Here is a 57,671-nt window from a genome sequence, read left to right as displayed (position 1 = left end):
ATCTGCTGAGTCGGATGAACCGCTCGCCGCGGATGCTCCCGCCGCGCTGCTGGCCGTGCCCGTCTTCGCCACCTTGCCGACCAAATCGCGGTTGAGGCCGGCTTTCACCACCGCGCCGAGCAGGTTCTCGACGACGGCGTGCGACTGGGCGACGACCCCGACCTTCCAGCCGTGCTGTTGCACGAGCGCGGTGATCACGTGGGCGCCGAGGTAGCTCTTGCCGGTTCCGGGCGGGCCTTGCACCGCCACATAGGAATGGTCGAGGTCGAGCAGACTCGCCACGACGGCGTCGATCCGTTCGTTGCCGGCCGGGTCGTGCGGTGCCGGAGCGAGCATCCCCGAGCGGGTGCGCGGCGGCACCCGGCGCAGGATGTCCACCATCGGTTCGGCCGGCCACTCCGGCTGGGCGTCGACGATGGCCTGGGCCCACTCCTCGATGGCCGGCTTCTGCTGGCCGGCGGGCGGTGGAGCAGCGGGAGCGAGCGCGACGGGTTTCTGGGCGTGCTGGGCGGCATCCTTCGGCAGCGTCTCTTCGATCAGATAGCTGCCGTCGTCGCCGACCTCGAGCACCTTCACGGTGCGCGCCGAGCGGGCGCCGGGCGACGCCCGCGGGTCGAGGTAGGGGCCGGGGTAGTCGTAAAGCAGGTAGGGGCCGGCCTGATCGCCCGGTTTGATGCTGCTGCCGGGAGCCAGGCGGCCCCAGACCCGGATCGTGCGGCGATCGGTGCGCTGACGCCCCTCGCGGTACCAGTCCTGCTCGAGGTGCGCGCGTTCGATGCGCAAAACGTCGCGGGTGTCTTCCCACTCGTCGATCGGCTGGTCGAGCCGGGCGAAGTGGCCCCACCAGAAGCTCTTCTGCTCCCGCTGGTGGTAGTCGAGGGCGGCGGCGGCGAACGCGGCGGCAGTCTGATCATTGCTGCGATCCGGGTCGAGCGGGTCTCCGGCGAGCGCCAGCAATCCGTCGCGAAGCGGCGACGCGGGCAGCTCGCCCGGTTCGTCGTCGGTCGTGTCATGCAGGCCGACCGGGATGCCGCCGGCCGCGGCCTGTTCGAGCAACCAGTCGCGCAGGCGCAACGTGGACACGCAGTCGTACCGGTTGTAGTCGGCAATCGAGTCGAGCATCCGTTGGGCTTCGACGCTGTCGCCGTGCGCCGCGAGCTCCCGGGCGTCGGCGTATTCGGTGATCGAGTCGGCCGCGTTGGTCACCTCGCCGCCGCGCAGCTCGTCGCCCATGTAGAGCGGTTCGAGTTTCTTGATCGAGTAGGAGCGGGAACCGACCCGCAGGGCCTTCCGCACCAACGGATAAAGGTCGACGAGGGCGCTGTCGCGCAGCAGCTGGTCGATCTCGTCTTCGCCGACACCATGCCGGGCGGCGATGCTGAGCAGATGCGTGCGTTCGTAGGCCGCGTAATGGTAGATGTGCATGCCCGGAAACTGGGCCCGGCGGGCACGCAGGTAGTCGAGAAAGTCGCGCAATGCCTGGCGTTCCTCGGCGAAGGTGTGCGCCCAGAAGGTGCGGAACGTGCCGTCGGGTTCGACCAGCCCGAACAGGTAGTCGAGCCCCCATTGCTGGGCGGCACCCTCGGTGTAGAGCGGGTCGCCCTCGAAGTCGAAGAAGATGTCGCCCGGGTCGGGCGTGGGCAACGCGGCGAGCGCCGACGCGTTGTACATCTCGATCGGCGGGGCTTCACCGGGCACCGCATTGATCTGCAGTTGAGCCTGCGTGCGGAGCGCCGCCAGGGTGTTCTCGGCGATCCCCTCGACCTGACCGCCCGTGGCGAGCTGAGCGGATGCGGCGAGCTCGTCGATCGAGCGGATTCCCGCCTGCACCAGCCGGGCGCGCTGGGTGAGCCTGAGGCCGGCCACCAGGAGCAGGTCGCGGTGTTGCTGCACCTCGGCCTCGCACGTCACGCAGCGCCCACAGACCGTGTAGCGCGGGTCGCCCCAGGCCACCGGGTTCTCATCGGCGAGACGTTCACCGATCAGCTGCAGCAGGCGCTGCTTGCGGCGGCGATAGACCGGACGGATGTCGGCGAGCCGGTGCACACTCACTCCCCCGTCGCCGAGCAGCAGCTCCACCGTCTCGGCCGGGCGCACGCCGATCAGCTCGAGCTGGTCGGCGTAGGCCGCCAGCTGCAGCAGCGCCGTGACCTTCGCGCGGCGGGCCAGTTTGGTGTCTTGGATCAGGTAGCTGCCGTCGGGTTGACGCACGATGAAGTCGGCGAAGCCGATGAAGGAGACGGCGCTGGCTTCTGCGGTCGGGTCCTTGGTTGCTCCGGCGCCGGCCGCGCCGAATCCGTCATCGAAGAACGTGGCCTGAAAGACGAGTTCGGCGCCGGAGGCAAAGGCCGTGGCCGTGTCGACGGCCACCGCTTCGATACCGTCGCGGGACATCCGCTCGGGACGCGCGATCTCGATGACACCGGCGCCGAGCTGGGCTCGGTAGCGTTCAAGCACCCGCAGTTCGTGCGCGTCGCCCAGTCGGGCGGTGCGGTCGAGCATGGCATCGACCGGGTCGGGTTCCGCATCTTTGTGGCCGAGCTTGGCGTCGAGTTTGCGCAAAAACGCGAACTCGCAGGCGGATGCCGCGGAGAGATCGCTGGCACTCGTGACCACGCTGCCGTCGAGCAAGAACATCGGGCCCACTTTCGATTGGTGATTCGAGCGTAGCGGCGACCTCCGACAGCAGCTGGGAAAGCACGCAGCACCCCCGGACCGCAAAGGGCCGGGACGACAGCGGTCGTCCCGGCCCAGTGAATGGTTCCGAAGTTAGTTCAGGGTGGGCAGGGCGGACAGCTGGGTCAGCAGGTTGACCGTGCCGCTCACGGCGCCCACGACGTAGAGGGCGACGGTCACAATGAGGGCAACCATCTTGTTCTCGGCATACCCGGCCAGCGGCAGGCCCTGCTTGTCACGGGTCGCGCCGGCAAGAACAATGATGAGGTCGATCAGGGCCCAGATTCCGAAACCGCCGAGCGTGATGAGCTTGAGGATGCCGGTGCCGACCTTGCCCAGGTAGAACCGGTCGATGCCGAGCGTGCCGAGCAGCATCGCGAGAAGCCAGGTCGCGACGAACGACTTCTGCGAAACGGGCTGGGCGGCGTAGCCGGGGGTTGCGGTCTGAGTGCTGTAGTCGGTCATCTCTGCTCCATCTGTTCAGTAGACGAGGAGAAGCTCGATGATCCCCCCGGATGTTTCTTATCAACGCTGACACCGTGCAGGTGCCTACGAACTTTAGCGGTGGGCGAGCTGCTGCGCCAAAAGATGTCGGGCACACGGCGGTCCCAGTCGTTTCGCTGGCGCCATGACTACGCTGAAACCATGGCTCACGAATTCGTTCACGAACCGGATGCCCGCCGCTACGCCCTGCGCATCGACGGCCAGCTGGCCTGCATTCTCGACTACTCGGTGAACGGCAACGCAATTGCGCTCACCCGCACGTTCACGCAACCGCCGATGCGCGGTCACGGCTACGCCGGCGAGCTCGTCGAATTCGGAATCAACGACATCGAGGCCAGCACGCCCTACCGCGTCGTACCCTCCTGCTGGTATGTCAGCGACTGGTTCGAGAAGAACCCCGAGCGCATGGGGCTGCTCAGCCGCTAACGCCACCGTCGTCGCGGGCTGGGCATCCGCTTTCACGAGCCGCCGCGTGCCGCATTCATCGCCGACGTCGGCGCATCGACCGCCCGCCCGCGCCGAACCGGAGAGTAGCCTCGAGTGAGACGGGCGACCTCTCACCCACTACCGAGGACAGCGCGCCGCCCGGGATTGGTCACTATCACCATGAAGGCACTGCAGTACCGCACCATCGGGTCGCGTCCGGAAGTCGTCGAGATTCCCATTCCTGAGGTCGGACCCGGCCAGGTTCTCCTCAAAGTCACCGCGGCCGGTGTCTGCCACTCCGACGAGTTCGTCATGAGCCTTCCCGAAGAGGCCTACACGTTCGGCCTGCCCCTCACCCTCGGCCACGAAGGCGCCGGCATCGTGCACGAACTCGGCGCCGGCGTCACCCAGTTCGAGGTCGGCGATGCGGTGGCCGTCTACGGGCCGTGGGGCTGCGGCCGCTGTCACAATTGTGCGGCGGGCAAGGAGAATTACTGCAGCAATGCCGCCGCCGAGGGAATCGCCCCTCCCGGACTCGGCGCCCCCGGCGCAATGGCCGAGTACATGCTGATCGACGACCCGCGACACCTGGTTCCGTTGGGCGATCTCGACCCGGTCGCCAATGTGTCGCTGACGGATGCCGGGCTCACCCCGTATCACGCCATCAAGAACTCGCTGCCGAAACTCGGCGCCGGCACCACGGCCGTCGTGATCGGAACCGGCGGACTCGGCCATGTCGGCATCCAAATTCTGCGCGCTCTGTCGGGAGCGACGATCATCGCCCTCGACGTGAACGAGGAGAAGCTGGCGCTGGCACGCAAGGTCGGCGCACACCACGCCATCCTGAGCGATGCGGATGCTGTCGCCACGATCAAGGAGCTGACCGACGGGCTCGGCGCGAACGCAGTCTTCGACTTCGTCGGGATCCAGCCGACCGTCACCATTGCGGGCGCCGCGGTCGCGACCGAAGGCGATGTGACGATCGTCGGAATCGGCGGAGGCGCCCTGCCGGTCGGCTTCGGCGGAATCGCCTACGACGCCGCGGTGCGCGCTCCCTACTGGGGCAGCCGCAGCGAGCTGATCGAGGTACTCGACATGGCCCGCCGCGGTCAGCTTCACGTCGAGGTTGAGACGTTCTCGCTGGCGGATGCGCCGACCGCGTATGAGCGTCTGCACGCCGGAACGATCACGGGTCGTGCGGTAATTCTGCCGAACGGGTAGTCCGCGCGAGCTCTGAACTCGCACGCGCTCTGAACTCGAACGGGCTCGGAGCACGTACTCGGAGCACGTACTCGGAGCACGTACTCGGAGCACGCAAAGGAGGAGATTCTGCGCCACGCCGACGAAACCAGCCACCGTCGCCCGGGGTGTCGCCGAATCTCCTCCTTTGCGTAATGTGCAGCCGTCTCGGTCGGCATCGCGAATAGGTGCCCTCCACGAGGCCGCGCCGCGCGAGGCCCCGTGCGCAACTTCGGAGATTCTCGAGAATCGAGGTGAAATCGGGCCAGAACCATTGGTTCTGGCCCGATTCTCCGAAGCTGCGCACGCGACCTCAACCAGAGGCCGGCCGGCTCACCGCACAGGCACGCTCAACACGTCCAGGGTGCGCTCAATACCAGCCTGATCTTCGTCTGAAAGCAACCGCACAACACGGAGCACATCGGCCAGAGCCGGGAGATTCGCGCCCGCCCCGGTTGTGCCGACGGCCGCTGTGCCGCAGCAATTCGCGAGACGACCAATGACGGCGAGATCGGTCTCGCCGGCCAGCTCGGCCGCGATGAGGCCGGCGCAATACGAGTCGCCGGCTCCTGTCGTATCGACGACCAGCACGCGATGGGTGGGAACCTGCACCATGACGCCGTCACGCAGGAGCAAGCTTCCGTCTGCACCCTGTTTGATGGCGACGAGGGAGACTCCCAGCGCGGCCAACGCCTCGGCCGCACGCACGTCATCGTTGAACCCGGTGAGCTTCTGCGCCTCCGGAGACCCCACAATCACGGTGTCGACGAGAGCCATGAACCGGCACAGCGTCTCGGGGACCGCCGTGACCGGGTCGACCGGCACATCCAGCGAAACAGTGCCGCCACCGGCCCGCGTGATTTCTGCGGCACGGAACGCCGCTGTTCGCTGCGGATCGCTGAGCAAGGCATAGCCCGACACGTGAAGATGCCGGGCCGTCGACAACGCGGCGACCGGCAAGGCATCCGCCGAGTACTGCCCGCTCGCGCCCCGATAGGCCAACATCGTGCGCTCACCGTCGGGGGTGACCGCCACCACGTTGAGCGAGGTCGGCTGGCCCGGGTCGCGCACAATGTGAGTCGGATCGATGCCCTCTTCGGTGAGCTGCCCCACCGAAAAATCGCCCCATACGTCGGTGCCCACGCAGCTGAGCAGCGACGTCGGGAGACCCAACCGATGGATCATCAGAGCCGTGTTAGCCGCAGAACCACCGAACCCGAGGCGTTGTCGGTGCGCCACGCCATCCCCGCCCGGCGGCGGGAAGGCGGGGATGTCGAGGCCGAGATCGACGTTGAGGTCGCCGAGCACACACACCGAAGTCGCGCCGTTCACCGTGATCGTTCCTTTCGCGTTTCGTTCAGTTAGCCGAGTGCCGGTTCGAGATCGCCGATGAGGTCGTCGGCAGCGTCGGCTTCCGCACCGTCTGCTGCAGCCGAACCCACCGCCCCGGCGATCGCCTGAGCGAAATCGTTGATGAGGTCCTGAGCGTTCTCAATGCCGACCGACACCCGGATCATGCCCTGCGTGATCCCCATCTCCAGACGTTCTTCCTCGGAAATGTCCAAGAATGCCATCGTGGCCGGGATCTGCGTGACGGTGCGCACCCCGCCGAGGCTGGCCGCGAACGACGCGAGCTTGAGTCCCTTGCAGACGGCTGCCGCTTCCTCGCCCGAGCCGACGCTGAAGGTCAGCATCGCACCCGACGAGTCGAACATTTCAGCCGCGAGTTCGAACTGCGGGTGGGAGGAGTGTCCGGGGTAGAAGATGCGGTTCACCGCCGGGTTCTGTTCCAGCCAGGCGACGAGGGTCTTCGCGTTCTCGGTCATCCGTTCGACGCGCAACGGCAGCGTCTGGATGCCGCGCAGCAGCAACCACGCGTTGAACGGGGAGAGCGCACCGCCGAGTTTGGTCAGCGTGCCCCAGCGCACCTGCTCGAGCCAGTCGGCAGGAAGGATGTCGGAGCGCAGCGTGATCACGCCACCCACCGCATCGTTGTGCCCGCCGATGAACTTGGTCGCGCTCTCGACCACGATGTCGACGCCGAACTCGTGCGGGCGGCAGACCGCCGGGCTCGCGAAGGTGTTGTCGCAGATGAGCACGAGTCCGCGGCTGTGAGCGAGATCGCTCAGCGCACGCAGCGGCGCGACTTTCATCGTCGGGTTCGCGATGGTCTCGACGTAGATGGCCTTCGTGTTGTCGGCGATGGCGGCCGCGACGGCGTCGACATCCGTTGAATCGACGAAGGTGACGGTGATGCCGAAGTCCTGAATGCGGTGGTCGAAGAACTCGTGCGTGGAGCTGTAGGTGGTGAGGTCGACGACAATGTGATCGCCGACTTTCAGCAGACCGAAGATCGTGTGCGAGATGGCGGCCATGCCCGACGCCACCGACAGCGCACTGTCGGCGCCGTGCAGTTCGGCCATCTGGTCGTCGAGCTTGTACTCGTTCGGGTTGCCGCACCGGCTGTAGATGTTCACATCGCGGCGGGCGCCGTCGACGACCTGGTCGTAGAGGTCGTCGGCGTACTGGTAGTTCGCCGACATGAAGATCGGGTAGCTGATCGACTGCGTGCTCTGCTCCGGCTCGTAGTAGACGGCGCGGCTGAAGATGCTCATCTTCTCGGATGCGGATGCGGAAGCGTCTTTGCTCATTGAGAACTCCGTTTTCTGTTGCGTTGGTGCGTTGCGTTCGAAGGAAGAAAAGTGGGTCACTGTTTGACAGCGCCGCTGGTCAGACCGCCGATGACCTGGCGTTGGAAGATGACGTAGACCACGAATGATCCGAGCGCGGCGAGCAGGATCGCAGCCAGCAGCACCGGGTAGTTCGTCATGCGTTCGCCGACGAAGTCGGTCAGGCCGAGCGGCAGGGTCTTCTTGTCGGGACTGTTCAGCATCACCAGCGGGAAGAGGAAGTCATTCCAGACCCAGATGACGTTGACGATGGCGGTGGTGAACATGGCCGGTTTGGCGATCGGCACCATCACCTTGAGAAACGTCGAAAACTCCGATGCCCCGTCGATCCGTGCGGCCTCAACCAGGTCGCGGGGAATCGTGGCGAAGAATCCGCGCATGATCAGCACCGAGACAGGCAGGTTGAATGCAACGGTCGGCAGGATGACACCGAGGTAGGTGTCCATCAGGCCCATGTCGCGAATCGTTGCCACGAGTGGCACCAGCGCGATGTAGGCGGGGATCGCCATCCCGATGAGCATGATCAGCTCGACCGCGGGCATCCAGCGCGTTCTGAAAATGACGAACGCGTAGCCGGCCGCGGTGGCGATGACCACGGTGATCAGCACCGACGACAGCGTGACCAGCAGCGAGTTCGCGGCATAGAGCACGAGTTTGCCGTCGGCGAGCGCCTGCGCGTAGTTGTCCCATTCGAGCGCGGTGGGCAGGGTCCAAACGGATGCCTGGAACGCCGCGTTGGTTTTGAACGAGCTGTAGATCATCCAGACAAATGGGAAGAGCACAACCAGCAGGTGCACGGCCAAGACACCGATGACGACCATCGCGCCCCAGCTCAGCGACACTCTCGGCTTCCGACGGCTGCCGCGCGGGGCAGCGCCCGTCGTCGCGCGGGCAGTGGCACGGGTGGATTCGGTTGTGGATGCCGGTGCGGTTGTCGGTTCGGTTGCAGTGCTCACAGTGCAGCTCCCTTCCCGCGGCGGCGGAAGATCCCGAGCACGAAGACTCCGATGACAACGGTGATCAGCAGTTGGGCGATGCCGATGGCCGAGGCGTAGCCGGCTTCGAAGTTTCCGAACCCGACCTTGAACAGATAGGTGGAGACGACATCCGTCGCGTTGCTCGGACCGCCCCGTGTCATCACGAAGATCAGTGAGAACGTCTTGAACGAGCTGACCACCGCGAGAAGGGTGGTGGCCTGCACGTTCGAGAGGATCATGGGCACGCTGATGCCGAAGAAGGTGCGGAAGTGCCCGGCGCCGTCGAGCGCTGCTGCTTCATACACCGACTCGTCGATGTCTTGGAAGGCGGCGACGAAGAGCAGGATGTAGAGCCCGAGGTAGGTCAGGTTCATCACGACGAGCACAGCCGGCATCGCGGTGTTTTTGTCGCCGAGCCAGCCCTGAGCAAGATCGCCGAGCCCGACCACGTTGAGAAAACCGTTGAGCAGACCGAAGTAGGGGTTGTAGACGAACGACCACAGCAACCCGATGCAAATCTCGCTGATGACGACCGGGATGACGTAGAGAAACATTGCCGCGCGCTTGAACCGGGGTACGACGCGCACCAGCCAGTAGGCGATGACCATGCCGAATCCGACTTGGAACAGCACCGCGGCGACGGCGATGAGTGCGTTGTTCTTCAGCGACGACCAGAAGACGGCGTCGCCGGCGAGGCGGGTGAAGTTGTCGAAGCCGATCCAGACCCGGGGCGAGAAGCCGTCCCAGGAGAAGAAGGAGAGCACACCGGCGGTCAGCAGCGGATAGGCCACGAAGGCGAAAAGGAATCCCAAGACCGGGGTCAAGAAGAGGATGGCGATGAGGGACTCGCGGCGCGCAGCCCGGCGGCGACCTGTTCGACGGCGGTCAGACTGCCGTGTCGGAGGTTGCTTCGAGGGCGCACCGCCATGACTGCGCTGGTCGGGCGCAGTCATGACGGAGGTGGTGGCCATGGTGGATCCTTACTTTCCGGTGCCGGTCACTGCCTGGTTACTGTCCGGCTTTGACCGCGGACTCAATTGCGGATGCCGCATCCTCGGCGCTGACCGAGCCATCGACCAGGCCCTGCAATGTCGTGTAGTAGGTCGTGGTGGCCTTGGGCGGCAGTGCGGTGTCATAGAACGCGTCGAGGTGTCCGGCCTTCTCGATGAGATCGGTGACGACGCCCGAGAGCACGGGGCCGGCGACATCCGGGGTGGTCGCACCCTTCAGCGTCACCATCGTCTTGCGCACCTTCACGTACTCCTTCATGACGTCGGGGCTGGTCATGTACTTGAGGAAGTCGACGGCAGCCTCTTTGTCGGCAGGCTTGCTGGATGCTGCGAACGCGGCGGCGACGCCGGCGAGGACATCCGTTTGGTCGCCGGCTCCGCCCTTCATGCTGGGGAACGGAAAGTAGCCGAGGTCGAAACCGGCCGGGGCGTCGGCGGACATGCCGATCTGCCAGGTTCCGTTCAGCACCATGGCGGCCTGACCGTTGAGAAAGAGGATGTTGGCTTCCTGGTCGCTCATGCCGTTCGCGCCGGTGGGCAGAAACTTCTTGTCGGCGAGGGTCTTGAGCACGTTCGCCGCTTCGGGGGCGTTCGGGCCGAAGGTGGCGTCGGGCTCCTTGTTCACGAAGTCGGTGACCACGCCGCTGCCCTGCTGGCGCATTTCGGCGTACTGGAACCAGAAGGTGGCCGGCCAGCTGTCTTTGTTGCCGAGCGCGACGGGAACGATGCCGTCTTTCGCGATGGTGTCGCTCAGGGTGAGGAACTCGTCCCACGTGGTCGGAACGGTCCAGCCCTTCTTCTCGAAGAGTGCCTTGTCGTACCAAATGGCTGCCGCGTCGATATCGATGGGGGCGGCGTACGCCGAGCCGTCGAACGAGACTGAGCTCATCGCGCTGGGGATGAAGCTGTCGCCCCAGCCGTCGGTGGCGAGGGCGTCATCGAGGTTCATCACCTGTCCGCTGTCGACAAACGCTTTGAGGAAGCCGCCCGGGAGCGTGTAGAAAACGTCGGGGGCGTGGCCGGTCGACATCGCGGTCTGCAGCTTGGTCTTATACGACGACTGCTCGGCGGCGACCTCTTTGACGGTGATGTCGGGGTACTTCTTCTTGAACCCGTCGAGTGCCCAGTTGATGAATTCCACCTTGTCGGGCTGCCCGGCGTAGGCGTGCCAGACCTCGAGGGTCTTCGAATCCCCCGATGCTGCGGGCGCTGCTGCACCGCCCGCGCCGGCGCAGGCGGTCAGCCCGAAGAGCGAGGTGAGGGCCGCAACTGCGACGATGGATTTGAGGTAGCGAGACTTCATTGTGCACTCCCTTTGACAACACTGTCGGTACAAGTAGTATCACCATATACACCTCGTTCATAAAGTGGTAGCACTGCTTTTTGGAACGCGATGATGGTCAATCGAAGGAGATGGGCTTGATGACACAGACCGAGAAAGTCGGAGCTTTGGTGCGCCTACGTGCCGCACTTCCGGGCTTGTCGTCGACAGAGCGCATCGTCGCCGAGTGGATCTTGACCCAGCCGGAACACCTGCTGGCGGCATCCATGCTCGACGTCGCGCAGGCCTGCAAAGTGAGCGATACGACGGTGCTGCGGATGTGCCGCAACAGCAATTTCGCCGGCTTCACCGATCTCAAGCTCGCACTCGCGCGGGATCTCGCGTCGCCGATGCAGCTCATCCACGACGATGTCGCCACCGGGGACAGCCCGATGACCATCCTCAACAAGGTGTTCTCGCGCACGGCCCGCTCACTGGAGTACACGGTCGAGGCGGTGTCGGAGGAGAGTTTCCTGGGCGCCCTCGACCTGCTCGAGCAGGCCAAGCACGTCTTGATCGGCGGCCTCGGCACCTCGGGAGTGGTCGGACAGTCGTTCTATCAGCGCTGTCACCGCCTCGGCATCCGAGCGGATGCCCCGCAGGACTCGCAGCTGCAGATCATGCACGCCGCCTTGCTCGGGCCGGGCGACCTGGTCGTGGCCATCTCCTACTCGGGGGCGACCATGGCCGTGGTCACCATGGCCGAGGAAGCGAAGAAGGCCGGCGCCTCGGTGCTCGTGGTCACGGGCAACCGCGACTCTCCTCTCGCGCACGTGGGAGATGTTGTGCTGCAGAGCGTGTCGCATGAGATCCGCAACGAGCCGCTTGCGGCGCGCATCTGCCAGATGGCATTGCTCGACTCGTTGTGCGTCGCGTTCAGCCATCGTCATCTCAGCGAGGTGTTGCGGCGTGACGAGTTGGCCGGTCAGGCCATCGTCAAGAGTTCGTACTGAGGCGCCGCGCCTTCTCTCGTCTTTTGTTCGTGTTCGTTCTCGTGTTCGTACTCGTGTTCGCTCTCTTCTTCGTTCTCGCCTTCGTTCTCGTCCCACCAGCTCACAAGGAGTCACAGTGATTGTTCAGATCTATACGGCCCAGTCGGCAGCCGAAGCGCTCAACCTCGCCCGGTGCGGTGTCGACTATGTCGGGCTGACCCCCACCGACATCGGCTTGCCGGGGCAGATCTCCGATGCGACGGCGGCCGAAGCGGTGCGCGCGCTGAAGGGCGTTGCCGTCTCGGTCGCACTGTCGGTGTCGGCCGACCTCGACGAGATCGAACGGATGGCCACCACGGTGAAGCCCGACGTGCTGCACCTCTGCGCAGAGACCGGTGCGGTGAGCGTCGAGTCGGTTCGGCAGCTGCGCCGCCGCCTGCCCGACCTGAAGATCATGCAGGCGATCGCGGTCGGCGCTGACGGCGACTACGAGTTGGCGATGGAGTACGCCGGCGTCTCCGACTTTCTCATCCTGGACTCCGTCACCGAAGATGTCAGCGGTGTCGGTGCCGCGGGCGTGACCCACGACTGGTCGCGCAGCGCGCGCATCGTGGCGGATGCCGGCATCCCGGTGATCTTGGCCGGCGGCCTCTCCCCCGACAACGTCGCAGAGGCCATCGAGGTGGTTCGCCCGTGGGGGGTCGATTCGCTGACGCACACCAGCCGGCACTTCGGCGACGGAAAGTTCGAGAAGGACCTCGATCTGGTGGAGCAGTTCGTGCGTGCGGCGAAGACGGCGCGGGTTTTTGCCTAGCTGATGCTCCAATTTCTCTCGTCGTGGTGATTGAGAGAGCGCAAAGGAGGAGATTCTGCGCCACGCCGAGCCAACCTGTCAGGTGTGCGCGGAATGTCGCCGAATCTCCTCCTTTACGTATCGTTTAGGCCGGGGTCCGTAGCGTCGAGGCCGTCGGCCTGTTCGCAACCGCGGAGATTTTCGAGAATTCAGACGAAATCGGGCCAGAACCGGCGGTTTCGGGCCGATTCTCCGCTGTTGTGCACGCAACCTCATCCTGCAGGCTGACCCACTGTTCATCAGGATGACACTTCAGACCGACGCGCCACCCACGGCCCGCTTTCTACGCTTGAAGCATGCCCATCCTTGAGTCACTCAGCGAGTTCGTCATCGCTCTCGCCGCGTCACCGTGGGTCTATCTGGTCGTGCTCCTTGTGGTGATCATCGACGGATTTTTCCCGCCCATCCCGAGCGAATCGATCGTCGTCGCACTCGGCGCCCTCGCCATCTCGACCAACGCCCCCAACCTGATCCTGCTCGTGTTCGTAACCGCCGTCGGCGCCGTCATCGGCGACTCACTCGCCTATCTCATCGGCCGCCGCATCGGACTCGATCGGTTCACCTGGATGCGACGCCCCCGCATCACGGCCGGCATCGCTCGAGCCCGCACCGCCCTGGATCGCCGTGCCGCAACGCTCTTGCTGACTGCCCGCTATGTTCCGGTCGGACGTGTCGTCGTGAACATGACGGCGGGGGGAACCGGTTTTCCGCTGCGTCGCTACCTGCCGTTGGCTGCTCTCTCGGCGCTCGGCTGGTCACTGTGCACCGTGTTCATCGGAGTGCTCGCGGGCACCTGGCTGAAAAGCAATCCCGTGCTCGGGGCCGTCGCCGCGATCGTGATCGCCTTCGTGCTCGGGCTGCTCGTCGACGCTGTTCTGACATGGGTCGCGCGTCGTCGTGATGCGCGCCGGGTGGGCGAGAGCAGTTGCGACGTCACCGTCGATCTCGAAAAGCCGTTGGTCGAGCTCGTCGAGACCTCGTAGGTCGACCAGGTTCAGGGGTTGACTCACGCGATCTCGACAGGCTCGATCACCGGCGTTTCGGTGGTTGAGGAGCGCCCGACGGAGTCGGCCGCGTCTCGAAACCTCGTGAGCCGATCTCCAGACACGACCACGGCTCGGGGGTCGGCCCACGCGATCTCGACAGGCTCGATCACCGGCATTTCGGTGGTTGAGGAGCGCCCGACGGAGTCGGCCGCGTCTCGAAACCTCGTGAGTCGATCTCCAGACGCGACCACGGCTCAAACATCGGCTCGCGGGGTTTCGAGACAGGGGCTCGCAGGCTCGCACCTTCCTCAACCACCGGGAGGATGGCCCGCCCGATACGCTCTGACAATGCCTTCCCCCACGAAGCGACCCTCCGGAAGCCGAACTACTGCCCGCGCCAACGGCCGCCCCGGCACCCGCAACAGAACCGCCAGCTACCTCGCCCTCCTCGCCTTCGTCGTCGCCGCGGTCGTCGTCAATTTCCTCTGGCCGCTCCCGATCTGGGTCGTGCTGCTCTACCTGGGCGCCAGCATCCTGTGCTTCATCGTCTATGCGGTCGACAAGTCCGCAGCCAAGGCGGGGCGCCAGCGCATCTCGGAAAGCACCCTGCTCGCGCTCGGCGTGATCGGCGGTTGGCCGGGCGCGATCCTCGCGCAACAAACGCTGCGGCACAAGACGATCAAGCGCAGCTTTCGTCGCTCCTTCTGGGGCAGTGTGATCGTGAATGTCATCGCCTTCGCACTGTTCACCACTCCCCTGCTCGCATTGCTCCCGGCATAGCCGACGTCGCCGGTCGGGCGCACGGATACCGCACCTAGACTTTTCATCATGAGACTCGTGATCGCCGCGGTAGCGCTGGCTTGCACGCTCGCCCTGACGGCGTGCACCTCCGGCGGCACAAGCGACACGGCGACCGGTTCGCCGGGCGCATCCGGATCGTCGACGGCGAGCCCCACCGCACCGCCGACTCCGGCCGCCACTCACACGCCGACCGCGCTCACCCCGATCGTTCCTGATCCGATCACCGAGGCCTCGGCCGCCACCGAATCGGTGCGCTTGGCCGACGCCATCCAGGCGCTCATCCCCGCCAATGCCATCGTGCACGTTGACGACCACACTCAACTCGTCGACAAGGGGTCGGGCGCCAAGCCCTATTTCGGCATCATCCGCACGATCACGACGACCCCGACAACGGATGCGGCGGCGACCGCCACCTCGATGGCCGCGTCGCTCGTGTCATCGGGCTGGATCAGCCGCGAATCCTCGACGAACGCCGGCACCACGCTCAATGCGCTGAACAGCGGCACCGACCCGGCCACCTCGTGGTTTGTGATCGTCGGCGCCGACACGACAGACGCGAAGGCTCCGGTGATCACGATTCAGTTGGCGAGCCCGGACATCCCGTAGCGCAGTTCTCTCGCGCCGAAACCACCTGATTCGCTAACATCGCACAGACCACACACCTTCGGCGATGGAGCACAGATGTCATTCCAGGCGTACCTCGACAACATTGAAGACAAGACCGGACTGACCCCGCGCCAGTTCATCGCCCTCGCTCACAACAAGGGCTTCGACGACCCGTCCACAAAGGCCGGAGTGATCGTCGACTGGCTGAAGGCCGACTACGACCTGGGCCGCGGTCATGCCATGGCGTTGGTGCACGTGATCAAGAAGGGTGAAAAAATCGACGCCAAGCATGTGGGAACCGGCACAACGCACAGCGATGATTCCGACACGCTCTGGCTCGACGGCAAGCAGAGCCGCCCGGTCTAAGCCCACGGCTGCTTTGGCCACGGTCACCAAGCCACGGCTATCAAAAACCCACGGCTGCTTTAGCCGCGGCCGCTAGGGCACGGCTACCAAAAACCCACAGCCGCCTCCCAGCCAACCGGGAACAGCATCCGTCTCCCATCCGTTCTCTCCAGTGACTCCGAACAGAAGGTGTCACCAGGCGCCGCAGCCAGCGACGCCGAGAAGGAGGAATGACGTGTCAGACGAGTACCGCAAGACTCCCGAGGCGCTCGCCCGCCTCACGCCCGACCAGTACCGGGTCACGCAGGAGGAGGGCACCGAGCCCGCCTTCCGCAACGAGTATTGGAACAACCACGAGCCCGGCATCTATGTGGATGTCGTCTCGGGGCAGCCGCTGTTCGCCTCCACCGACAAGTACGACAGCCGGTCGGGCTGGCCGAGCTTCACTAGGCCGATCGAACCGGATGCTGTCACGTCGAAAACGGACCGCTCGCTGTTCATGAAGCGCACCGAGGTGCGCTCGTCGGGCGCGGGCAGCCACCTCGGGCACGTCTTCGACGACGGCCCGGCGGATGCCGGCGGGCTGCGTTACTGTATGAATTCAGCGGCATTGCGCTTCGTGCCGGTCTCCGAGCTGGAAGCGCAGGGGTACGAACGTTACCGTTCGCTGTTCCCTGCGGCATCCCCCGGGGCTGGCACCCCGGCATCCGCTGCCACACCACCCACCATGCCCAATCTCTCGAAGGAGAACGAATCATGAGCACCGTGACCGAAACTGCTATTCTCGCCGGCGGATGTTTCTGGGGCATGCAGGATCTCATTCGCAAGCGCCCGGGCGTGATCTCGACGCGGGTCGGCTACTCGGGTGGCGATGTGCCGAACGCGACTTATCGTCACCACGGCACGCACGCCGAGGCGATCGAGATCGTCTTCGACCCGACCCAGACGAGCTACCGTTCGCTGCTCGAGTTCTTCTTCCAGGTGCACGACCCGACCACGCGCGACCGGCAGGGCAACGACATCGGTTCGAGCTACCGGTCGGCGATCTTCCCGACGTCGCCCGAGCAGGATGCGATCGCGCGCGACACCATCGCCGACGTCGACGCGTCAGGCCTCTGGCCGGGCAAGGTCGTCACGGAGATCGCGCCCGCCGGCCCGTTCTGGGAGGCCGAGCCTGAGCACCAGGACTACCTCGAGAAGTACCCGAACGGCTACACCTGCCACTTCGCGCGTCCCGGTTGGGTGTTGCCGAAGCGGGATGCGGCGGAGTCTGTCGCGTAGGCAGTCGGCGGTCGCCATCGATCGCTGACGCCGATCATGTAGTTCGCTGCGCGCCGATCATCTAAAGGAGGAGATTCTGCGACTCGCCGCCGCAAACCGACAGGTTTGCTCGGCGTTTTGCAACATATCCTCCTTTGCGTAACGCCCCGGTCGATCGTGAGATCGCCGGGGCGTTCTTGCGTTGGCGCGCGCACGGCACGGTTTCCGCGGGGGCCAACCGGGTCGGCAGGCTACGCCTGGGGCGGGCGCGCGCCACGGGCATCCGCTCTGCGCTCGTAGACCACCTGCAGCGGCCAGCCGAGGAACAAGACGAGCAGCGCCAAGAAGTTGATCGCCGGCACGAATGTGCCGAGAAGCAGCGCCACGAGAAAGAGCGTGGTCGCCGTGACGCTGGCGAACACCTTGCGATTCTCGACCGGATTGCTTTCGAGTTCGAGCTGCGGGTTGCCGCGAATCATGAGGGTCATCGCGGTCAGCAACAGGCTGCTGAGGGCCATCGTGCCGATGTAGAGGGCGACGGAGGTCTTGCTCGTGGGGAATTGGGAGATGATCTCGGTCGGAAGGGGCAGAAACACCACCGTGAACGCCCAGGCCAGGTTGATGATGAGAAGGCCACCGGTGTAGGACTTGACGTGTTCGAAGATCGAATGGTTGGTGATCCACAGGCGGGCGATCACCGCGAAACTCAAGGCGAATGCCGCGAGCCCGTCGAGGTTGTCTCGCAGAAATTGATCGACGCTGATTCCCTGCTGTGCAGCGCCCGTCACGGAATCGACGAGCGGCAGAATGAGCAGGGTGATCGCGATGGCGGCCACGGCATCCGTGAAGAAGACAACTCGGTCGAGGCCTCGCGTCGTTGGCATGCGCTCAGTATCGCGTGATCGCACCGCTGCAGCCAGACGCCACGCGACCAGTAACGCAAGGGCGAAGTACCGCCCGCCTCTCGAAGGAGATCGGCCGGCGTCCTCAGCTCGAATTCGCTTGACGCTCCTCTCGACGAATGCGTCGGAGCGCCGCCTTCTCCCGGTCGATCCCTACCCGGAGGTCGATGAGCTGGCAGCTCATCTGTTCTTGATCGATGAGGCGAGCCGTCAGCACCTGCGCAGTGAGGTATTCCGTCAACCGCAGTTGCGTGGCACGCTGCACAGGATCATCGGGGAGCCAGGGATCTCGCACGAACAACATCAGGATGAAGATCAGGTCGTCGGCGTGCATCGTGCGGGCGACGGCTCCTTCCCAGGCAAACTGGCGTTCAGCAGCGAGGATTTCTTTGTCGTCGCTGACGAGAATCCGCTCTGCCTCTGATTCCAGGCATTCCCGGAGCCGACGCTCGACAAGCTCGATTCGCGACCGGGCTAGGCCGCTTTTGTTGGCGACTGAACCGTCGAAGAATTGCCGGAGAATCGGGTCAATTGTGGGTCGTTGAGTTTTCATGCGGCAATGCTCGCGCGCACGACCGACACAAGTCTTGGGTGCGAACGCATCGGTGGTTGAGGAGCACGCGACGCAGGAGCGCGCGTCTCGAAACCTCGCGAGATGATCCTTGGAGTCGGGTTACGTCTGAGGGGTGGCTCGCGAGGTCTCGACAAGCTCGACCACCGGGATGGTTACGTCTGAGGGTGGCTCGCGCGGTCTCGACAAGCTCGACCACCGGGATGGTTACGTCTGAGGGGTGGCTCGCGAGGTCTCGACAAGCTCGACCACCGGGATGGTTACGTCTGAGGGGTCAGCTCGCGAGGTCTCGAGAAACGGGCTCGCTCCGCTCGCTCGCCCTCGACCAACGAGATGGCCGAGGAAGCTCAGATCGCCCCGCCGATGTCGTCGCGCAACTCGCCGCTCGCGGCATCCACTGCGGCGCCCACGGTCGGCGCAAACCGCTCGGGCGGGAACCGGTCGCCGAGACCGAAGGCCTGCAGCTGGTCTTTCACCGGCCCTTTCATCTCCGCGAGGATGAGCGTCATCCCCCGGGAGGCAAGGTACTCGTCGAGGTCGAGCAGCTCGTCGATCGCAGTCGTGTCGATGTCGGTGATGGGTTCGGCAGCGACGATGACGGTATGGATGGGCGTGCCCGCGTGGCCGGGACCGCCTGCGCGAGAAGACTCGCCGGCGTCGGCGCCCGTGCCCCTGCCTCCGGTCTGCGCCTCCTTCTCCGCCCGCCGCACCACCGACCGCACGTAGTCGTCGAAGATGCCTCCGTTGGCAAAGAAAAGCGGGGCGTCGAAACGCACGATCACGATGCCGGGCACACGCTCGGCATCCGAATGCCGGGAACGGTCGTGGTAACCGCGCACGCCCTCAATGCGCCCGAGCTCGGCCCGGTACGGCCGCCACGCTCGGATCACGAACGCGACGAATGAGAGACCGATCGCGACGAGAATGCCCTGCAAAACGCCGACCAGAAAAACGCCGAGGAACGCGGCGATCGAGAGCAGGGCATCCGTTTTGTCGAATCGCCACAATCGCGCCAAGCCCGAGATGTCGAGCAGGCCCGCCGCGGCGACCATGACCACGGCGCCGAGGGTCGCCGACGGCAGATAGCCGGTGACGCCGGGGGCCAGGAGCATGAAAAGTACAAGAACCAGCGCGCCGACGACATTCGTCAGTTGCGACCGCGCACCGGCCTGCTCAGCGACGGGCGTGCGCGAAGCGGAGGCGGAGACCGGGAAACCACCGAGGAACCCGCCCCCGATGTTGGCGAGGCCGAGGCCAGCCATCTCCTGGCTGCCATTCACGGTATCGCCGCGGCGAGCGGCGAGCGTGCGGGACAGCACGCCGGTGTCAGCGAAGGCGATGAGCGCGATACCGAGCGCCGGCCCGAGGAGGGAGCCCACGTCGGCCCAGACGAGGCCGCCGAGCGCCGGCGCGGGAAGCCCCTGCGGCATGGCACCGACAACCGGCACCACGCTTTGCAGCGAGAAGATCGCCGTGACCACGACGGATGCGACCACCGCGACGAGCACACCGGGGATGCGACCGCCGAGCACGAAACGCAACCCGATGATGACGGCGAGGGAGGCGAGTCCGAACAGCATCGCGGCCGGGTCGATGCTCCCCGCCGTGATGCTCTGCCCAATCGCGCCGATCTCCTGGATCGGGCCGGCCGCGTCGACGGAGAAGCCGAGCAGTTTGGGGATCTGCGAGATGATCACGAGCAGGGCGATGGCGTTGAGGTAGCCGACCCGGATCGGTTTGGAGAGCAGGTCGGTGACGAATCCGAGCCGGAGCAGGCCCGCGATGAGCAGGGCGAGGCCGACCATGATGCCAAGGAGTCCGGCGAGGGCGACCGCCCGTTCGGTGCTGCCGGCGGCGAGCGGCAGGATCGAGGCGGCGATGATCGGGGCGAGCGCGGAGTCGGGTCCGAGCACGAGGATGCGCGACGGGCCGAACACGGCGTAGACGAGCAGCGGCACGATCGTGGCGTACAAGCCGGTGTAGGCGGGCAGCCCGGACGCCTCCGCGTAACCCATCCCGGCGGGGATCAGCAGGAAGCTGAGCACGACGCCGGAGCGCAGGTCGGGCACCAGCCACGCGCGCTGGTAGTGCAGGGCGGTGTCGAGACCTGGGATCAGGCTGAGGGCGACGCTGCGCGTGCGGCCGGTGGGCATGTGCTCAAGATAGTCCCGACGACGATTGCTGGGTGGGCTTCCCCCGCTGACTCGTCTTCCGCCGTCGTCGAGGAGTCCCGTCCCCCCACCTACTTCACCAGCGCCGCCCGATACCGCTCATACTTCGATTTGCCGACGAGGCGCCAGATCATCCGAGCCGGCGCAGGCAGGTGCTTGTGCTGCCACTCAACGCCGCCATCCGGCTGTGCGGCGAGGATCGCGCCCAGTTGAATGAACGTCTTGCCCTTGGGCGTCGCGTGGCGACCGTGTTCGGAGAGGGCGTCGACATCCGCCGGCGCGAGCACCGTCTCCATGACGGGCACGATGTTCGTCTCCTCGTCGGGCAGGTGCACGGCGAGCGCGGCATTGATCCCGTCGAGCGCGGCGACGACGGATGGTGCCTCCGCGGCCCGACCGCTCGCCCGCCAGGCCGGCAGGCTCGCGTCGAGCTCCTTGAGGTGCACGAGCATCTCGGCGTGCTGTTGCTTCATCCGCGCGACATGCGCTGCACACGAGGGGGCCCGGCCTTCGAGGCGGTCCCACAGCATCGTGTCCTCACCTTCGTGATGAGCGTGCAACGCGATCGAGAGCATCGAGAGGTAGTCGCCGACGTTCTCAGCGTGCACGGCATCGCCCTCGGCAACCCCGCGAACGAGCGTCGGGCCTTCGCCGAACCCGGCCCGGAACATCCGGTGGATCTCGGCCATGCCGCTCGCGTCACAGGTCTTGACGCCGCCGGGGGCACTGTGCCGACCGGGTTCGCCGCTGCTGTTGGGGTCGCTGGCATCGTCGGCGGGACTGTCGCCGCTGGAAGGAAGTGCATGTGCTGGCATGGGGGCTCCGATCGTCAGAAAGCTGGCGCTGGAACCCTATTCGTGTGCCGGGCGACTGACAAGGGTTGCTCCCCCACGTCGGTGGTTGAGGAGCGCTCGACGGAGTCGGCCGTGTCTCGAAACCTCGTGAGCCAATCTCCAAACGCAACTCCGTTCAGATGTCTCGCTCACGTCGCGCGCACGCTGATGCAGAAGTGCGAGGCGGCGCTACCCGATCGCCACAACGAGACACAGCCCGGCGAGAACCACGCTCACCGGCGTCATCAGGTTGCGTTCAGGTTTGCTGCGGGAGATCCCGTTCATGAGCACGCCGAGCGCGAAGTAACCGGTGAGCACCCACATCGCGACGGTGACAAATGTCTCGCTCTGGATGAGCGACGTCAGCCCAGCTGCTTCAAGCACGATCAGTGCGAACAGCGCGTAGAGCACGATTGAGACGGCGCTGCCGATGCGCAACCGGGTGGGCAGCACCTCGTTCTGGCCGCCCCACGCGAACCGTCCCAGCGGCAGGCCGGCGATCAGCAGAATCTGGAAGATCGTGAGCAGTCCCAGGATGATGCAGATGAGCACGGCGGCAACGGATGTCATGGGGCTCATCCTAGGGAACGCGTGGCCAGCGACCGCGCCAGGCATCCGTGTGCCGCACCGGATACGCCGCAGGGGCACCCGCCGGATCACCGACGAATGCCCCTGTGAAAGAAACGCTTGAGCTAGCGCGCCGCCCCGGCGAGCTCCGGCGCGACACCGGGCTGCGACAAGTCACGGGTTCGCGACACTGCGCTGTCCGGTCCTTCGAAGCGACGCCCCCAGCCGGTGAGGATCGCGAAGATCATCACCGCCGTGAGTACCAGCGGGTAGAGCGTTCCCGTGAAGATCTGCGTGGTGCTGAGCGCCGGCACCCCGTCGTAACCGCTCGTGAGCAGAGCCGCAATAAAGAGGAACGCGCTGAGGAACGGCACAACACACGCGACACCCATCGCGAAGCAGTCCATGATGTTCGAGCGGCGGTAGGGGTGCAGGTTCATCCGCGAGCCGATCTCGTCGGCAACCGGGCCGAAGGTCATCATCGACGCCGAGTTGACCCCGCCGAACAGCAGCGTCGTCACGCTCGACCCGATGGCGATCGCCGCCTCCGCACCGCGCGGGGTGCGGGCCAGCTTGCCGCGCACCAGTGCGTCGACGACCCGGTCCAGCACGCCGGCGGCGGTGAGCACGCCCATGATTCCGAAGACCGAGATGACGAGCGCAACGGTGCCGAGCATGCTCGCAACACCACCGACGAGGAATCCGGTGGGTGCGCCATCCGTCACACCGAGTATGTCGGCCGGCACAATCAGGCCGGCGAGCAGCCCGGTGATCGTGCCGAGCACGAGACCCACCGTCACCGCCTTGAAGATGTCGCGGGTGAGGAAGGCCACAATCAGCATGATCGCGATCGGAATGAGCATGACGAGCGCCATCGGATTGGAGCTGGCGTCGAGAATGGCGGATGCGCCGCCCTTCGCTTCGCCGCCGCCACCGAAGATCAAGAAGAGAATCGCGCTGATGCCGGCGGCCAGGAGGGCGTAACGAGCGCGGGAGGAGACGACACCGGAGATGTCCGCGACGCCTTCCTTGCGACGGAAGCGCTGAGTCGATGACGAGATGATCGTGGTATCGCTGATCGGGGCCAGGTTGTCACCGAAGATTGCGCCGGAGAGGATGGCGCCGGCGAGCAGTGCCGGGTCGGCACCGAGCAGAACACCGGCCGGGTAGAAGATCGGGAATGCGGTGAACATGGTGCCGATCGACGACCCTGTGGACATCGCGACGACACAGACCGTGACGAACGCGAACAGGGTGAAGCCTGCACCGCCGATGCCCAAGGTCGTGCCGATCCAGACGAATCCGCCCGAGACGTTCGTAGCCTTGACGAGCGCCGAGAACATGCCGATCACGAGGAGGATGACGACGATCGAGACCGACGTCGGGCTGCCGATCCCGCGCATCACCGCGTCCCAGAATGCGCCGTAGTTGCGAGCGAAGACGGCACCGATCAGCAGGGCAACGATGCCGCTCATGGCGAGGGCGGTCATGTCGAACGCCTTGAAGACGACGAAGAACAGAACACAGAGCGAGAGGAAGACGGCGATGGGCACGAATGCCATCAGCCACCCTCCTCGGAAGGTCAGGCGCGGGTGCTGGGTCATACAAGTTCCTCTCGTCACTGCACTGTGAGCTCCGAGCGACAATGGCCAGGAGTGTGCACTCAGTATCCACAAGTCGAATAGAAAATGCAATACAACTGCACATCGTTTATTCTTGACCTCATCGAGCGACTGCGCTCGCGAACCTTTAAGTTCGGCCATTTTTGAGCAGTTTTGCGTCGTCTGACACGTCTTTCCGGCCTTTACGATGCTGCCCGCTGTCCATTTTCGTGCAGTTAGAGTGCACATGAGTGTGCAGCATGTGTGTAGAGTGTCGTCATGATCGGAACCAGATTGAGAGAGCTCAGAACCGCACGCGGCCTGAGTCTGCGCAGTCTCGCTGCGGAGACCGGCCTGTCGGCCACCCTGCTCAGTCAGATCGAGCGTGGGGTGACCGAACCGAGCCTCAAGTCGCTGCGCCTGGTCGCCGATGTCTTCGGCCAGTCGGTCGCGATGCTCTTCGACGAGGACGCCGTGCCGGCCGTGCATATCAGCCACGCCGGCGAACGCTCGAAGATCACCTCACCCAGGGGGCACATCCAGTATGAACGCCTGATGCCGGGCAACGCCCAGCTGGCCGTTCTGCGCGGTGTGCTCGAACCGGGTGAGTCGTCGAGTGACGAGCCGTGGTCGCACGTGGCCATCGAATGCGCCTATGTACTGACCGGCGTGCTCACCGTGATGGTCGGCGACGCCGCCCACGACGTGGTCGCCGGTGACGCGATCACGATCGATTCGCGCCAACCCCACCGCTACTGCAACACAACACACCACACGGTGGAGTTCATCCTCGCGGTGAACCCGCCCACGCCTTAGGAGGATCAGAGTGGATCGCAACTCAGTTCAGTGGACCGGATACATTCCGGCCATCACCACCCCGTTTGATGAAGAGGGTGCGCTCGACTTCGGCGCCTTCGAGACCCAGCTGGGCTGGCTCGTGGAGCAGCGCATGCACGGCGTCATTCTCGGCGGCACGACCGGCGAGTGGTTTGCCCTCAACGATGACGAGCGCGCGCAACTGTTCACCGAAGGCGCGAAGAATGTTGACGGAGCCATGTGGGTGCTCGGCGGATGCAACGCGTTCACTCAGCAGGAAGCCATCCGTCACGCGCACGCGGCCGAGAAGGCCGGCCTCGATGGAATCCTCATCACTCCCCCGCCCTACGTGGTGCCCACGCGCCGCGAGATCGTCAAGTTCTACCAGGACGTGTCGGACGCCAGCGACATCCCGATCTGCATCTACAACTGGCCGCGCGGCTGCATCGTCGACCTCGACACCGAGCTGCTCACCGAGCTGGCCGCGATCGATAACGTCGTGGCCATCAAGAACTCCACCGGTAACACCAAGGCGTTTCTCGACGGTCTCTATGCGCTCAGCGGCAGCGTGCGTTACTTCGGAATTCCGACGAGCCCGCTTGGCGCCGACCTGGTCGAGCTCGGCTACGGCGACGGCCTGATGGGCTCGGGCGCTCCGCTCGGCTCCGACCACCCCGACTTCTGGCGTGCACTCGCCGCCGGAGACAAGGCCCGTGCCCTCGAGCTCGGCGCTCGCGACCGTGTCGTGATGCAGCGCTGGTTCACGCAGGACTACGGCGCCCAGTTTGGCAACGCCCAAGCGATCATGAAGACCGCGCTGCGCCTGCAGGGTGTGCCGGCCGGTTTCGTGCGCGACCCGCTGCTCGAGCTCACCGCCGACGAGGTCAGCATCGTCGAAGAGACGCTGAACAGCCTTGGCATCGAGACCGTTTCCCTGTGATGACTGAGCACCGCTCATGACCGAACACCGCGACGTCGTCGTCGTCGGGGGTGGGCTGTTGGGCGCTGCACTCAGCTGGATGCTCGCCCGTGACGGCGTCGACGTGGCCCTGCTCGAGCGCGACCAGCTCAACCAGCATGCCTCCGGGCAGAATGCCGGCAGTCTGCATTTTCAACTCGAATACCGCATGCTCGAGCACGGCCTCGAAGCCGCCCGGCAGGCCGCCGAGGCGATGCCCCTGCACCTGGATGCGGCCCGGCTCTGGGCCTCCCTCGGCGACGAACTGGGCGAGAGCCTCGGCGTCGTGCAGAAGGGCGGGCTGATGCTCGCCGAAACGGCCGCGCAGGCCGCCGTGCTCGAGCAGAAGTCCGAGCTTGAGCGCTCGTGGGGACTCGACGTCACGCTGCTGAGCGGCGATGAGGTGCGTGAGATTGCGCCGTACCTCTCCGCTTCCGTCGTCGCCGCGGCCTACTGTCCGATCGAGGGAAAGGCCGACACCCGCACCGCGGGGCCCGCCCTCGCGCGCGGTGCCGCCCGACTGGGCGCCGACATCCGCACCCGCACGCGCGTGGTGTCGATGACCCGCGCCGGTGCGTCGTGGCTGGTCGGCATCGAAACGACCGGGCCCGACGGCACGTTGCTCAAATCGGAGATCCGCACCGAGGCCATCATTCTGGCCGGCGGCGTGTGGACCACCGAGCTCGGGGAGATGCTGGGCGCGAGCTTGCCGACAATCGCCCTGGCGCTGACCATGACGGTCACGTTGAAGACCGAGAAGTTCATTCCGCACCTGGTGCAGCACGCCGGGGCCAAGCTGTCGCTCAAGCAGTCGCTCGACGGCAACGTGCTGATCGGCGGTGGCTGGCCGGCCCGGCTGCCGGTGGATCGCCACGGCAATCCCGACCTGAACTCGCGACCGGAGTTGCTGCGCGCCTCTGTGGCCGGCAATGCGCGTGCGGCGATCGGTGTGGTTCCGCGCGTCGCCGCGCTGCCGGCCCTCCGCACCTGGGTGGGCACCACCACGGTCACGCCCGACCAGCTGCCGTTGGTGGGTTCGGTGCCCGGCTGCCCTGGCGTGTTCGTGGCCACGGGCGGCTCGGCGTTCACGCTCGGGCCGAGCTTCGCCCGGGTGCTCAGCGAGATGGTGCAGGGGCGCCCGCCGAGCATGGATCTCTCCCCCTACGACCCACGCCGCTATGGAGGTGTTCATGTCTGAGGATGTTCGTGTGACCGAGGGTGCTGTGGCTGCGAGTGCTGCATCGGCGGGTGCCGCACCGGCGGGTGCTGCTCCTGCGAGTCGCCGGTTGGACGCCCACCGCGGCGTGCCCGTCGAGTTCACCTTCAACGGTGTCGCCGTGTCGTGCTTCGAAGGTGAAACCCTGGCCACCGCGTTGCTCGCCGACGGTGTCACCGAATTCGACACCACGCGCAGCGGCGCTCCCCGCCAGCCGCTCTGCAATATGGGCACCTGTTTTGACTGTGTCGTCGTGGTCGACGGCGCTCCGCTCACCCGCTCCTGCCTGACGTATGCCGTCGACGGCATGAACGTCGAATCGTCCCGAGGTGCCTGACATGTCCGATCACGCCACGTCCTCTCCTGCTGTGTCCGCTCCCTCTGGGATGCCTCAGGCCATGTTCGATCTCGCCATCGTCGGAGCCGGCCCGGCCGGTATTGCCGCCGCCCTCGCCGCTTCGGCTGCGGGCGCCCGTGTCGTCGTGATCGAGGAGCAGCGTCGCCCCGGCGGGCAGATCTTTCGTCAGCCGCCGCGCGAGTTCGTCGGCAGCAAAGCCAAGTTCTCGGCTGGCTACCCCTGGGCTTACGATCTGCTCGACCAGGCGGATGCCGCGCCCGGCATCACTTGGAGGCACGAGAGCACCGCGTTCGGCGTCTTCCGCGACCGCGCCGACGATAGCCTGCAGGGCAACGCCGACCCGAGTCCCGAGGGAATCCAACTCGCGATCAGCGGACCGAATGGCGCCGAACGATTGCCCGTGCGCCGCCTGCTAATCGCGACCGGTGCCTACGATCTACCTGTCGCGATTCCGGGCTGGACGCTCCCCGGCGTGATGATGGCCGGTGCCGTTCAGGGGTTCATCAAGAGCCAACGTCTGCTCGTGTCGGAGCGCTTGGTGCTGGCCGGGTCGCATCCGTTGCTGCTCGTGGTCGCTGACCAGTTGCGGGCGAGTGGGGCCGACATCGCCGAGATCGCGTTCGCGCGTGGCCTGCCTTCGCTGCGCGAGGCGTTCGGTGCGCTGCCGGCGGTGCCCGGCCATACGCGTTTGTTCGCCGAAACCGGCGTCGCTGTGGCCCGACTGCTCGCGGCCGGTGTGCGCATCAGCACAAACACGATCGCAACGCGTGCGCTCGGCACCGACCGTGTCGAGGGTGCCACGCTGGCGCGCATCGACGAGGACTGGAAGATCATCGGCGCCCCGCGCTCGGTTCAGGCGTCAACCCTGGTGCTCGGCTACGGCTTTCAGGCCTCCACCGAGTTGGCGCGGCAGGCCGGCTGCACCATGCTCTACAACTCGGCCAAGGGCGGCTGGATCGTTGCGCACGATCAGAACATGGCCACGTCGAGCCCCGGCATCTATGTGGCGGGCGAGCCGACCGGGGTCGCCGGTGCGGAGCAGTCGCGGGCCGAAGGCCACTTGGCTGGGCTCGCAATTGCGCAGGACCTCGGGTTCGGTCGTGCTCGTACCCGCGCCCGCACTCGTGCCAGTGATCGAGCGGCGCCGCTGACTCAGGACTCTGACGACCTGACGAGCGCCCTGGATGCCGCCCGCAAATTCGTGCACCACGCGCAGAAGTTCTCGACGGTCGTGCAGCGCATGTTCGCGCCGAACCGCAAGGGTCTGGCCGCGCTCGCGACGCCGGAGACGATCGTCTGCCGCTGCGAGCTGGTGACTCAGGAGGACGTGTCGACGGTGCTCGCGCACAACCCGCATCTCTCCTCGGCCAGTGGCGTCAAGCTGGAGTGCCGCAGCGGGATGGGTCCGTGTCAGGGACGCTATTGCGAGACGACGGTGGCCTCGCTGGTGGCTGCAAAGCGCGGGCGTTCGATGGCGGATGTCGGCAGCTTCACGGCGCATGTGCCGGTGAAGCCGGTGCCGGTGAGTGCGCTGATGGTATTGGGTGACGAGTAGCGGCGGAAGATCCCGGAGCAGCATCCGGCGTTCAGACATCCATTGGTCAAACTATCTTCGATCGATAGTCAGTAAATGTTGATCTGGCCTCCAGGGAGCGACAACTACTAACCACCGAAGCCGACCAGAGTCCGACCGGCCGCCTCGGAGGCCGGAAAACCACTGAAGAACCCGCCGCGGATATTGGCCGGGCCAAGGCCGGCCATCTCCTGGCTGCCGTTCACTGCGTCGCTGCGGCGGGCGGCGAGCGTGCGGGAAAGCACCCCGGAGTCGGCCAAGGCGACGAGTGCGATGCCGAGTGCCGGGGTGAGCAGGGAGCCGACGTCGGCCCTGACGAGTCCGCCGAGCACCGGCGCGAGGAGCCCATGCGGTATGGCGCCGACAACCGGCACCACACTTTGTAGCGAGAAGATCGCGGTGACTACGACGGATGCAACCACACGAATCGCAACCCGATGATGACGGCGAGGGAGGCGAGCCCGAACAGAATTGCGGCCGGGTCGATACTCCCCGTCGCGATGCTCTGCGCGATCGCGCTGACCTCCTGAATCGGGCAGGCCGCGTCGACCGAGAAGCGGGCGGTTTGGGGATTCTGCGAGATGATCACGAGCAGGGCGATTGCGTTGAGGCAGCCGACTCGAATCAGTTTGGAGAGCAGGTCGGTGACGAATCCGAGCCGGAGAGGTTGGCGATGAGCAGGGCGAGGGCGACTGCCCGTTCGGTACTGCCGGTGGCGAGCGGAGGATCGAGTCGGCGATGATCGGGGCGAGCGCCGAGTCGGGCCCGAGCACGAGGATGCGCGACGGCCCGAACGCGGCGTAGACGAGCAGCGGCACGATCGTCGCGTAGAGGCCGGTCTAAGTGTATTGCCCAGGGACATTGGTTGACTCGGTGTGACGACTCGCTGTAGTCATTGACGAGAGGGTGAGGGTCTCCGGTTCACAGTGGTGTTGCTTAGACATTCGCTAAAACCAGGAGACCCTCATGTGCCACGCTAATGCTGCGCTGACCCCGCGGCACCGTTTACGCCTCGCGCGTCTGATTGTTGACGACGGGTGGCCGGTCGCGCACGCGGCCGCCTATTTCCATGTGTCCTGGCCGACTGCGAAACGGTGGGCTGATCGATACGAGTCGATGGGCTCGGACGGGATGCAGGACCGGTCCTCTCGCCCGCACCGTTCCCCGGCGAAGACGCCGCCTGCCCTCGTGCGGAAAATCGTGCATTTGCGGTGGAAGCACCGCCTCGGGCCGATTGCGATCGCGGCGAAGCTGGGCCTGTCGGCCTCGACCGTGCACGCCGTGCTGGTGCGCTGCCGACTGAATCGCCTCTCCCACGTCGACAAGCGAACCGGGGAAGTCGTCCGCCGCTACGAGCACGACAAGCCTGGCGCGATGATCCACGTCGACGTGACCAAGTTCGGCAACATTCCCGACGGCGGCGGGCACCGCTTCGTCGGCCGCCAGCAGGGCAACCGGAACCGGGCCGCCACGATCGGCGCACCACGCACCAAGAACCGCGAACCGATCATCGGGAAAGCGTTCGTGCACACCGTCATCGATGACCACTCCGCGTCGCCTACGCCGAAATCCACGAGGACGAGACCGCCGTCACGGCCGTTGGCGTGCTGAACCGGGCCGTGGCCTGGTTCGCCGACCGCGGCGTCACCGTCGAACGTGTCCTTTCCGACAACGGCTCCGCCTACAAATCCCACCTCTGGCGCGACACCTGCCACGCCCTGAACATCAAGGTCAAGAAGACCCGCCCCTATCGGCCACAAACCAACGGCAAGATCGAACGGTTCCACCGCACCATGGGCGAGGGGTGGGCGTTCAAGCGCTTCTACGCCAGCGAATCAGCCCGCCGCAACGCACTGCCGGCCTGGCTCCACGAATACAATCACCACAGGCCCCACACCGCAATCGGAGGCCAACCACCCATCAGCCGGTTAACTAACCTTGCTGGGCAGTACATCTAGGCGGGCAGCACGGAGGCCTCGGCGTAGCCCATCCCAGGCCGGGATCAGCAGGAAGCTGAGTCCGACGCCGTAGCGCAGATCGGGCACCAGCCAGGCGATCTCATAGTGCAGGGCGGCGTTGAGGCCAAGGACCGGGGTGAGGGCGAGGGTGCGGGGATTGCCGTGTGGCAAGTGGTCAAATTAACTTGGCGGCAGTCCCAACTTCAGCCTCGCCGTCGGCTTTCGTTATTGCCTTGGCGCCGAACGGATGCTGGTTCAAGCGGATGATGAGTCGAGCGGTCAACTCGAGGCTCATTGGCGACTTCAACAGCCAGTCCGTCTTCGTAAGCGGCCAGCCATGAATTGGCGTGGCGCGATCGCGAATCGCTGATGATCGCCAAAACACCCGGCAAAATGGCGAGACAGACGGCTGAGATTCCGTACTGGCTGACCACGGCCGCCAGGTCGATGCCATCGACACTCACAATGATCGTGGCGAGAATCGCCAATGCTGCGAGACCACAAGCCGCGATTCCGAATTGAGTGGCAGAGTTCAGGCAAGCGCGTTCCCTCAGCTCGCTGAGCACTTTGAGCCTGAGTGCGGGATTGGTGCGGGTGTCGTCCAGGAACTGCGTGACGTCACTGCCCAGTGGAACTCCGCCATTGCCGCGCCGCGGCATGTAGACAGCCCAAGATCGAGCTTTTTCTGGGGTGCGTCGGTCCATGAGCGGCCTTCCAATAGATTTCCTTGTACCCTCCGCAACTATCGACTCAGGCCATGCCGGTGGTTAGGTGGTGGCCGCAATTTGCGCGGGCGCAGATAATTACACTCGCCGATCCTGAACACGACGTACCGGACACGGTCGTCGATGCTGAGCTTGCGACGCTGGCACCGACTCACTCTGCAGTTGACTTGGCATGTCGTTTATCCACGTGATTCAGGATCGCGAAAGCGCATCTACGATTCGAACTCTCAACCGCTCAATTTCCTTTGGCCGCACTTCAGTGGATTCCCTCGCCTTCGCGAGCAGTGCTGACTTGAATTCGTCAGCATTTCGGTAGACCTCAAGCGACGCATGAATCGCTCTAAGGGCGACCTTTCCGTCTACGAGTTCTGGCCATCGTTCGGACCATTGCGCCCGCAACTCGTTGCGGAACCGCTCGGCAGCTTCATCATACGAAGCAGCTTGTTTAGTGAGGGACTCAGCTTCAAAAGAAAGGGCCTGCCGTGCTCTATTGGACTTGCCCGGCTTCCCCTGCATTTTCGCTGGCGGATGCTGACCGCGGACGTCTTCAAGAGCCAACGCTTCGACGACATCTTCGATCAACGGCAGAATGCTTGTACCTATCGATTGAGCTATCTCTTCTTCGGTAACTGTCTTCACATTTTGAACCGTTGCCATGACAAGTTCAGAGTCAAGAAGCACGTTCTCCAACTCACGAAGGCCCCAAACGAAGAGAGAAGGGTGCGCCTCCTCCATGTCCTGCACGGCCTCTTTCGTCATGAAATCCCGATCGCGGATAGCGATCCACGGAATGTGCTCGGGGGCCTTCTCGAGAGTGGCGCAAGCCGCAACAACTTGACTGCTTCCTCCTGCAATCATGATGTGCGATCTCCCCATCTCGATTGGAAACAATGCTGTGAGCGCATGCGCATCATCATCTCCCTCTACGACGATCAGCAAGTCATTCTGCACAAGGTCTGAAATTTCAATTCCCAATGAGCGCATCAGTTCGAGTCGATCTGCATCCCGGGAGACTAACTCGATCTGATTTGTCTCGGAATCAACCGGTGGTAGGACCTCGAGCAGGTTGTCTGGGCGTGCGGTCGCAATCAAATTGGGAGAGTGGGTTACTACGAAGATTTGCGCACGATCGGCGAGTCCACGCGTTGAATCGAATAGCGCTGCCTGCAAACTTGGATGGAGATGTTTCTCTGGCTCATCCAGGAAAAGAATTCCGCCGGCCGCAGAAAGTCTCCGCACAAAATACATAAGCGCGAGCATCTCACGTTCGCCACTCGAGAGCGCTGTCAGCCCGTGCGTTGGGCCCGACGGCAATTCAATCTCGATGGAACTACCACCTTTTTCAACATCGTATCGAGGTTGAAGGATACGTTTGCCGGTCGCTGCGTAGAATGCGTCTGCCACCAGGCTGAAGTCATCCGAGATCTCAAGACCCTGGCGTTCCGCCAAATATCTTTGATAGTCGAGAGTCACCAGGTAGCTACCAACATCCGGCAGCCACATCCCATTCTTATGTTCAATCTGCTGATCAAACATCTGATTTCGTTCCTCTGCGAGACGTTTGCGATCGAACATCCCCAGATCCACCACTTGGGATGCACCTGAATTGAACTGGCGCTGGGCGGCGAGAAAATCGATCGTCGCGAAAGGGTTCAGTCTCTGAAATTGAACGTTGCGAAGGATGCGGATTACGTTGTCGTTTGAGACTTCACGTACAGAGTCCGAAAGCCGGTTGATTACTACGCCGAATGAAAAGCTCGGCTGCGGTGTCGGCGGATAGGAGTACTCCCGCAGGTGCCATTCGGCGACAATCTCGAACTCTTCGTCAGTGAGTGAAATATCAAAGTCGATTGCAGCTTCGTCTCCCCAAGGCCCGACGCGATCGGCGACTAGCGTCCTTCCGGACCAGAGACTCGCCAATGCCTCCAGCACGAGCGTTTTCCCAGTGCCATTCCTTCCGCTAAGGAAGACGCTGGGCGCATTCGACAAACCCGACATCGAAGCCAGGGCGATTCCCTTGTAATTCCGAATGCTAAATGACTCAATTCGCATCGTGGTCCAATCCAAAGTTGTGAGCGGAGTGCTCCTTGCGAATGCCAGGAAGGTCGAGAGCATCAGCGATGACCGTACCAAATGTGAGTTTCATGTGTTTCAGCCCCGCTCCTCGCTATACCGCGGCGCCATCGACTCCATCTGCTCCATCACGAGCTTGATGGCCTCGGGCTGGCGGTCCGGCGGATAACCGAACTTCACGAGCAGCCGTTTGATCGACGACCGCAGCTTTGCACGCACATCGTCCCGTACAGTCCAGTCGGTGCGCACATCCCGCCGCATTACGGCCACCAACTCGCGCGCGATCTCAGCGAGCACACCTTCACCTTGCACTTCAACTGCAGACTCGTTCTGCGCCACAGCGTCGTAGAACGCCAGCTCGTCGTGGTTCAGCGGCGGTGCGAAGGCGGCCCCGCGGTTTGCCTCCGCCGCGACCTCGCGGGCCAGCTCCACCAGCTCGGCGATCACCTCGGCGCTGGTGAGCTGCTGGTTCGTGTACCTATTCATCAGCTCATTGATGCGCTCCGAGAACGCCCGCTGCCGCACCAGGTTGTTGCGCGTCGTGCGCGCCGACTCCTCGGTCAACAACTTGCGCAACGCCTCAATTGCCAGCTGAGGGTTGCGCGCCTTCTGGGTCTTCGCGATGAACTCCGGGCTCAGGTCGTCAAGCGAGGGCTTCGGCATCCCGGCCGCCTCATAGATATCAAGCACGTCACCCGATGCGGTAGCGGATGCGATCAGCTCGCCGAGCAGACGCTGAACGTCTTCGGGCACCGGCTCCCCCTTGGCCTGCCGGTCGGCCGCGTCGTACTTGGCCATCCAGACCCGCACCTCTTCATACAGCTGGATCTCCGGCCGGCGTGCCTCCAATGCCTGAACCCCGGCGCTCGAACTCAGCGCCCAGGCCCGCGAAAGCTGGCTTGAGTAGCGACGGTAAGCCGCGGCGAGCGTCTCCTCGCCGTCCTCCACCTGGTTTCCTGGGGTGTTGGCCGAGCGCAGGTAGTTGACCGCGCCAGTCACCGCGTAGAGGTAGCATTTCGGGCCGCCCTTGGCGAGTTCGGCCCGCCAGTCATTGCCGGCGAGCAGCCCTCGCAACGTGTCGACGAGCGTTACCGTGAGCGCGATCGCGTCATCAATCTCACGACCCATCGGCTTCTCGCGCTGGTCAGTCTTCGAGTACTCGCTCAGCGCCTTGGCCAGGTTGTCGGCCAGCGGCGCATACGCCACGAGCAGCCCATCCTCCTTGCCCCGGAACGTGCGGTTCACCCGCGCCAGGGTCTGCATCAGCAGCGCACCCTTCAGCGGTCGGTCGAGATACAGGGTGTGCAGCGGCGGCGAGTCGAAGCCCGTGAGCATCATGTCTTTCACGATCACCAGCTGCAGCTCATCGTCGACGTTCTTCAATCGCTCCTTGATCGCGGCATTCGCCGAATCGCGGCGCACATGGTCGACCACCGGCGGCACATCCGACGCCGAACCCGAGTAGACGACCTTGATCACACCTTTGTCGAGCTCGTCGGAGTGCCACTCCGGCCGCAGTGCCACGATCGCCGAATACAGGTTCGCGCAGATCTCCCGCGTCGCGCCCACGATCATCGCCTTGCCTGGCGCCTCGATGAACTTGATCATCTGGCCGCTGCGGGTTTCCCAGTGCGCAACAAGATCTTCGGCGAGCGCCGCGATCCGCTCCGGTGCGCCGTAGACCGCGTTGACCACGGCGACGGATGCCTCGATCCGGGCCCGCTCGGTGTCGTCGAGCCCCACGGTGGCTTCGTCCGCCGCCTCGTCCAGGGTGTCTTCCGTGACATCCGTCGCCAGAGCCACCTTGATCAGGCGGGGTTCGAAGAACACCGGCACCGTGGCCCCGTCGTCGACGGCGCGGGAGAGGTCGTAGATGTCGATGTAGTCGCCGAAGACATCGCGGGTGTTGCGGTCGTCGAACGAGATGGGCGTGCCGGTAAACGCAATCAAGGTGGCATACGGCAGTGCGTCACGCAGATGCCGGGCGTAGCCGTCGAGGTCGTCGTAATGGCTGCGGTGCGCCTCGTCAACGACCACGATGATGTTGCGTCGGGAAGAGAGCAACGGATGCTCCGCGCCGGCCTGCTTCTCGGCCACACTGCGACCGAACTTCTGCAGCGTGGTGAAGTAGATGCCGCCGGTTGTGCGGTTGCTCAGCTCGTCGCGCAGCTCGCTGCGTCGCCGAATCTGCTGCGGCTTCTCCGGCAGCAGCAGGCTCGCTGCAAACGACGCATAAAGCTGTCCGTCAAGCTCGTTGCGGTCGGTGATCACCACGACCGTGGGGTTTTTCAGCTTGGGGTTGCGCGCCACCAGGTTGGTGTAGAGCTCCATCTCCATCGACTTGCCGGAGCCCTGGGTGTGCCAGACCACACCGGCCTTGCCGTTGCTCGCCACCGCCTGCACCGTGCTGCCGACAGCCTTGGTCACGGCGAAGTACTGGTGCGGCTTGGCGATGCGCTTGACCAGGCCGTCTGAGCCTTCGTCGAACGCGACGAACGAACGCAGCAACTGCAGAAAGCGTTCCGGGTTGTAGAGGCCGAGCAGAGCATCATCGAGCGGGTAGATGAAGTCGTCGCCCTCAGCGCGGGGCTGTTCCAGTGGTAGGCCATCGTCGTCGACGTTCCACGGCGAGAAGTGGTTGAGTGGCGTGAACGGGGTGCCGTATCCGGCCGAGAGGCCGTCGCTCGCCAGCGTGAACACGCAGAATCGGAACGCCATCGGGAACTCCCGCAGATACGTTTGCAGCTGTGCGTGGGCAGCAGCGACATCCGCCGACTGACTTCCGGCCTTCTTCAGCTCGACGATGCTCACCGGCATGCCGTTGCAGTAGAGCACCAGATCGAAACGGCGGTGATTGTCGCCCTGCCGAATGGTGACCTGGTTCACGGCCAGCCAGTCGTTCTCCGACGGCTCGGCGCTGACCAGGCGGATGCTCGCATTCACCTCGTTGCCGTCGTCACCGATGTAACTGAGGCGAAAACCGTCGACCAGAAAGTCGTGAATGCGGTGGTTCTCGGTGATCGCATCCTGAGACGTGGGCGAGGCGATCTCGGCGAGCGCCTGCTGCAGGTACTCCCCCGGAACCGTGGGGTTCAGCCGTCGCAGCGCGTCAAGGAGTCGGGGGCGAACGAGCAGCTCATCCCAACTGTCGCGTTGGCCACTGCCGGGCGCGATCTGCTCGCCCCGCATCGGCCGCCAGCCGAGGGGTTCGGCCAGCTGGTCAAGGGCTACCTGCTCCCATTGAGCCTCGCTGAAACCAGTCATTGCGTACTCCCCCTCTGCCTCCCGATCGCGGAGGATGCTTACTTGCATCGTATGGGCGATCAGCAACCGGTCTGCGCACGACGCCAGTAACCCGGGTTATCAGCGCACAGATGCGCCGGAGTTCTGTCTTCCACGACTCGGCTTGAAGCATTCGCGAACCGCCAGTCCGACTCGCGCGTGATCCGCTTGGGCAACGATGGTGAGTTCGAACCGCGTCTGAAATGCTTGACCAATTGCGTTCATGCTCCCCCAGTTGTCCGACAGGTTCACATACGGCAGTTGCTGAGTGCGGGTTTTCACGGCTCGACGGCCACAAGCAGCGCCAGGAAATTGCTCCAGCGTGAATTGTGCTGTATGCATGGGGCTATGCAAGATGATGGCGACCTTGGTAAAGCTCTGGAGAGCGAAGCGACGACGGACAGGGCGAACATCGCACTGTTCGGTGCAACCGGAGCAGGTAAATCGACGTTGCTTAACGCAATCTTCGGAGCACCGATAGCTGAGACGGGCATCGGAGAACCTGTTACGACCACCACCGAGCTGTTCGTCAACGACACTGGCACGCTCGCAATCTACGACGGTGCCGGTGTCGAGATTGGCGAGAAGTCTCCCTTCCGCGACATCACCCGACGCATCTTCCGGAACCGAAAGGGCGAGACTGACGCCGCCATTCACGTCGCGTGGTACTGCGTGAATAGCCAGACTGGCCGACTTGAGAAGGGTCAAAGGCGGATCATCGAGGAAGTGGCGGCGCTTGGCATTCCTGTCGTTCTCGTACTGACGAAAGTGAGCGCCCGCGACGGAGTCGTCGATCCGGCAGCGGTCGCCCTCGCAGACGCGATCGAGGCGATGAAACTTCCAATCGTTACCGGCCGACCGATCGCAACCGCGGCGGTGGACGATGCGTTCAATGGGGTCAGTCAGTATGGGCTCGAAACCCTTCTGGAAGCCACCTATCGTGTCGTTCCTGAGGCGCAAAAAATCGCACTCGCAGCGGCGCAGAAGATAGACCTTTCGATCAAGGCCCGCTACGCGCGTTCTTGGATCGCGGGTGCCGTTGCTTTCGCCGGCGGTGTCGGAGCCACGCCCATCCCGCTCGCGGACGTGGCGCTGCTTATCCCGGCGCAAGCCGCAATGATGGCCAAGATTGCATCGGTCTATGGCATCCCAAAAGACAAGGCAGCCAAGCTGGTTAGCGTAGGGACAGTCACCGCAGCGGCCGGCGGAAAGCTTGCAGCTGGAAGCTTAATCAAGCTTGTGCCTGGCGTCGGTTCGGTGATCTCGGCGGGTGTCGCCGCAACGATAACTGGCGTACTCGGTGAGAGCTGGCGTGTCACGACTGAGCGAGTGTTCACAGGCAAGCTCGATTTGAACGATGCAGATCAGTTGGCGGATCTGGCGAACTCGTTCACTAAGAATGTGATGAACGGCAAGACCGCACAGGACACGCAAGACGTCCACTCTGCTCAGCCAGTCGCATAGAAAGTACCGGCTGGAGGTGCTGAGCGTGCGGGCAAACTACCGAACGGATCAACCGGCATAACGCACCTCCAGCCGATTACGCACTATTTGCAACACGGCAGAGTGCGACGCTACCGTTCTGCGAACCTACCCGGTGCCGCACGGTGGTCGAAGGTGTCATGCTCGTCGCCCGACTACTTCGCCTGCAGGTTGCACGTTCGCGTCGTTTGAGATTCCGTAGGGCACATGAACGCTTGCCGCGTACTCCGACGCCGACGTGAGGTGCCCCTGCTGATCGTCAAAGAAGAGGTGCGGCTTCATCACCTTCAACACCCGTGCCTTGTCGATCCCGCCGAGAAAGAAGGCGTCATCCACCGTGACGCCCCACGACATCAGCGTGAACACCGCGCGCTCGTGGGCCGGCGCATTTCGCGCGGTGACGATCGAGATTCGCAGCCGGGGTTCGTAGTGCTTGTCGACGGCCACGCGCGCACGTTCAAGCCGTTGAATCATGTTCAGATCGACGAGCAGCTCCTTCAACGGGCCAGGCCCGACCGCTTCGCCGCGATGCTCCACCTCATGCGCTTGAAAGGCGGCGAGCCCGCCCGAACTTTGAAAGACCTTCTCGGATTCATCGTCACCCAGCACGCCATCGAAGTCGAAGGCGACACGCAGCATGCCACCGTCGGCCACATCGTTATTCATGGCCGACGGCAGCACCTGTCCGGCCGGAAGCCCCGCCGCCACTGCAGCGCGCACGTCTTGCTCACTGGCCGACAGAAAGAGCGACATGTCGAAAGCAGAAATGTACTCGTGCGGCGACTGCCCGCGCGTGAACACCGCGCGCGTCATCGGGAGCCCATGCGCGGCAACCGAACGCATGACACGGATGCCGGTGGTCGGGTCGTTCTTCGAGAGAACGATCACCTCGACCAGCGGATCCTCCGGGCGCAAATCGTTCAGCGCGAGCAGACGCTGAACGAAGGGGAACGCCACACCGGGCTCGAGACGATCGTCGATGTGCTCGTCTTGGTAGTGCCGATACAGCTCCTCCCCCTCTTCCCCAAAGAAGGCATCTGATTCGGTCAGGTCGAAGAGCGCGCTCGACGCCACCCCGATCACGAGGCGGTTGTCGAGCGCGTAAGCCATCGGTTACGCCGCCGCTTCGACGAGCTTCTCAGCGTCGCGCACGCGGAGCTTGCCCGACATCAGTTGCGGCAGGAGGGTATCGCGGGTTGCGGCGAGGGTGCGGTTCTCGGCAAGTGCCGCGCGAGCAACCTCGTGCAGGCTCCCTGCCCTAGCATCAAACTCATGTATAGCCGATTCCACTGCCAAGCGAACTCTTAGTTTTCGGAAGTTTCCACGACTTAGCTCCAAGAAAGTCGCGCCATTCGCGAGAGATATGAATTCGTCCACCCGGGATCTCATCTCGTGGAACAGCCACCATTTATGCGAGGGATTGATGGGCTGAACGACGATGAATCCTTGGTTCACTGCGGTCGGCTCCTCCGCGATCGCGAACGCGCCGATGGTGGCACGCGACGTCATGAGAATTGCACCTTGCGAAAACAAGGCAGACGAACATGCGCTTAGGCCCAGCTCGGTAATTTGTCGGCCCGTCTGATGAAGATACGGGCCTTGCAGTCCCGTAATGTCGGTGGGCGTCGCCCAATTCACGCCACCACCCCAATACTCGGTGACCTTCGTGCTTGGCGTGCCACCACCGTTCACGGCAGCGAGATCATCAAACGTCAGATCAGACCACTCGGCGTGGCGGAGCGCGTCGTCGAAGAGAGCCGATGCCAATTCGTCGGACACCCCGGCAAGTTTGGTGTTGGCTGCGATCTTGTCGTCGAGCGCGCCCAGGACAGCAGCAATTGCTCGTTGCTCGCTCAGGTCCTGATGAATCTCAAGCTTCAGCTTGTTGAAATCGCCCTTCTTGAAATGGGGAATCATCGTGCCGACGTGGAGGCCAACGATCTTTTCTCGAACAGCCTTTGACTTGAGTACGTAGTAGAGATAGCGCGGGTCGACGACCTCAGGAGCAGCACGCAACGCAAGCATGTCCTGTGCGATGCAGAATGAAACGGGATCGGGCACCATCGCCACACGTCCGGGGCTCCCCTTGCAAACGAAAAGCAGATCGCCAGGCTCGGGGTGTCCACGAAACCATGAGTCTCGAGTCTCGTCACTTACGTAGCGAACATTCTCAAAAACTGGAAACAGGTGATCGTCTTTTACACAATTGGTTGCGATAAGGGGGAACCCGGATTCAGCCGTAGGACAACTTCGCCCACGGTTGTCAACGATGTGGCTGAGGACCTCGATAAGTGTGCGTTCAATCATTCCGCTCACAGCACACGCCCCAACTGCTCGCGCACAACCACCGCAAGCCTCTCCGATTCCTCAAACTGCGCAAACACCTCCGCGCTCAACCGTGCGATTTTCTCCTCGATCAGCTCGCCGTCGTCCTCGATTTCAGCGGAACCGACATAGCGGCCGGGGGTGAGTGCGTAGTCCGCGGCCTTGATCTCGGCGAGGGTTGCGGAATAGGCGAAGCCGGGTTCGTCGGCGTAGGTGGTGTTGACCGGCTTGGTCTCGACGAGCTCGACCAACGGGATTTGGGTCTCGACAGGCTCGACCAACGGCGTTGTTCCACGCCAGGCGTGATAGGTGCCGGCGATCTTGGCGATGTCCTCGTCGCTGAGCGCTCGCTCGGCCCGGTCGACCATGTGGCCAAGGTTGCGGGCGTCGATGAAGAGCACTTGGCCGGTGCGATCGATGCTGCCGTGCTCGCCGACAGTTTTGTCATTGGCGAAGAACCAGGTGCAGACCGGGATCCCGGTGCTGCGGAACAGCTGCGTCGGCAGCGCAACCATGCAGGAGACAAGGTCGGCCTCGACGATCTGGGCGCGAATCTCGCCCTCGCCACCGGAGTTTGACGACATCGATCCGTTCGCCATCACGACGCCGGCGGTGCCACCGGGGGCGAGTTTGGAGATGATGTGTTGGATCCAGGCGTAGTTAGCGTTGCCGGCCGGGGGCACGCCGTACTTCCAGCGGGGGTCGCTTTCGTTGCGAGCCCAATCCTTGATATTGAACGGCGGGTTGGCCATCACGAAGTCGGCTTGCAAGTCGGGGTGCTGGTCGCGGGCGAAGGTGTCGCCCCAGCGGCTGGCCAGGTTGCCGTTCAGACCGTGGATGGCGAGGTTCATCTTGGCCATCCGCCAGGTGCGCTCGTTGAGCTCCTGCCCGTATACCGAGATGTTGGAGCCCTCTTGGTTGTGCGCTTCGAGAAACTTCTCGGCCTGCACGAACATGCCGCCCGAGCCACATGCGGGGTCGTAGACGCGGCCGTGCGTGGGCTCAAGCACCTCGACGAGCACCCTCACCACCCCGGCGGGCGTGTAGAACTCGCCACCTCTTTTGCCCTCGGCGTGCGCAAACTTCTCGAGGAAGTACTCGTACACCTCGCCCAGAATGTCGCGCGCCTTCGTGGCCCCATGCCCGGTGAAGCGGGCGGAGTTCAGCAGATCGAGCAGCTCGCCGAGCCGGCGCTGGTCGATGTTGTCGCGGTTGTAGATACGCGGCAGCGAGCCGGCGAGAGTGGGGTTGTCTGTAGCGATCAGGTCCATCGCCTCGTCGATCAGCAGTCCGATCGACCTCGGCGCTTCCGTTCCCACGGCTGGCAGCCCCTTCGCGTTCTCGGCGAGGTAGCGCCACCGAGCCCGGGCACCCACCCAGAACACGCCGCGACCGGTGTACTCGTCGACATCGTCAATGAGCTGGCCGATCTGGTCGTCGTTCAACCCGTCGGCAGTCAGCTCCGCACGGATCTGCTCGCGTCGCTCGTCGAACGCATCGGAGACGTACTTGAGAAAGACGAGGCCGAGGATCACGTCTTTGTACTGTGAGGCATCCATTGAGCCGCGCAGTTTGTCGGCGGCCTTCCAGAGCGTGTCTTTCAGCTCTTTCATGGTGGAGGGGGCCGAGGCGACCTTGGTCTTGGGAGGCACTAGAAGTGTCCTTTCTGAGCTGCATTCACAGTGGGGTGTCTGTCGTGACGGTGATTTCGCCGGCAGCGGCACCGTCGATGAGAAGAGAAGTGAGTTCATCGAGTCGGGCGAGGCGCGCGCAGACGCGTTCGCGCTCGGTTCGAAGTGCGTCGAGCGCAGACGGAAGCGCGCCCTGCTGCAGTGCCGAGACCTGTCGCAGCGACCATCGCCGCCAAGCCCGGTGTGCGGCGGGTAGTACGTCGATGTCCGCGGCAACAACCTCGCTGAGAAGACCGATCGGGTCACGTGAGTTGATGCGCAGGATGCGTGCGGGGAATTCCACGACGGAGGTGCCCTCGGCGTCGACGAACGCGCGTGGTCGGGGTGCGGTGCAGAAGATCACGTCGCCGGGTTCGGTCACCCGGCCGGCCGGGTAGCCGGCGGCAAAGCGGAGTCGGTCAATGCGACGTTGTCCGAGCGATGTCACGCCAACTACCTCGTCGGGACCGATGACACGAATACTGCTGGCTTCGGCGAGGCCCTCGAGGACGTCAGCCGGATCGAGCCGATTGCCCGCCACATAACGCAGGTGCCCGGCCGCAATGAGCTGCTCGACGGTCGCCGGTGTGGTGTGAGCGGAGATTTCAGTGCTTGCCAGCGGTTCGATCGCGATCTGCAGGCCGAGCGACGCGGCATCCGTCGCCAACAGACCATGAGCATCCGTCGCGGCTGCGCCATTGGCCGGGCCGGGCGCGTTCAGCTCAGCGAGCAGCTGCTCACCCCGAACGGCGAGAGCAGCCCCGCGCGCGGCGGGCGGTGTCGAGCGATTCACTCGTAATGAATAGGTCATTGGAGTGGCCCCGCGCGCACCGGCCACCAGGGAATCCCGGCTGGCCAGCACAGCGCGGGTGAGAACGAGCCGCGCGAAGCGGAAGGAGTGTGCACGAACCGTGGCTTGGTCGCCGAGCGAAGCGACCAGGTCGCTCACCAGGTCGTCGATGGCCGCCGGTTCGATGTCGACAGCGGTGAGATCGGCAACCAGTGTCCAGCGGTCGGCCAGCTCGATCTGTGCGTGGGCGGCGCCGAGCACCCAGAGCGCCAGGGCTTGCTGTGGCTTGTGAATGAGGAGTCCGTGCGGAAGCCGCACGATTGCCCGTACCCGCCCCGACCGCAGAATCGCGGAGCGCAGCTCGTCGACCTCGCGAGGCACACCCGCGTCAGCAAACACGGCGGCCGGCGCGAGCATGACGGCCAGCTGTCTGTCATCCATCTGCAGCACCGTGTGATCGATCGCCGTCAGCATCTCGACCGCGGTCATCTCGGCCCGGTGGGCCGGCGGGAAATGGGCGATGTGCACGAGGTTTCCGCTGACGCTGAACGACCCGTCGTTCTGGATTGCCAGGCTTTCCCGGGTAATGCGGTGCACCAGGAGGCGACGACGCAGCAGGCGGGCCGCATCGCTGTCGTCGTCTGCGGTGATCACCGACAGATCGTGTGCGTCGGACTCGGTGCGGGCGATGGCCAGGAGCACATCGCCGGCGCTTCCGGTCGCGTCGACGAATACCGGGCCGCCGTGTGACTGGGTAGCGGCCAACGCGTTTGCGGCGTCGGCCATCAGCTGGAGGGCCGGGCCGGTGAGCGCGGTGTCAGCGAGGTCGCGCTGTGCGAGCTTGAACCGGTCGGCCATCAGCTTCTCGAACGCGGCCGGCTCGTTGTACGCGGCTTCAACCAAGGTATCGACGTATCGGGCGAGGGAGGGAAGGGTGTCGGGGCTGATTGCTTCGATCTCACGATAGAACGAATCATCGTCAGGATCGTGCTCGTCGGCGGCATCGAGCAGGTCGTCGCGGGACAGAGCGCCGCGGGACAGAGCTTCGCGCGTCAGGGCGCCGAGTGGAGCGCCGATGGCGCTGCGAAGAGTGAGCAGGGCGCTGACGGGGTAGAAGGTCGCCCCCTCTGCGTGCGCGGCGCGTTCGAGGCTGGCGTGCGCCGCGGCATCCGCAGATGCATCGGGATTGTTGCCGCGCTTGGTCTCGGTCAGCCAGGTGCCCACCTGCTGGGCGTCGAAAAGCTCCTGCCCACGCTGCTGAGTGATCGGGCTGGGGAAGGGCGAGTCGCTGTGCGCCGAGCGGCTGCGCCACATCGAAACGACGGGTCGCTGCACGCGGGCGAGACTCGCAATGTCGGACATCGTCATCAGCAGGGCTGGCTCTGTCGTCGTCATTGCCCTGCCCCCCTCGCTTGTCGTATGTGATCAGGCTAGATCACAATCTCGATTCGCGCTCGTCTATCTTGATAACCCCCATTATCACTAGATCTGTCGCGCCGTGCGCCTGGGCACTCTAGCTTGACGTTGTGCCCATTCACCCGAGGACTGGGCATCGGCAGGCGGCAGCGAACTCACCGGGGGAACTGAGCGTTTCCGTCTGCCCCGCATCTTCTCTATCTATTCTCCAGCAACGCGACAAGGAAGTTCGTCACCATGACACACGAAGAGAATTCTGCCCCACTTGACGATTCGATCACTGTTCAGACGACGTTGACGGATGTCGCGCCGGAGGTGGGAACGAATATTGCGCCACCCATCGCGCCACCCATCGGGTCACCGGCCTTCAGCCGGCGGGAACTCAGTATTGGCGGGATATGTGCCTGTGCCGGACTTTTCGTGGGCGTTCTCGGCTCTGTGCTTGTCGCATCCATTGCTGGCGGCGTCGGCGCGCTGACGGCGTCCAGCCCCATCGCGGCAGCTGCAACGAGCTGCGCGGTCGAGGATAACCCGTGGATCACCGTCGGAGACGAAGGCCGAAGCGTCTCGATGCAAACCGCGGGCGATGAATCCGACGGTGCCGATCTCGTTGACGTCGTCTGCGTTCTGAACGAGCTTGACGTGCCGGACAGCGTGATCAGTCGTCTCGACAGCACGCGCGCCCTCGACGGACGGCAGTCCGCCACCTGGAACGAGCTCTCTGCCTCGTGGGGTTATCACCCCGACAGCGGGCTCGACATCGTGATCGAAACCGCACAGAAGTAGCCGGCGGATTCTCGCCGTCTCGATTTAGCTATTCGCTCTGCACCAATTGCATCTCCTTCGCATCATCCAATTGAAAAGGAAGTCACCACAATGACCGAAATCACCCAGCACCCCGCGCCCCCGACCGTTCCGAACGAACAACAGGAACAGGCGATCCCGCCATTCCAGTCGAATCCGCCGGCCAAGCCGCACCAGCTGCCCGACCCGAGCGGTGCATCCATTTCGCCGAAGTCCTTTGTGCTCACCTGGATCTTCGCTTGGATGCTCGGCGGCCTCGGCGTTGACCGCTTCTACCTGGGCAAGGTGGGCACGGGCATCCTGAAGCTCGTCACTTTCGGTGGACTCGGCATCTGGGTGCTCATCGACCTGATCCTGGTGCTGACCGGCAACCAGCGCGACAAGCAGGGCCGCGCGCTGGCCGGCTACGACGCGAGCAAGAAGATCGCCTGGATCGTGACCGGCGCGGTGATCGTGCTGTCGATCATCATTGGCAGCGTCTCCGGCGCCAATGCTGGCTCACAGGTCGCGGCGGTTGCCCCGATCTCAAACGAAACGGATGTCGAGGCGCCCGCCGCCGTCGAAGAGGCCCTCGCTGAAGAGAAGCCCGCCGAAGAAAAATCTGCCGAGAAGCCTGCCGAAACCGATGCGACGAAGGCACAGGCCTGGGCCGACAAGACCTTCGGCACGTTCGCCCCAGTGACGCAGACTGGAACCGGTGACAACCTCGTCAACCTCCCCGCCGGCGCGAAAGCGGGAATCGTCACCGCGACGCACGACGGCGGGGCCAACTTCTCGATCAGCGTGCTCAACGCCACGAACGAGTCGACCGGCGAACTGCTGGTGAACACCATCGGCGCCTACGCCGGCAGTACCGTCTACGGGTTCAACTCCTTCAGCGACGGCGTGACACTGCAGATCACCGCCGACGGAAACTGGAGCTTGAACATCAGCCCGATCTCCGCCGCCCCCGCTCTGGCGGCATCGGGTGCCGGTGACGGCGTGTTCCTGCGCACCGGACCGGCCGGCAAGCTCACTGCTACGCACGATGGCGGCGGCAACTTCGTCGTGCAGGAGGAGACCGGCAAGGCGTTCAGTATGGGTCTGCTCGTCAATGAAATCGGCGCCTACTCGGGTACTGTGCCGCTCTCCGCCGGACCGTCGGTGGTCCACGTGGGCGCTGACGGCAACTGGACGCTGCTCGCTGAGTAGGGCCCAGGCGCATCACGGATAACAAGAGTGCGCAGAGAGCCGCTCCTGGGCAGTCTCAGGAGCTGTTCTCTGTGCACAACCGAGCCTCCCGAATAGGGGACGCAACGAGGCCGAACGCCAGTTCTCAACCTCCATACACTGGAGGCACCCAATTCGTGGGACGCACCTGACACCAGTACTCGGGCTACCGGTCGTCGGGAGATACCAACCAGACTGGTCCCGACGAGTGCGATCCAGGGGGGGGCGAACCAACTCAGTGAATACAGACGAATGGAATAGCAGGCTATTTGTCGAGCTTGTTCAACAGGTTGGAACACCCGGGGATCCGCTGTTCCTCTACGTTGATGAAGACGTTCTCGCCAAATGCACTGACGGACAGCTCGGTCCAACCGAGGCAGTTGAAGACTTCTGCAATGCATTTAATACGGCATCCTCCGCGGCTCGGTTCGCTAGCGCCGCACGCAGTGCCCGGCGGTGGGAACTCGGTGGTTTCGAGGGCCCTCCGCCGCATATGGACACACTAGCTATGACAGTCCTTGCCGCCACCACGCGCCCCCCGCTGGGCTTTGAGGGCAATATTTACGCCCGGCAACGGGAATTGCTTGGTATTCGCGATCTCGACGGCGGCGCACCGGCAGGTTACGCGGACTACGTTCCAGGCCTCTGGAATGCCTGGAATAGGTGGCTCCAAGGACCGGGAGCGAACTACGGCCTCACAACAGCGTCACCAGCACATTTCAGGTTTCAAGGTTTCGCGCGCAGTCAATCGTTCATTCGGCCGCGGGACAAAGAAGACATTTATGAGTATTTCGCACAGGAGCCCTACTCATCGTCAAGCATTCCATCTCCTTCCGATCTACTTGAGGGCTTGCAAGGTTGGCTCAAGCGACGCCCCTCAAGAAACCCGCGGCTACTTATCCGCGCTTGTGACGACGACTATCGCGATGAGTTCCACGCGTTCCTGCCCACGTCGCTTGCCTTCTGGCAGGGTGAAAAGGAACTCGCGCAACAGCGCCACGACCTCAGCGGACGGCTCCTCTGGAATCCAGAGACCGATCATTTGGAGATAGTCGTAAACATCCGCGAGGTGAGGGGATTGGCCGGCGAAGAAGTTCAGCTGCTCGATGCCGAGCCGTACACCGTTACCTCGGACGACAGCTATCTGTACCTTTATGACGAGGTGACGGATGAGTCAGTGTGGTTCGATGAAGCGATCGTTGCGTGGCCGCTCCACGAGAGGCTCACTGTCTCGTGGGTACCGCGAAGTTCATACATTTTCTATCAACTTCCATTCTTCGGATGGGTTGAAACGCGCAATCTTGAGCCAGGGCTCCCATACCGGATCCTGACCGAGACAGACGGCCTGCCCGAATTCGAGAGGCTGGGCGTAGGCAGTCACGCAGCGACCGCAAACGTACCTGGTTGGCAGTGGCTTGCCGACTCCAATCTTCATTCTCTATCGCTCGAAGCCTTGGAGGAACTCGAAGAACTTCTGCACTTGGACACCTCATCGTCAAGACGTCCGCGCACGACGGCTCTGTCGGATGGACTACCTCTAGGCTCGGGCAACCGTTACCTGGAGGGGGGAGAACCAGACATACGCATCGGTGTCGATAGTTCGTTCGAGCGCGCCCTCATCGATGGCCGAGACCGGCTGGGTGAGCTTCTCCCCGAAGTCACAGACCAGCAAGACCGTCGTCTTCGACTTGCGGACCTCGTTTTGAACCCGGGACACCACACAGCGACAATCCTCACGTCCGCCGGGGAATCCAATCACAACTTCACCGTCGTCCCACCGGAACGATCCATCGGCCATTGGCACCGCAGCGAGTCATACCAACGACTCGCTTTGAGCGCCGCAGATCGGGGCCAGATCGGTTTCGCCAGCTACAACATTCCGACCTGGACCTCGGCTTCACTGGTCCTTCGTCCGGGATCGTCGGCCTTTGCGATTGCTTCAAATGGTGAAGCATTTGTGGTCAGCACGAACAGCGTCGCGCCGGAGTGGCTTCAGCTGACAGGATTCGGCAATGAGGGAGAGATCGAAACTTTCCTAGAAACCTCCGAAATCTTTTTGCCTGACGCTTCTCAGCCCTACGACCTGATCTACCGACGAAGCACCAAGTCCAAATGGGTTGTGCGGTCGCATCCGTCGAGAAAGCCGGGGGATCGCTTCACGGCAACGAAAACGACACCAGCGCAGGCTCTGTCGCCAGCGTTGGTCGAGTTCTTGATGGCCGATCCAAAATCGATTGACACTGACAATGAAGCGGGGCTGTCGAATCTGCGCCAGTCAATACTGAACGCGCGTGCAGCAAGAGGTTCTACTCCTTCTCCGCTAAGGCCTTTGCCAGTTACGACCCATCGCGAGCCACAACCGCAGCGGTTTGATCTATCCCCCGGTCCTTCAACGGCTGCCAACCCTTTTAACGATTTCCTCGACTGGATGTCAGAGCAGGATGCTGGATACTGCTCCCTCGCCAAAGCAAAGTCAGTCTTTGGTTGGCTATGGTCGCGCTCCTACCCTTCAACCAACGAGCCTGAATTCACTTTCGATGTGCTTCGTCGCCTGCAGGACCTCGGCCACGTGCACGTCGACAAGGCAGGCCGAAGGCTTTGGATCGCCCCAACAGTACTTGGGACCCTTCCCAATGCCCGCTCGCTCAGGGTTCTAGCCGGGAGCCGGGCAATCGAATTCGTCGCCAAATTACGATCTGGAGATGACGACACGGCGGGTGCTGCGACATCCAACTTGCTTCAGAATATGACCTTCCACGAACTTCATCAGACGGACCTCACGGGCATCCCTATCGGCCCCGATATTGTGTACGTGCAACTCGCGTCCGGATCAGAACTCGAGGACCATCAGTCTGCTGCGTTCGAGGCTCTGGGTGTTGCGATCGAGACCAATCTCTCTGTCCGAGTGATCTCAAGCCTTCCCCGACTTAGCGATCGGATTGACGGTCGTGTTCTCGCGGAGATCCCTTTGAAGTCACGATTGCATACCTGGCAAGAAAGGCAAGGAACGACATCACGGGGGCGTTGGTGTGAGATTTCGCGCCTTCCCGAAGAGGATGGACACTTCCTGAAGGTAAACACGGGACACTCGACGCGCTACGCATGGTGGGATTCCGAACGTGGCACTCTTTCGCCGATTGACTGGGCTTACGGCAGGTGGGCATTTGAAGCATCTCGATCTCGTCGCCAACTCATTTTCCATAAGGCGGCGAGTCGCCAGTTACTCGTCGCGGCTCATGTCCCATTGCCTGCGGAGGTTTCAATGGCCTTGGTCGCGCGCACTGGGACATTGCCTCGCAAAGCAAGGATCCGAGAACTTACTAAGGCCCCGTCTTTGGCTCTAGGCGACTACAACGTGTTCGAAAACATCTCAATTCCATTCGCCGCCGCGATAGCGGACGTCCTCGGACAACGCAGAGGGCCGCTGATGGAGACCAACGTGGAGCTTTCCTTTGAATGAGTCAAACCGCGTTCCCTCAGTTCTCGGGGTTCGAGACCGTTTGCTCGACGACATCCGCGCCTATATGGACACCGTGGTCGAGCTCCGGGACCGTTCAATTCAAGATGAGCGTGCAAGTCTGCTTACAGCTGACGGAACCGTCGTCGCCGACCCGTATCTCGAATTCATCCTCCCGTACGTGGAGTCAACACGGTCCCTGGCCGATATCGAACATGAGGTTGATACACACGGACTCAAGGATTTCCTGGAACTAGGACTGCTCAAAGGCGTGAAAAACCTGTACGCCCACCAAACAGAAGCGGCCCTCGAATCGATCGGCGGTCGCAATGTGATCGTCGCCAGCGGCACCGGCTCCGGAAAGACGGAGGCGTTTCTCATTCCCATCATTAGCCGTCTGCTCGCGGAGTCTAAGACCTGGCAGGCACCGACGAAAACTCAACCCGAATGGTGGACGAGGCGACCGTCTACGTTTGAGCCGCAGCGACAGAATGACACTCGCTCGAGTGCAGTCCGCGCACTTGTCATCTACCCCATGAATGCGCTTGTTGAGGACCAACTCGGCCGTTTGCGTCGATCACTCGACACGGATCCCATTCGCGATTGGCTCCGCATCAACCGGCGAGGCAATTCCTTTCACTTTGGCCGGTACACATCGCATTCGCTCCCATCAAGGTCCATGACGGGCTCTGGAGTGAAGGACGCCACTGAGGAGTTGCGCAGATCTCTTTCGGCACAGACGGCCCTTGAGGCCAGAGCCCGCGGGCGCGACGAGCTAGTCGGGCAATTCGCGCGGCTGGACGGTGCCGAAATGCGCTCACGTTGGGATATGCAACTCAATCCGCCGGACATTCTCATCACCAACTACAGCATGCTGTCGATCATGCTCGGTCGAGACGACGAGCAGGCAATGTTGGACAAGACGAGAGACTGGATAGCCGAGTCCCCGGACCATATCTTCACGATGGTGGTCGACGAGTTGCATATGCAGCGAGGTACACCAGGTACAGAAGTGGCTTACCTTCTCCGTCGACTGATCCACCGTCTGGGTCTCACTGAAAGACCTGCACAACTTTCCATTATCGGCACGTCAGCCAGCCTTAACGAGAGTCCAGGCAGCCGAAAGTTTCTCAGTGATTTCTTCGGTCAGCCAGAAGACAGCTTCTCTGTGATTCAAGGCGCGACAGTAGAGGTCCCAGACGAAGGACATATCAGTACTGCAATCGCAGCGAAGCTGAGGCACGATCCCTACCAAGCATTGGACGATGGCTCCTATCAATTGGTCCGAGGGAGGTTGACCGCTGCCGCCAAGGTTGATGGCCTGAGTCGCGCCCGTCCATTCACCCAACTCGCGACCGCACTATTTCCCGATGAACTCGACCCGTCAGACTTACTTGATCGCCTCGTTGCGAATGCCGGTCAGGTTACGCCCGCGCCTCTCAAGTTTCGCGCGCATCTCTTCGCAAAGACTGTGGAAGGAGTCTGGGCATGTAGCGACCCCGCATGTCCAGATGTTCCTACCCCGTATCAAAGCAACTCGCGCACGGTGGGTCGTCTCTACATGGAACCGCGACTTCGCTGCAGTTGCGGGGCTCGAGTGCTCGAGCTCCTCGCCTGCAAGGACTGCGGTGATGTCTTTCTTGGAGGCTACTCAGCCGAGGAAGCCCGAACCTCTCGCAAATTCCTGGTGACGAATTCGACCAAGTTGACGGACCTCCCTGAGAAGGCCTCGGCATCCGCTGACGCTTCTCGCTATCGCCTCTACTGGCCAGTCACCACTGGTCGAGAGCCCGTTCGCTCCGGGTGGACGACCCCAGGCGGAACAGCTGGGGATGAGGATCGACCAAGATACACATTCGGGTTTGAGAGGGTCTGCCTGAGCCCGAGTACCGGCATGCTCTCGGCTCCGACCGGCCAACGAGGAAAGCCAGCCACCGGTTTCCTATACACAGTCGCGGAAGACAACGGGCGCCCAGTGACGGGTCTGCCCGGCCTTCCTACACGATGCCCGGCCTGCGGAGCCGATGAGCTCCGCTCTCGAGGGATCCTGGAGTCCGAACAGCGCTCGAAGTCGCCAATCGTGAGCCAGACGATGACCGCTGGACGAATGAATCAAGTGAGTGTCAGAGTCTTGCGCGAATCAATTGGCTCCAAGCTCGTCGTGTTCTCCGACAGCAGGCAAGGAGCCGCACGCACGGCGGCGGACCTGGAATACGGACACTTCTATGATGCGGTGCGTCAACTCACCTTCTCGTCACTACTGAGCAGAGCCGCGCGCCCAATGATTCTGGGTCCTGAAAACGCGGTCCTCCGTCTTGCCCAAGCTGACCAAGAGTACCTGCGAGACAAGTTCCCCAGCGTGAGAGCGGATTATGTGGAAGCCCGGGGAGCTTCGGCTGATGAGATGCCTGTGCCCCCGGACATCCTGCAGAGGCTTCGCCTGTTCCAGGACTCACCAGACGTTGTTCGGTTTGAAGATCTCCGAATAGATGTTGAGAAATCACTCTTGAATGCCGGTGTGAATCCCGGCGGATCGTCATTCGAAGACGATGAGCATGAGTGGTATGCGGCCTATGACTGGCACCAGAACAAGGCCACAGCCCCGCGTGACCCCACGCAGACTAAGAAGCGGCGCTATGACATGATGGCCGCCGCCCAGCGCCGAGAATTACTTCGAATACTCTTTGCGCAAGGAGCCAGAGATATCGAGAGCCTCGGCATTGCGCACGGCGTGCTTGGCGATTCATCGACGAATGTCGGAGGGTTGCCAGCGGACGTCGCTGCCGAGGCGTTGTCAACGATTCTTCGCATCCTTGGGAAGAAGTTCCGCATCCGTGGAATGTCCGAATATGAGCCGGGCCCCGCGTTTCCCCGACGAGTCGGTGAGTTCATCAAGCGCGTCGCGAAACTCAATGATCTTCACGAGGCCACGCTCAAGCAGGACCTCCTCGACGTCTTCGCTATGTCGGCTGGAATTGGCGTTGACCCCGATCGAGTTGTTTTCCAGCGAGGAACCGGCGACGTGTGGGTATGCGATGCATGCACGACGCGCCACCTCCACCCAAGCGCAGGCGTGTGCTCAAACTGCTACAAAGATTTGGCCACCGCGCCGCTGCGCTTAGATCTTCATGACAACTACCACACCCGTTCGTTCGGCAGCGAAATGCAGGTCACTCGTTTGCATGTCGAGGAACTGACCGGACAGACGGATTGGGAGGACGCCCAACTCCGTCAGGCTGAGTTTCAGGACGTCTTTGTGCGCGAAAACGCGGTCGAGATCGCTCAAGGAATCGACGTGCTCTCAGTTACGACGACCATGGAGGCCGGTGTCGACATTGGATCACTCAACGCGGTTTTGATGGCCAACGTTCCCCCGCAACGATTCAACTATCAACAACGTGTAGGTCGCGCGGGCCGCCGCGATGTAGCACTCGCCGTGGCGCTGACTGTCGCACAAGGTGACAAGAGCCATGACGATTACTACTTCAAGAATCCTGACAAAATCACGGGAGATCCCCCGCCCACTCCCTACATCGACGTCCACTCAACGCTCATCGCAAGACGAGTCCTAACGATAGAGCTACTGAGCCGCGCATTTCAGAACAGCCCGCCCTCCCTGCGCCGCGGACGCGCCGTGACCGGACAATTCGGGCGCGTTAGTGCTTGGAACCCTGTTGGCGCCATCCCCGATAGCGGAACCAGACAACTCGTCAAGCTGGGCCTGGCAGACGTTTCATTGGTCCAAAACGCGACTTCGGCGGCGGGGATCTCGCACCTGCGCGACTGGAAAATACTTGTAGAAGATGTGACTTCCAACCTCGTCGACGAAATCGACAAGCTGGTTGAGGCGAGCCCTGATAGAGAGTTGTCCGAGCTGCTCGCCGTTTCCGGCCTACTCCCCATGTACGGGTTCCCTACTCAAGTAAGGGAAATTCACACTCGCCCGCCCACCGGCGGGCTGAGCGAATCCAACCTGGATCGGGAGAGCTCCATTGCAATTGGTGAATTCGCACCCGGGTCAGAGATCGTAAAGGATAAGAAAGTTCACGTAGCCGTGGGCCTTGTCGCGTACTCGAGGAGAAACGGTCGGTCGCTCCCAGTGAAACCTTTCGAGAACTCACGAAAGATCGGTCTTTGCCCGGAATGCCTGACCGTAACCGAGACCGTCACAGCTGTGTCATGCCCGACGTGCAAGAGCACAGATTACGAGGGCTGGGACGTCGTGGAGCCGCTAGGTTACCGTACTTCCTACAAACCGCGCTCGTTTGAGTCCGTGCGACGGAGCGGCACGGGTCGATCCATTCCAAAGGTGGCGTTTGGCAACACGGAATCCGATATCGAGCTGAATACCGAGCTTCAATTCCATGAGGCTGCGAAATTGATCACGGTCAACTCAAACGGCGACAATTTATTCACGTTCAGGTCTTCTCGTGGCAACGGTCAATTCGAAGCAGGGCTCATCGAGACGCGATTTCTTGAGCCAGGTCCCGACGCTGACCGCGCAAATACCACTGGTTGGAGCGGGTCCGGTGAGAGCCTGGCCGTTTCGCTGTTGGCCCAGCGCCAGACTGACGCATTGGCCGTTCGAGTAAGCGAGATGCCGCCAGGGACTGTGCTGGATCCTCGCCGTCCGATAGGGCGTGCTGCCTGGTCATCTCTCGCTTTCACGCTCCGAAACTCTGCAGCCAAATGGTTGGACATCGATCAATCGGAGTTGCAAGTAGGGCTAGCGCCCGCACAGAGATTCGGCCTCCCGGTTGGCGGTCTCTTCCTAGCTGACAGCCTGGACAATGGCGCCGGCTATGCCTCGGCCATCAAGGCCGACATAGGAACCCTTCTCTCTGGACTCGCGGACTTCCTGCAGAGCGTGCATAGCACCGACGGCACACTTTGCGACTCCAGCTGCCACCTTTGCATACGCGACCATCTGAACTGGCCATGGCATGCACTACTCGACTGGCGTCTAGCAGTTGATCTCGCATCGCTGCTGCTTGGCAATGAATTCGACAGATTCCCATTCGATCCGCTGGCGATAGGCACGCTCGCTAAGATGGCGCCCGAGTTCCAGAGTGAGGTCGTAGAGATCGCGGGGATTCCTTCCCTGCGCGGGAGAACTGGGAAAGTCGTCGCCTTCGTTCACCCTTTCGCTGACGTCAGGCCTGAAGGCTCTGCCGACGTCATCACCCGAGCTCGCGAGGCCGCGCCAGGCCTCCAGTTCTCGACGATCTTTGACCTGGCCCGCGAGCCTCAGCGGGTCTTTCAGCAACTTCTCAACTAAGTCTCGCCAAGGCGCTTGATTTATCACCCCTCGTCGAGCTCGTCGACATCGCAATCGAGCTATGACGTTGTTGCCAGCCCGCGGCTGAGTGCCTCCAACCTCGCGTGGCACGGGCTGAGCGTCCAGAACCACTTACTTGATCGGACGTGCCGCGCCCCGCTCGAACAAGGGCGCCACAGACTTGCACCGTGATCGCGTGAGCCGCGTCGCCGGCAACCCTGCCGGCGAAACTCGAACCGATCCGCCGGCGAGTATTCTCGATGCTCGTCGACGTACATCGTCGCTCCGTCCGGCAGCCATGTCGAGATGTGATCGACCTCCGGAACGATTCCCCCCAGTCGATCGCATATGCGTGAGCTCGCGCGCAGCGATGGTTTGCGACCGGTCAACTACATTCGTAAGGTTCACGACAACCCCAGTCAGGTGTGATCTGACTCAGAACGCTTGCGGAACCATGACGGAGGCACTTTGCGTGCGTGCAATCTCTGCAGCCAATGCGCTCACTCGCCTTAGGACGTCCTGCTGGCTTCTATCCAGGTTGAGCGCGTGACAGTGCACACGCACCGTCGACCCAACAATTTCGTGTACCGTCGGTTCCTCTTCGCCCGCCGCATAAATGAGGTGACCATCGCTCAGCCCAAAGCGCGTGCAATACGCGAGCATTTGGTAAACATCTGCATGCGGATAACCGGACGGCTTCTCGGCCTTGTACTTCGCATCCATAATGGCGACGACGTTCTGATGCCTGCTCCACGCGATGTCTGGCCGGATCGCCAGCCGCGTTGAGGCATCCAAATGGCTTCGCAGCTGAGCGGCCACGACTCCCCCATGAATTTCCAGCGCCTCTTTCATCGCCGCGCTTACGAAGTCCTCGAAAAGCTCAGCGACGTTGACTAGAAAGCCCGAGGCGACCACATTTCCGTGCCGATGCTCAAGCGACGAATCTCGGACAATCAGAGCCGCCAACTCGTAAGCCGGTCGATAGTGTTCGTTCCTGCGATCGAAATGGACTGCTCTCGCGGGGATGCCCCGGGGCACCAGCGCAACGCCGAGGAACATCGTTTCAAGTCGCTTCAGGAGGCGACGAGACTCGTGATCCAGCTGCGTCAAACGAAGCAACCGATTGATTGCCGTCACGAACATCCGATTCTCATCGATATCGATCGTTAACTCGTCATACCTGATCTCAATTGGTGCGGGGATACCAGTTCGACGTTTGAGCTGCTCATTGAAGTCGATCCGACCCCGCACGACCGGGGCACTCTCGCGTACCGAGCGATACCCCTGCAGGAGTCCCTTCGACACGGCGGCTCCAAGCTGCCGGATAAACGCCCTTGCCACTGCCGCCAGAACGTCATGGTCAGTATCAAGATCGACGTCTTCGTCGCGCCAAACTCGTCGGCCGTGTGCGTAGCCCAGCAGAAAGAAGAGGCGCACGATGGGCAGCTTGGACGTGATCCTCTCCTCGTGGCCGGCAAGTCGCGCAACGCCCACGCGTTGCACGGCGGTAACCCGCCACACGTCGTCGTCAGTGGTCGGCAGGACCGTTGCAATCTTGTTGTCGGCCAGCGCCAGCGCCACTTCACGGGGCATTACAACATCGATCGGCCGGCTCGCCTCATCGAGATAGACGATCACGCGTCAATTGCCTCCAGCAGTGGCGCGCTCCCGGGATCCGCCGCATTCTCTGAAACAGCTGCCGCGCGGGCGAGTGCTCGTCGAAGCGCCGGAAGCCCGTAGCGTTGACCGACATCCACGCCCTCACCGAAATGATGAATCTTGTCGGCGGGAATCAGATTGCGGCGCAGCGCATAGCCGGCCTTCGCCACCATCGTCGACGTCTTGCCGGATCCTTCCGATTCGACCACCAGCATCCGATTGTCGAAACAGACTACGGCGCGTGCTTGTTCGGCGGTCAGCGGCGACTTCTCGACAGTGTCGAAGAAGTCACGGTTCGATTCGAGCTGTACGGACACGTGATGCTGGTTCTGACCGGCGATAAAGTCGGCAAGCTCGCACTGCCACCGTTCCAGTGCCGCACTGACCCGTGGATTTGTCTCGGCATGGCCCGGAAAGGCCGGGTCGTGGCGCAGTCGTTCGAAACCCAGCGCGTTTCTGCTGGTCTGCCAGTCGGCTGCAAATTCTCGGGTGAGCCAGCCGATGCTGCGTAACTGTTCGGCGGTCGCCGTTTCGAGGTCAGCGACCCACTGCAATACCTTCTCAGAGACCGCGGCAGACTCTGCGCGCAGCGCGGCGGCGCGGATCGCGCGAGCCATTCTCTTGGCTTGCCGATTCGGAACACCCCGCAACCGGATGCGCCGCTCGGGATGTGCGATCTCCACCGTTGCCCAGAACAAGCCGGGTGTGACAGTCACGTCTCCGATGGTGCCCACGTTGACGACAAAGATTCCGGGATCGCCGGAGATAGTGACATCGGCGCCGTCGAGGGTGAGCGTCCACTCGTTGCACTGGCTGACACGTTTGCCCCATCGGGAAGGAGCCCAAGTCGTTTTTGTGCTCAGTGTCCTGCTCCTACCGCGGCGATGAATGCGGCGAAAAGGGCGGTGATCAGGGGCGGGCCAAAAAGCATTGCCGCGACCGTCACGGCCGCGAGGCCGAGCAGCTTCCACAGTGTGCGTCGCACCCGCGCTGAGCGCACCTCGTGCTCGAGAGCGTTGAACTGTGCCAACGCGTTCTCGGTCGGGGGAAGCGTCGCCGGAGGCCAGGTAGCCGGATCATCGAAAATCGCGGCGAGCTCCTGCACCTCGCCGGCACTCATCACGGCAGGGCGCGCCAGAAGCCAGCGCCGCAGATTGCCGGCGGTGAGCACTTTCACCGTCTCGGGCTGTTTCTTGATCGACAGCGACTTGGGGCTGACCAACGCAAGCACCGGCTGCGCGGGCGCAAGCTGCGGCATCCGCTCGGTCAGCATCTTTGTGACGCGTTTCGCTTCGAATTCCGAGTTGCGGATGTATGGCTGCTTCTGCCCAGACACCATCAGTGTGCGCCC

General features: G+C 63.2%; 44 protein-coding genes and 2 pseudogenes (2 of these 46 only partly in view). 21 read left to right on the top strand and 25 right to left on the bottom strand.

All coding sequences use genetic code 11. The features are described from left to right. Both AC1DCF_RS11290 and AC1DCF_RS11285 read right to left on the bottom strand, forming a co-directional pair. On the bottom strand, nucleotides 1-2,637 hold the 5' portion of the coding sequence (locus AC1DCF_RS11290; RefSeq protein WP_477211103.1) for a TM0106 family RecB-like putative nuclease. Its footprint begins 969 nt before the window's first position; only the first 2,637 of its 3,606 coding nucleotides appear in the window; its start codon is at nucleotides 2,635-2,637; the stop codon falls past the left edge of the window. 132 nt (nucleotides 2,638-2,769) lie between these two features. Continuing rightward, nucleotides 2,770-3,141, bottom strand: a complete 372-nt coding sequence (locus tag AC1DCF_RS11285) for a TM2 domain-containing protein (protein ID WP_441790003.1) — start codon at nucleotides 3,139-3,141, stop codon at nucleotides 2,770-2,772. Between the two features lie 180 nt (nucleotides 3,142-3,321). Between AC1DCF_RS11285 and AC1DCF_RS11280 the strand changes: the two genes are divergently transcribed. After that, entirely contained in the window at nucleotides 3,322-3,606 is a 285-nt protein-coding gene (locus tag AC1DCF_RS11280) for a GNAT family N-acetyltransferase (RefSeq protein ID WP_477211102.1), read from the top strand. A gap of 180 nt (nucleotides 3,607-3,786) precedes the next feature. Further along, complete coding sequence (locus AC1DCF_RS11275; protein ID WP_477211101.1) at nucleotides 3,787-4,827, top strand: NAD(P)-dependent alcohol dehydrogenase; 1,041 nt, start codon at nucleotides 3,787-3,789, stop codon at nucleotides 4,825-4,827. A gap of 351 nt (nucleotides 4,828-5,178) precedes the next feature. Here the strand turns inward: AC1DCF_RS11275 and AC1DCF_RS11270 are convergent, their stop codons facing one another. Genes AC1DCF_RS11270 through AC1DCF_RS11250 form a run of 5 tightly spaced genes read right to left on the bottom strand, consistent with a single transcriptional unit; the run spans nucleotide 5,179 to nucleotide 10,825 of the window. Then, complete coding sequence (locus AC1DCF_RS11270; RefSeq protein WP_477211100.1) at nucleotides 5,179-6,177, bottom strand: carbohydrate kinase family protein; 999 nt, start codon at nucleotides 6,175-6,177, stop codon at nucleotides 5,179-5,181. Between the two features lie 29 nt (nucleotides 6,178-6,206). Next, the gene (locus AC1DCF_RS11265; RefSeq protein WP_477211099.1) at nucleotides 6,207-7,496 is read right to left on the bottom strand and encodes a trans-sulfuration enzyme family protein; all 1,290 of its coding nucleotides are present in this window, start codon (nucleotides 7,494-7,496) and stop codon (nucleotides 6,207-6,209) included. 56 nt (nucleotides 7,497-7,552) lie between these two features. Next, nucleotides 7,553-8,491: a carbohydrate ABC transporter permease gene (locus AC1DCF_RS11260; protein WP_477211098.1), complete on the bottom strand. Its 939-nt coding sequence runs from the start codon at nucleotides 8,489-8,491 to the stop codon at nucleotides 7,553-7,555. Continuing rightward, nucleotides 8,488-9,483 carry a carbohydrate ABC transporter permease gene (locus tag AC1DCF_RS11255; RefSeq protein WP_477211097.1) on the bottom strand — a complete coding sequence of 332 codons (996 nt, stop codon included), beginning with the start codon at nucleotides 9,481-9,483 and terminating at the stop codon, nucleotides 8,488-8,490. Before AC1DCF_RS11255 ends, AC1DCF_RS11260 begins: the two co-directional genes overlap by 4 nt. Nucleotides 9,484-9,520: 37 nt before the next feature. Next, nucleotides 9,521-10,825, bottom strand: coding sequence for an ABC transporter substrate-binding protein (locus AC1DCF_RS11250; protein WP_477211096.1), 1,305 nt, complete (start codon nucleotides 10,823-10,825; stop codon nucleotides 9,521-9,523). A 119-nt stretch (nucleotides 10,826-10,944) separates the two neighbouring features. Here AC1DCF_RS11250 and AC1DCF_RS11245 point away from each other — a divergent pair, with 119 nt between their 5' ends. From AC1DCF_RS11245 to msrA, 8 genes are all read left to right on the top strand, one after another. Continuing rightward, nucleotides 10,945-11,796 carry a MurR/RpiR family transcriptional regulator gene (locus AC1DCF_RS11245; protein WP_477211095.1) on the top strand — a complete coding sequence of 284 codons (852 nt, stop codon included), beginning with the start codon at nucleotides 10,945-10,947 and terminating at the stop codon, nucleotides 11,794-11,796. 115 nt (nucleotides 11,797-11,911) lie between these two features. After that, nucleotides 11,912-12,589 (top strand): phosphoribosylanthranilate isomerase, encoded by a 678-nt coding sequence (locus tag AC1DCF_RS11240; RefSeq protein ID WP_477211094.1) that lies wholly within the window; start codon nucleotides 11,912-11,914, stop codon nucleotides 12,587-12,589. Nucleotides 12,590-12,924: 335 nt separating this feature from the next. Continuing rightward, on the top strand, nucleotides 12,925-13,611 hold the full coding sequence (locus tag AC1DCF_RS11235; RefSeq protein WP_477211093.1) for a DedA family protein: 687 nt from the start codon (nucleotides 12,925-12,927) through the stop codon (nucleotides 13,609-13,611). A 351-nt stretch (nucleotides 13,612-13,962) separates the two neighbouring features. Beyond that, complete coding sequence (locus tag AC1DCF_RS11230; protein WP_477211092.1) at nucleotides 13,963-14,394, top strand: DUF1294 domain-containing protein; 432 nt, start codon at nucleotides 13,963-13,965, stop codon at nucleotides 14,392-14,394. A gap of 48 nt (nucleotides 14,395-14,442) precedes the next feature. Then, the gene (locus AC1DCF_RS11225; protein WP_477211091.1) at nucleotides 14,443-15,021 is read left to right on the top strand and encodes a hypothetical protein; all 579 of its coding nucleotides are present in this window, start codon (nucleotides 14,443-14,445) and stop codon (nucleotides 15,019-15,021) included. Between the two features lie 75 nt (nucleotides 15,022-15,096). Beyond that, nucleotides 15,097-15,387: a DUF4287 domain-containing protein gene (locus tag AC1DCF_RS11220; RefSeq protein WP_477211090.1), complete on the top strand. Its 291-nt coding sequence runs from the start codon at nucleotides 15,097-15,099 to the stop codon at nucleotides 15,385-15,387. Between the two features lie 214 nt (nucleotides 15,388-15,601). Continuing rightward, nucleotides 15,602-16,126 carry a peptide-methionine (R)-S-oxide reductase MsrB gene (gene msrB / locus AC1DCF_RS11215; protein ID WP_477211089.1) on the top strand — a complete coding sequence of 175 codons (525 nt, stop codon included), beginning with the start codon at nucleotides 15,602-15,604 and terminating at the stop codon, nucleotides 16,124-16,126. Next, the gene (msrA, locus tag AC1DCF_RS11210; RefSeq protein WP_477211088.1) at nucleotides 16,123-16,647 is read left to right on the top strand and encodes a peptide-methionine (S)-S-oxide reductase MsrA; all 525 of its coding nucleotides are present in this window, start codon (nucleotides 16,123-16,125) and stop codon (nucleotides 16,645-16,647) included. The genes msrB and msrA overlap by 4 nt, the downstream gene beginning before the upstream one ends. A 230-nt stretch (nucleotides 16,648-16,877) precedes the next feature. On the opposite strand, the gene AC1DCF_RS11205 is transcribed toward msrA, so the two are convergent. From AC1DCF_RS11205 to AC1DCF_RS11180, 6 genes are all read right to left on the bottom strand, one after another. Then, nucleotides 16,878-17,510: a TMEM175 family protein gene (locus tag AC1DCF_RS11205; protein WP_477211087.1), complete on the bottom strand. Its 633-nt coding sequence runs from the start codon at nucleotides 17,508-17,510 to the stop codon at nucleotides 16,878-16,880. A gap of 103 nt (nucleotides 17,511-17,613) precedes the next feature. Continuing rightward, nucleotides 17,614-18,081 carry a hypothetical protein gene (locus tag AC1DCF_RS11200; protein WP_477211086.1) on the bottom strand — a complete coding sequence of 156 codons (468 nt, stop codon included), beginning with the start codon at nucleotides 18,079-18,081 and terminating at the stop codon, nucleotides 17,614-17,616. Nucleotides 18,082-18,446: 365 nt separating this feature from the next. After that, the gene (locus AC1DCF_RS11195) at nucleotides 18,447-20,252 is read right to left on the bottom strand and encodes a SulP family inorganic anion transporter (RefSeq protein ID WP_477211085.1); all 1,806 of its coding nucleotides are present in this window, start codon (nucleotides 20,250-20,252) and stop codon (nucleotides 18,447-18,449) included. An 89-nt stretch (nucleotides 20,253-20,341) separates the two neighbouring features. After that, nucleotides 20,342-21,085: a hemerythrin domain-containing protein gene (locus AC1DCF_RS11190; protein ID WP_477211084.1), complete on the bottom strand. Its 744-nt coding sequence runs from the start codon at nucleotides 21,083-21,085 to the stop codon at nucleotides 20,342-20,344. Between the two features lie 207 nt (nucleotides 21,086-21,292). Beyond that, nucleotides 21,293-21,673, bottom strand: a complete 381-nt coding sequence (locus tag AC1DCF_RS11185; protein WP_477211083.1) for a hypothetical protein — start codon at nucleotides 21,671-21,673, stop codon at nucleotides 21,293-21,295. A 122-nt stretch (nucleotides 21,674-21,795) separates the two neighbouring features. Then, on the bottom strand, nucleotides 21,796-23,232 hold the full coding sequence (locus AC1DCF_RS11180) for a Na+/H+ antiporter NhaC family protein (protein ID WP_477211082.1): 1,437 nt from the start codon (nucleotides 23,230-23,232) through the stop codon (nucleotides 21,796-21,798). A 318-nt stretch (nucleotides 23,233-23,550) separates the two neighbouring features. On the opposite strand from AC1DCF_RS11180, the gene AC1DCF_RS11175 reads away from it, so the two are divergent. From AC1DCF_RS11175 to AC1DCF_RS11155, 5 genes are read left to right on the top strand one after another with little or no spacing between them, the layout of a single operon-like run. Next, nucleotides 23,551-24,087 carry a helix-turn-helix domain-containing protein gene (locus AC1DCF_RS11175; RefSeq protein ID WP_441790025.1) on the top strand — a complete coding sequence of 179 codons (537 nt, stop codon included), beginning with the start codon at nucleotides 23,551-23,553 and terminating at the stop codon, nucleotides 24,085-24,087. A 10-nt stretch (nucleotides 24,088-24,097) separates the two neighbouring features. Then, the gene (locus tag AC1DCF_RS11170) at nucleotides 24,098-25,027 is read left to right on the top strand and encodes a dihydrodipicolinate synthase family protein (protein WP_477211081.1); all 930 of its coding nucleotides are present in this window, start codon (nucleotides 24,098-24,100) and stop codon (nucleotides 25,025-25,027) included. A 16-nt stretch (nucleotides 25,028-25,043) separates the two neighbouring features. Beyond that, nucleotides 25,044-26,243 carry an NAD(P)/FAD-dependent oxidoreductase gene (locus AC1DCF_RS11165; RefSeq protein WP_477211080.1) on the top strand — a complete coding sequence of 400 codons (1,200 nt, stop codon included), beginning with the start codon at nucleotides 25,044-25,046 and terminating at the stop codon, nucleotides 26,241-26,243. Next, the gene (locus tag AC1DCF_RS11160; RefSeq protein ID WP_477211079.1) at nucleotides 26,236-26,598 is read left to right on the top strand and encodes a (2Fe-2S)-binding protein; all 363 of its coding nucleotides are present in this window, start codon (nucleotides 26,236-26,238) and stop codon (nucleotides 26,596-26,598) included. The genes AC1DCF_RS11165 and AC1DCF_RS11160 overlap by 8 nt, the downstream gene beginning before the upstream one ends. Before the next feature lies 1 nt (nucleotide 26,599). Continuing rightward, a complete protein-coding gene (locus AC1DCF_RS11155; RefSeq protein WP_477211078.1) occupies nucleotides 26,600-28,174 on the top strand; it encodes an FAD/NAD(P)-dependent oxidoreductase in 1,575 nt (524 codons plus the stop codon). Nucleotides 28,175-28,281: 107 nt separating this feature from the next. On the opposite strand, the pseudogene AC1DCF_RS11150 reads toward AC1DCF_RS11155, so the two are convergent. Then, nucleotides 28,282-29,054 (bottom strand): annotated as a pseudogene (locus AC1DCF_RS11150) (SulP family inorganic anion transporter). A 104-nt stretch (nucleotides 29,055-29,158) separates the two neighbouring features. On the opposite strand from AC1DCF_RS11150, the pseudogene AC1DCF_RS11145 reads away from it, so the two are divergent. Further along, a pseudogene (locus AC1DCF_RS11145) lies at nucleotides 29,159-30,150 on the top strand (IS481 family transposase). On the opposite strand, the gene AC1DCF_RS11140 reads toward AC1DCF_RS11145, so the two are convergent. The 4 genes from AC1DCF_RS11140 to AC1DCF_RS11125 all read right to left on the bottom strand — a co-directional run bounded on the left by AC1DCF_RS11140 (nucleotide 30,121) and on the right by AC1DCF_RS11125 (nucleotide 36,212). Beyond that, nucleotides 30,121-30,321 carry a hypothetical protein gene (locus AC1DCF_RS11140; RefSeq protein WP_477211077.1) on the bottom strand — a complete coding sequence of 67 codons (201 nt, stop codon included), beginning with the start codon at nucleotides 30,319-30,321 and terminating at the stop codon, nucleotides 30,121-30,123. The pseudogene AC1DCF_RS11145 and the gene AC1DCF_RS11140 overlap by 30 nt on opposite strands. 32 nt (nucleotides 30,322-30,353) lie before the next feature. Continuing rightward, on the bottom strand, nucleotides 30,354-30,854 hold the full coding sequence (locus AC1DCF_RS11135; protein WP_477211076.1) for a hypothetical protein: 501 nt from the start codon (nucleotides 30,852-30,854) through the stop codon (nucleotides 30,354-30,356). 213 nt (nucleotides 30,855-31,067) lie between these two features. After that, nucleotides 31,068-32,990, bottom strand: coding sequence for an ATP-dependent nuclease (locus AC1DCF_RS11130; RefSeq protein WP_477211075.1), 1,923 nt, complete (start codon nucleotides 32,988-32,990; stop codon nucleotides 31,068-31,070). A gap of 36 nt (nucleotides 32,991-33,026) precedes the next feature. Then, complete coding sequence (locus AC1DCF_RS11125; RefSeq protein WP_477211074.1) at nucleotides 33,027-36,212, bottom strand: type I restriction endonuclease subunit R; 3,186 nt, start codon at nucleotides 36,210-36,212, stop codon at nucleotides 33,027-33,029. A gap of 366 nt (nucleotides 36,213-36,578) precedes the next feature. On the opposite strand from AC1DCF_RS11125, the gene AC1DCF_RS11120 reads away from it, so the two are divergent. Then, nucleotides 36,579-37,694, top strand: coding sequence for a GTPase family protein (locus AC1DCF_RS11120; protein ID WP_477211073.1), 1,116 nt, complete (start codon nucleotides 36,579-36,581; stop codon nucleotides 37,692-37,694). A gap of 156 nt (nucleotides 37,695-37,850) precedes the next feature. On the opposite strand, the gene AC1DCF_RS11115 is transcribed toward AC1DCF_RS11120, so the two are convergent. The 4 genes from AC1DCF_RS11115 to AC1DCF_RS11100 are packed head-to-tail and all read right to left on the bottom strand — an operon-like array spanning nucleotide 37,851 to nucleotide 43,892. After that, nucleotides 37,851-38,822 (bottom strand): 5'-nucleotidase, encoded by a 972-nt coding sequence (locus tag AC1DCF_RS11115; RefSeq protein WP_477211072.1) that lies wholly within the window; start codon nucleotides 38,820-38,822, stop codon nucleotides 37,851-37,853. Nucleotides 38,823-38,825: 3 nt separating this feature from the next. After that, nucleotides 38,826-40,019 (bottom strand): restriction endonuclease subunit S, encoded by a 1,194-nt coding sequence (locus AC1DCF_RS11110; protein ID WP_477211159.1) that lies wholly within the window; start codon nucleotides 40,017-40,019, stop codon nucleotides 38,826-38,828. 5 nt (nucleotides 40,020-40,024) lie between these two features. Further along, nucleotides 40,025-41,689, bottom strand: a complete 1,665-nt coding sequence (locus AC1DCF_RS11105) for a class I SAM-dependent DNA methyltransferase (protein WP_477211071.1) — start codon at nucleotides 41,687-41,689, stop codon at nucleotides 40,025-40,027. Between the two features lie 25 nt (nucleotides 41,690-41,714). Continuing rightward, on the bottom strand, nucleotides 41,715-43,892 hold the full coding sequence (locus tag AC1DCF_RS11100) for a hypothetical protein (protein ID WP_477211070.1): 2,178 nt from the start codon (nucleotides 43,890-43,892) through the stop codon (nucleotides 41,715-41,717). A gap of 258 nt (nucleotides 43,893-44,150) precedes the next feature. Here AC1DCF_RS11100 and AC1DCF_RS11095 point away from each other — a divergent pair, with 258 nt between their 5' ends. The 4 genes from AC1DCF_RS11095 (at nucleotide 44,151) to AC1DCF_RS11080 (ending at nucleotide 54,661) form a co-directional block, all read left to right on the top strand. Then, nucleotides 44,151-44,699, top strand: coding sequence for a hypothetical protein (locus AC1DCF_RS11095; protein ID WP_477211069.1), 549 nt, complete (start codon nucleotides 44,151-44,153; stop codon nucleotides 44,697-44,699). A 90-nt stretch (nucleotides 44,700-44,789) separates the two neighbouring features. Further along, a complete protein-coding gene (locus AC1DCF_RS11090; protein WP_477211068.1) occupies nucleotides 44,790-45,908 on the top strand; it encodes a TM2 domain-containing protein in 1,119 nt (372 codons plus the stop codon). Nucleotides 45,909-46,434: 526 nt separating this feature from the next. Further along, the gene (locus AC1DCF_RS11085) at nucleotides 46,435-49,386 is read left to right on the top strand and encodes a hypothetical protein (protein WP_477211067.1); all 2,952 of its coding nucleotides are present in this window, start codon (nucleotides 46,435-46,437) and stop codon (nucleotides 49,384-49,386) included. Nucleotides 49,387-49,426: 40 nt separating this feature from the next. Beyond that, the gene (locus tag AC1DCF_RS11080; protein ID WP_477211066.1) at nucleotides 49,427-54,661 is read left to right on the top strand and encodes a DEAD/DEAH box helicase; all 5,235 of its coding nucleotides are present in this window, start codon (nucleotides 49,427-49,429) and stop codon (nucleotides 54,659-54,661) included. A 435-nt stretch (nucleotides 54,662-55,096) separates the two neighbouring features. Here the strand turns inward: AC1DCF_RS11080 and AC1DCF_RS11075 are convergent, their stop codons facing one another. The 3 genes in view from AC1DCF_RS11075 to AC1DCF_RS11065 are tightly spaced (each overlapping or abutting the next) and all read right to left on the bottom strand, a layout consistent with a single transcriptional unit that may run on beyond the window. After that, nucleotides 55,097-56,299, bottom strand: coding sequence for an McrC family protein (locus tag AC1DCF_RS11075; RefSeq protein WP_477211065.1), 1,203 nt, complete (start codon nucleotides 56,297-56,299; stop codon nucleotides 55,097-55,099). After that, on the bottom strand, nucleotides 56,296-57,291 hold the full coding sequence (locus tag AC1DCF_RS11070) for a hypothetical protein (protein WP_477211064.1): 996 nt from the start codon (nucleotides 57,289-57,291) through the stop codon (nucleotides 56,296-56,298). The genes AC1DCF_RS11075 and AC1DCF_RS11070 overlap by 4 nt, the downstream gene beginning before the upstream one ends. Further along, nucleotides 57,180-57,671: the 3' portion of a nuclease-related domain-containing protein gene (locus AC1DCF_RS11065; RefSeq protein ID WP_477211063.1), read on the bottom strand. It continues 336 nt past the right edge of the window; 492 of the gene's 828 nt are visible here — the last part of the coding sequence; the start codon falls outside the window, past its right edge; it ends in the stop codon at nucleotides 57,180-57,182. Before AC1DCF_RS11065 ends, AC1DCF_RS11070 begins: the two co-directional genes overlap by 112 nt.

The sequence above is a fragment of the Leifsonia sp. 10L418 genome, assembly GCF_056395445.1.
This window is presented reverse-complemented; position numbering and strand designations above follow the sequence as displayed.

Excerpts from the sequence above, each read along its gene's own strand:
- AC1DCF_RS11285 (WP_441790003.1), bottom strand. The coding sequence starts at position 3,141 with ATGACCGACTACAGCACTCAGACCGCAACCCCCGGCTACGCCGCCCAG.
- AC1DCF_RS11280 (WP_477211102.1), top strand. The coding sequence starts at position 3,322 with ATGGCTCACGAATTCGTTCACGAACCGGATGCCCGCCGCTACGCCCTG.
- AC1DCF_RS11275 (WP_477211101.1), top strand. The coding sequence starts at position 3,787 with ATGAAGGCACTGCAGTACCGCACCATCGGGTCGCGTCCGGAAGTCGTC.
- AC1DCF_RS11265 (WP_477211099.1), bottom strand. The coding sequence starts at position 7,496 with ATGAGCAAAGACGCTTCCGCATCCGCATCCGAGAAGATGAGCATCTTC.
- AC1DCF_RS11255 (WP_477211097.1), bottom strand. The coding sequence starts at position 9,483 with ATGGCCACCACCTCCGTCATGACTGCGCCCGACCAGCGCAGTCATGGC.
- AC1DCF_RS11250 (WP_477211096.1), bottom strand. The coding sequence starts at position 10,825 with ATGAAGTCTCGCTACCTCAAATCCATCGTCGCAGTTGCGGCCCTCACC.
- AC1DCF_RS11245 (WP_477211095.1), top strand. The coding sequence starts at position 10,945 with ATGACACAGACCGAGAAAGTCGGAGCTTTGGTGCGCCTACGTGCCGCA.
- AC1DCF_RS11235 (WP_477211093.1), top strand. The coding sequence starts at position 12,925 with ATGCCCATCCTTGAGTCACTCAGCGAGTTCGTCATCGCTCTCGCCGCG.
- AC1DCF_RS11230 (WP_477211092.1), top strand. The coding sequence starts at position 13,963 with ATGCCTTCCCCCACGAAGCGACCCTCCGGAAGCCGAACTACTGCCCGC.
- AC1DCF_RS11225 (WP_477211091.1), top strand. The coding sequence starts at position 14,443 with ATGAGACTCGTGATCGCCGCGGTAGCGCTGGCTTGCACGCTCGCCCTG.
- AC1DCF_RS11220 (WP_477211090.1), top strand. The coding sequence starts at position 15,097 with ATGTCATTCCAGGCGTACCTCGACAACATTGAAGACAAGACCGGACTG.
- msrA (WP_477211088.1), top strand. The coding sequence starts at position 16,123 with ATGAGCACCGTGACCGAAACTGCTATTCTCGCCGGCGGATGTTTCTGG.
- AC1DCF_RS11205 (WP_477211087.1), bottom strand. The coding sequence starts at position 17,510 with ATGCCAACGACGCGAGGCCTCGACCGAGTTGTCTTCTTCACGGATGCC.
- AC1DCF_RS11200 (WP_477211086.1), bottom strand. The coding sequence starts at position 18,081 with ATGAAAACTCAACGACCCACAATTGACCCGATTCTCCGGCAATTCTTC.
- AC1DCF_RS11195 (WP_477211085.1), bottom strand. The coding sequence starts at position 20,252 with ATGCCCACCGGCCGCACGCGCAGCGTCGCCCTCAGCCTGATCCCAGGT.
- AC1DCF_RS11190 (WP_477211084.1), bottom strand. The coding sequence starts at position 21,085 with ATGCCAGCACATGCACTTCCTTCCAGCGGCGACAGTCCCGCCGACGAT.
- AC1DCF_RS11185 (WP_477211083.1), bottom strand. The coding sequence starts at position 21,673 with ATGACATCCGTTGCCGCCGTGCTCATCTGCATCATCCTGGGACTGCTC.
- AC1DCF_RS11180 (WP_477211082.1), bottom strand. The coding sequence starts at position 23,232 with ATGGCATTCGTGCCCATCGCCGTCTTCCTCTCGCTCTGTGTTCTGTTC.
- AC1DCF_RS11175 (WP_441790025.1), top strand. The coding sequence starts at position 23,551 with ATGATCGGAACCAGATTGAGAGAGCTCAGAACCGCACGCGGCCTGAGT.
- AC1DCF_RS11165 (WP_477211080.1), top strand. The coding sequence starts at position 25,044 with ATGACCGAACACCGCGACGTCGTCGTCGTCGGGGGTGGGCTGTTGGGC.
- AC1DCF_RS11160 (WP_477211079.1), top strand. The coding sequence starts at position 26,236 with ATGTCTGAGGATGTTCGTGTGACCGAGGGTGCTGTGGCTGCGAGTGCT.
- AC1DCF_RS11155 (WP_477211078.1), top strand. The coding sequence starts at position 26,600 with ATGTCCGATCACGCCACGTCCTCTCCTGCTGTGTCCGCTCCCTCTGGG.
- AC1DCF_RS11135 (WP_477211076.1), bottom strand. The coding sequence starts at position 30,854 with ATGGACCGACGCACCCCAGAAAAAGCTCGATCTTGGGCTGTCTACATG.
- AC1DCF_RS11130 (WP_477211075.1), bottom strand. The coding sequence starts at position 32,990 with ATGCTCTCGACCTTCCTGGCATTCGCAAGGAGCACTCCGCTCACAACT.
- AC1DCF_RS11125 (WP_477211074.1), bottom strand. The coding sequence starts at position 36,212 with ATGACTGGTTTCAGCGAGGCTCAATGGGAGCAGGTAGCCCTTGACCAG.
- AC1DCF_RS11120 (WP_477211073.1), top strand. The coding sequence starts at position 36,579 with ATGCAAGATGATGGCGACCTTGGTAAAGCTCTGGAGAGCGAAGCGACG.
- AC1DCF_RS11115 (WP_477211072.1), bottom strand. The coding sequence starts at position 38,822 with ATGGCTTACGCGCTCGACAACCGCCTCGTGATCGGGGTGGCGTCGAGC.
- AC1DCF_RS11110 (WP_477211159.1), bottom strand. The coding sequence starts at position 40,019 with ATGATTGAACGCACACTTATCGAGGTCCTCAGCCACATCGTTGACAAC.
- AC1DCF_RS11100 (WP_477211070.1), bottom strand. The coding sequence starts at position 43,892 with ATGACGACGACAGAGCCAGCCCTGCTGATGACGATGTCCGACATTGCG.
- AC1DCF_RS11095 (WP_477211069.1), top strand. The coding sequence starts at position 44,151 with ATGACACACGAAGAGAATTCTGCCCCACTTGACGATTCGATCACTGTT.
- AC1DCF_RS11090 (WP_477211068.1), top strand. The coding sequence starts at position 44,790 with ATGACCGAAATCACCCAGCACCCCGCGCCCCCGACCGTTCCGAACGAA.
- AC1DCF_RS11085 (WP_477211067.1), top strand. The coding sequence starts at position 46,435 with ATGACAGTCCTTGCCGCCACCACGCGCCCCCCGCTGGGCTTTGAGGGC.